This window comes from Lysobacter sp. N42 (assembly GCF_004344885.1).
In genome coordinates, this window is the sequence record NZ_SKFB01000025.1 from 1 (window position 1) to 50,348 (window position 50,348).

General features: G+C 71.7%; 46 protein-coding genes, 1 tRNA gene and 2 riboswitches. Of the genes, 29 read left to right on the top strand and 18 right to left on the bottom strand.

Annotation, left to right across the window (positions count from 1 at the left end; all coding sequences use genetic code 11):
* Positions 1–340: 340 nt before the first annotated feature.
* The 3 genes from EYQ95_RS19830 to EYQ95_RS19840 form a co-directional block, all read right to left on the bottom strand.
* The gene (locus EYQ95_RS19830; RefSeq protein ID WP_132329714.1) at positions 341–1,258 is read right to left on the bottom strand and encodes a hypothetical protein; all 918 of its coding nucleotides are present in this window, start codon (positions 1,256–1,258) and stop codon (positions 341–343) included.
* A gap of 20 nt (positions 1,259–1,278) precedes the next feature.
* Positions 1,279–3,513 carry a TonB-dependent hemoglobin/transferrin/lactoferrin family receptor gene (locus EYQ95_RS19835; protein WP_132329716.1) on the bottom strand — a complete coding sequence of 745 codons (2,235 nt, stop codon included), beginning with the start codon at positions 3,511–3,513 and terminating at the stop codon, positions 1,279–1,281.
* A 377-nt stretch (positions 3,514–3,890) separates the two neighbouring features.
* Positions 3,891–4,865, bottom strand: coding sequence for an aldo/keto reductase (locus EYQ95_RS19840; RefSeq protein WP_132329718.1), 975 nt, complete (start codon positions 4,863–4,865; stop codon positions 3,891–3,893).
* A 156-nt stretch (positions 4,866–5,021) separates the two neighbouring features.
* Positions 5,022–5,114, top strand: a riboswitch (yybP-ykoY riboswitch).
* A 76-nt stretch (positions 5,115–5,190) separates the two neighbouring features.
* Here EYQ95_RS19840 and EYQ95_RS19845 point away from each other — a divergent pair.
* The 7 genes from EYQ95_RS19845 to EYQ95_RS19875 all read left to right on the top strand — a co-directional run bounded on the left by EYQ95_RS19845 (position 5,191) and on the right by EYQ95_RS19875 (position 13,426).
* Positions 5,191–5,754, top strand: coding sequence for a TMEM165/GDT1 family protein (locus EYQ95_RS19845; protein ID WP_165924796.1), 564 nt, complete (start codon positions 5,191–5,193; stop codon positions 5,752–5,754).
* Between the two features lie 93 nt (positions 5,755–5,847).
* Positions 5,848–7,143: a NupC/NupG family nucleoside CNT transporter gene (locus EYQ95_RS19850; protein ID WP_132329722.1), complete on the top strand. Its 1,296-nt coding sequence runs from the start codon at positions 5,848–5,850 to the stop codon at positions 7,141–7,143.
* 3 nt (positions 7,144–7,146) lie between these two features.
* A complete protein-coding gene (locus EYQ95_RS19855) occupies positions 7,147–8,106 on the top strand; it encodes a ribokinase (RefSeq protein ID WP_132329724.1) in 960 nt (319 codons plus the stop codon).
* Positions 8,107–8,223: 117 nt separating this feature from the next.
* Positions 8,224–10,356: a TonB-dependent receptor gene (locus EYQ95_RS19860; RefSeq protein ID WP_132329726.1), complete on the top strand. Its 2,133-nt coding sequence runs from the start codon at positions 8,224–8,226 to the stop codon at positions 10,354–10,356.
* The gene (locus EYQ95_RS19865) at positions 10,338–11,444 is read left to right on the top strand and encodes a PepSY domain-containing protein (RefSeq protein ID WP_132329728.1); all 1,107 of its coding nucleotides are present in this window, start codon (positions 10,338–10,340) and stop codon (positions 11,442–11,444) included. Before EYQ95_RS19860 ends, EYQ95_RS19865 begins: the two co-directional genes overlap by 19 nt.
* Before the next feature lie 36 nt (positions 11,445–11,480).
* Positions 11,481–12,473: a tRNA dihydrouridine synthase DusB gene (gene dusB / locus EYQ95_RS19870; protein ID WP_132329730.1), complete on the top strand. Its 993-nt coding sequence runs from the start codon at positions 11,481–11,483 to the stop codon at positions 12,471–12,473.
* A 125-nt stretch (positions 12,474–12,598) separates the two neighbouring features.
* Entirely contained in the window at positions 12,599–13,426 is an 828-nt protein-coding gene (locus EYQ95_RS19875) for a methyltransferase domain-containing protein (protein WP_132329732.1), read from the top strand.
* On the opposite strand, the gene EYQ95_RS19880 is transcribed toward EYQ95_RS19875, so the two are convergent.
* Both EYQ95_RS19880 and EYQ95_RS19885 read right to left on the bottom strand, forming a co-directional pair.
* Complete coding sequence (locus EYQ95_RS19880) at positions 13,420–13,815, bottom strand: hypothetical protein (RefSeq protein ID WP_132329734.1); 396 nt, start codon at positions 13,813–13,815, stop codon at positions 13,420–13,422. The two genes, EYQ95_RS19875 and EYQ95_RS19880, sit on opposite strands and share 7 nt — an antisense overlap.
* Positions 13,812–14,831 (bottom strand): metal-dependent hydrolase, encoded by a 1,020-nt coding sequence (locus tag EYQ95_RS19885; RefSeq protein ID WP_132329736.1) that lies wholly within the window; start codon positions 14,829–14,831, stop codon positions 13,812–13,814. The genes EYQ95_RS19880 and EYQ95_RS19885 overlap by 4 nt, the downstream gene beginning before the upstream one ends.
* A gap of 147 nt (positions 14,832–14,978) precedes the next feature.
* Here EYQ95_RS19885 and metK point away from each other — a divergent pair, with 147 nt between their 5' ends.
* The 4 genes from metK to EYQ95_RS19905 all read left to right on the top strand — a co-directional run bounded on the left by metK (position 14,979) and on the right by EYQ95_RS19905 (position 19,073).
* Complete coding sequence (gene metK, locus EYQ95_RS19890) at positions 14,979–16,190, top strand: methionine adenosyltransferase (RefSeq protein WP_132329738.1); 1,212 nt, start codon at positions 14,979–14,981, stop codon at positions 16,188–16,190.
* 212 nt (positions 16,191–16,402) lie between these two features.
* Positions 16,403–17,017 (top strand): hypothetical protein, encoded by a 615-nt coding sequence (locus EYQ95_RS19895; RefSeq protein ID WP_132329740.1) that lies wholly within the window; start codon positions 16,403–16,405, stop codon positions 17,015–17,017.
* Between the two features lie 12 nt (positions 17,018–17,029).
* Entirely contained in the window at positions 17,030–18,487 is a 1,458-nt protein-coding gene (locus EYQ95_RS19900; protein WP_132329742.1) for a DUF2235 domain-containing protein, read from the top strand.
* A 1-nt stretch (position 18,488) separates the two neighbouring features.
* On the top strand, positions 18,489–19,073 hold the full coding sequence (locus EYQ95_RS19905; RefSeq protein WP_132329744.1) for a hypothetical protein: 585 nt from the start codon (positions 18,489–18,491) through the stop codon (positions 19,071–19,073).
* 90 nt (positions 19,074–19,163) lie between these two features.
* Here the strand turns inward: EYQ95_RS19905 and EYQ95_RS19910 are convergent, their stop codons facing one another.
* Positions 19,164–21,662, bottom strand: coding sequence for a prolyl oligopeptidase family serine peptidase (locus tag EYQ95_RS19910; RefSeq protein WP_132329746.1), 2,499 nt, complete (start codon positions 21,660–21,662; stop codon positions 19,164–19,166).
* 165 nt (positions 21,663–21,827) lie between these two features.
* Positions 21,828–21,934: riboswitch (S-adenosyl-L-homocysteine riboswitch) on the top strand.
* A gap of 47 nt (positions 21,935–21,981) precedes the next feature.
* On the opposite strand from EYQ95_RS19910, the gene ahcY reads away from it, so the two are divergent.
* Together ahcY and EYQ95_RS19920 are read left to right on the top strand one after the other, a co-directional pair.
* Complete coding sequence (gene ahcY, locus EYQ95_RS19915; RefSeq protein WP_132329748.1) at positions 21,982–23,415, top strand: adenosylhomocysteinase; 1,434 nt, start codon at positions 21,982–21,984, stop codon at positions 23,413–23,415.
* A 217-nt stretch (positions 23,416–23,632) separates the two neighbouring features.
* Positions 23,633–24,316 carry a hypothetical protein gene (locus tag EYQ95_RS19920; protein ID WP_132329750.1) on the top strand — a complete coding sequence of 228 codons (684 nt, stop codon included), beginning with the start codon at positions 23,633–23,635 and terminating at the stop codon, positions 24,314–24,316.
* A 6-nt stretch (positions 24,317–24,322) separates the two neighbouring features.
* Here EYQ95_RS19920 and EYQ95_RS19925 read toward each other — a convergent pair whose 3' ends face one another.
* The 3 genes from EYQ95_RS19925 to EYQ95_RS19935 are packed head-to-tail and all read right to left on the bottom strand — an operon-like array spanning position 24,323 to position 26,995.
* Positions 24,323–25,039 (bottom strand): LytTR family DNA-binding domain-containing protein, encoded by a 717-nt coding sequence (locus tag EYQ95_RS19925; protein WP_132329752.1) that lies wholly within the window; start codon positions 25,037–25,039, stop codon positions 24,323–24,325.
* Entirely contained in the window at positions 25,036–26,064 is a 1,029-nt protein-coding gene (locus EYQ95_RS19930) for a sensor histidine kinase (protein WP_243699998.1), read from the bottom strand. The genes EYQ95_RS19925 and EYQ95_RS19930 overlap by 4 nt, the downstream gene beginning before the upstream one ends.
* A gap of 25 nt (positions 26,065–26,089) precedes the next feature.
* A complete protein-coding gene (locus tag EYQ95_RS19935) occupies positions 26,090–26,995 on the bottom strand; it encodes an alpha/beta fold hydrolase (protein WP_132329756.1) in 906 nt (301 codons plus the stop codon).
* Positions 26,996–27,157: 162 nt separating this feature from the next.
* Here EYQ95_RS19935 and metF point away from each other — a divergent pair, with 162 nt between their 5' ends.
* From metF to EYQ95_RS19960, 5 genes are all read left to right on the top strand, one after another.
* Entirely contained in the window at positions 27,158–27,979 is an 822-nt protein-coding gene (gene metF / locus EYQ95_RS19940; RefSeq protein WP_132329758.1) for a methylenetetrahydrofolate reductase [NAD(P)H], read from the top strand.
* 108 nt (positions 27,980–28,087) lie between these two features.
* Positions 28,088–28,723, top strand: coding sequence for a hypothetical protein (locus EYQ95_RS19945; RefSeq protein ID WP_132329760.1), 636 nt, complete (start codon positions 28,088–28,090; stop codon positions 28,721–28,723).
* A 45-nt stretch (positions 28,724–28,768) separates the two neighbouring features.
* Complete coding sequence (locus EYQ95_RS19950) at positions 28,769–29,410, top strand: hypothetical protein (RefSeq protein ID WP_207916550.1); 642 nt, start codon at positions 28,769–28,771, stop codon at positions 29,408–29,410.
* Between the two features lie 56 nt (positions 29,411–29,466).
* A complete protein-coding gene (locus EYQ95_RS19955) occupies positions 29,467–30,387 on the top strand; it encodes a branched-chain amino acid transaminase (RefSeq protein ID WP_132329762.1) in 921 nt (306 codons plus the stop codon).
* 5 nt (positions 30,388–30,392) lie between these two features.
* Positions 30,393–30,806: a hypothetical protein gene (locus tag EYQ95_RS19960; protein WP_132329764.1), complete on the top strand. Its 414-nt coding sequence runs from the start codon at positions 30,393–30,395 to the stop codon at positions 30,804–30,806.
* Positions 30,807–30,819: 13 nt separating this feature from the next.
* Here the strand turns inward: EYQ95_RS19960 and EYQ95_RS19965 are convergent, their stop codons facing one another.
* The 6 genes from EYQ95_RS19965 to EYQ95_RS19990 all read right to left on the bottom strand — a co-directional run bounded on the left by EYQ95_RS19965 (position 30,820) and on the right by EYQ95_RS19990 (position 36,665).
* Positions 30,820–32,142 carry a HAMP domain-containing sensor histidine kinase gene (locus tag EYQ95_RS19965; RefSeq protein ID WP_132329766.1) on the bottom strand — a complete coding sequence of 441 codons (1,323 nt, stop codon included), beginning with the start codon at positions 32,140–32,142 and terminating at the stop codon, positions 30,820–30,822.
* A gap of 77 nt (positions 32,143–32,219) precedes the next feature.
* The gene (locus EYQ95_RS19970) at positions 32,220–32,906 is read right to left on the bottom strand and encodes a response regulator transcription factor (protein ID WP_132329768.1); all 687 of its coding nucleotides are present in this window, start codon (positions 32,904–32,906) and stop codon (positions 32,220–32,222) included.
* Positions 32,907–33,213: 307 nt separating this feature from the next.
* Positions 33,214–34,119 carry a 30S ribosomal protein S6--L-glutamate ligase gene (rimK, locus tag EYQ95_RS19975; protein ID WP_132329770.1) on the bottom strand — a complete coding sequence of 302 codons (906 nt, stop codon included), beginning with the start codon at positions 34,117–34,119 and terminating at the stop codon, positions 33,214–33,216.
* Positions 34,116–34,568: a RimK/LysX family protein gene (locus tag EYQ95_RS19980; protein ID WP_132329772.1), complete on the bottom strand. Its 453-nt coding sequence runs from the start codon at positions 34,566–34,568 to the stop codon at positions 34,116–34,118. Before EYQ95_RS19980 ends, rimK begins: the two co-directional genes overlap by 4 nt.
* A 68-nt stretch (positions 34,569–34,636) precedes the next feature.
* A tRNA-Gly gene (locus tag EYQ95_RS19985) sits at positions 34,637–34,710 on the bottom strand.
* 80 nt (positions 34,711–34,790) lie between these two features.
* On the bottom strand, positions 34,791–36,665 hold the full coding sequence (locus EYQ95_RS19990) for an autotransporter domain-containing protein (RefSeq protein ID WP_132329774.1): 1,875 nt from the start codon (positions 36,663–36,665) through the stop codon (positions 34,791–34,793).
* Positions 36,666–36,834: 169 nt separating this feature from the next.
* On the opposite strand from EYQ95_RS19990, the gene thiS reads away from it, so the two are divergent.
* The 4 genes from thiS (at position 36,835) to EYQ95_RS20010 (ending at position 40,847) form a co-directional block, all read left to right on the top strand.
* Positions 36,835–37,035 carry a sulfur carrier protein ThiS gene (gene thiS / locus EYQ95_RS19995; RefSeq protein ID WP_132329798.1) on the top strand — a complete coding sequence of 67 codons (201 nt, stop codon included), beginning with the start codon at positions 36,835–36,837 and terminating at the stop codon, positions 37,033–37,035.
* A 316-nt stretch (positions 37,036–37,351) separates the two neighbouring features.
* Positions 37,352–38,146 (top strand): thiazole synthase, encoded by a 795-nt coding sequence (locus EYQ95_RS20000; RefSeq protein WP_132329776.1) that lies wholly within the window; start codon positions 37,352–37,354, stop codon positions 38,144–38,146.
* Entirely contained in the window at positions 38,146–38,865 is a 720-nt protein-coding gene (trmB, locus tag EYQ95_RS20005; RefSeq protein WP_132329778.1) for a tRNA (guanosine(46)-N7)-methyltransferase TrmB, read from the top strand. The genes EYQ95_RS20000 and trmB overlap by 1 nt, the downstream gene beginning before the upstream one ends.
* 140 nt (positions 38,866–39,005) lie before the next feature.
* On the top strand, positions 39,006–40,847 hold the full coding sequence (locus EYQ95_RS20010; protein ID WP_132329780.1) for an SLC13 family permease: 1,842 nt from the start codon (positions 39,006–39,008) through the stop codon (positions 40,845–40,847).
* Between the two features lie 18 nt (positions 40,848–40,865).
* On the opposite strand, the gene EYQ95_RS20015 is transcribed toward EYQ95_RS20010, so the two are convergent.
* Complete coding sequence (locus EYQ95_RS20015) at positions 40,866–41,204, bottom strand: Rieske 2Fe-2S domain-containing protein (RefSeq protein ID WP_165924797.1); 339 nt, start codon at positions 41,202–41,204, stop codon at positions 40,866–40,868.
* Positions 41,205–41,280: 76 nt separating this feature from the next.
* On the opposite strand from EYQ95_RS20015, the gene EYQ95_RS20020 reads away from it, so the two are divergent.
* The 5 genes from EYQ95_RS20020 to EYQ95_RS20040 all read left to right on the top strand — a co-directional run bounded on the left by EYQ95_RS20020 (position 41,281) and on the right by EYQ95_RS20040 (position 46,009).
* Complete coding sequence (locus EYQ95_RS20020) at positions 41,281–41,589, top strand: hypothetical protein (RefSeq protein ID WP_243699999.1); 309 nt, start codon at positions 41,281–41,283, stop codon at positions 41,587–41,589.
* A gap of 2 nt (positions 41,590–41,591) precedes the next feature.
* On the top strand, positions 41,592–42,302 hold the full coding sequence (locus tag EYQ95_RS20025) for a fumarylacetoacetate hydrolase family protein (RefSeq protein WP_132329782.1): 711 nt from the start codon (positions 41,592–41,594) through the stop codon (positions 42,300–42,302).
* Between the two features lie 18 nt (positions 42,303–42,320).
* Entirely contained in the window at positions 42,321–42,746 is a 426-nt protein-coding gene (mscL, locus tag EYQ95_RS20030; RefSeq protein ID WP_132329784.1) for a large-conductance mechanosensitive channel protein MscL, read from the top strand.
* Positions 42,747–42,813: 67 nt separating this feature from the next.
* Positions 42,814–44,259, top strand: a complete 1,446-nt coding sequence (locus EYQ95_RS20035) for a M28 family peptidase (RefSeq protein ID WP_132329786.1) — start codon at positions 42,814–42,816, stop codon at positions 44,257–44,259.
* Between the two features lie 7 nt (positions 44,260–44,266).
* The gene (locus tag EYQ95_RS20040) at positions 44,267–46,009 is read left to right on the top strand and encodes an EAL domain-containing protein (RefSeq protein ID WP_132329788.1); all 1,743 of its coding nucleotides are present in this window, start codon (positions 44,267–44,269) and stop codon (positions 46,007–46,009) included.
* A 3-nt stretch (positions 46,010–46,012) separates the two neighbouring features.
* On the opposite strand, the gene EYQ95_RS20045 is transcribed toward EYQ95_RS20040, so the two are convergent.
* A complete protein-coding gene (locus EYQ95_RS20045) occupies positions 46,013–48,604 on the bottom strand; it encodes an EAL domain-containing protein (RefSeq protein WP_165924798.1) in 2,592 nt (863 codons plus the stop codon).
* A gap of 211 nt (positions 48,605–48,815) precedes the next feature.
* Here EYQ95_RS20045 and EYQ95_RS20050 point away from each other — a divergent pair, with 211 nt between their 5' ends.
* Together EYQ95_RS20050 and EYQ95_RS20055 are read left to right on the top strand one after the other, a co-directional pair.
* Positions 48,816–49,046 (top strand): hypothetical protein, encoded by a 231-nt coding sequence (locus EYQ95_RS20050; protein WP_165924799.1) that lies wholly within the window; start codon positions 48,816–48,818, stop codon positions 49,044–49,046.
* Positions 49,043–49,519, top strand: a complete 477-nt coding sequence (locus EYQ95_RS20055; RefSeq protein WP_132329794.1) for a DUF2243 domain-containing protein — start codon at positions 49,043–49,045, stop codon at positions 49,517–49,519. The genes EYQ95_RS20050 and EYQ95_RS20055 overlap by 4 nt, the downstream gene beginning before the upstream one ends.
* A 12-nt stretch (positions 49,520–49,531) precedes the next feature.
* Here EYQ95_RS20055 and EYQ95_RS20060 read toward each other — a convergent pair.
* Positions 49,532–50,348 (bottom strand): energy transducer TonB (locus EYQ95_RS20060; protein WP_132329796.1); only part of this gene is annotated, 817 nt, incomplete at its 5' end.

The following is a 50,348-nucleotide window of genomic DNA, read 5'->3' on the forward strand; positions in this document are numbered from 1 at the left end:
ATCGTCGGCAACGTCGACCTTCTCCGCCCGGCGCAGCCGGGGCGCGACCTCACGCTCACCATCGACCGCCGCATCCACCCGCGCCCGCACCGCCTGCGCCGCCCGCCCCGCCGGCACCGCCCGCGAAGGCGCCGATGCTGGCGTAGCACCTCGACCCGGGTGCGGCGGACGCGGCCGCGCTCGCCGCACCACGGGCCCTGCAGTTGCGCCGCACGGCGCGGTTGCAGGGACCGAAGGCGGTCCAGGTCGACCTGCGCGCCCCGGCTTCGGCCGCGGGCGTGCCGTTCCTGCCATGGCGATGGCAGCCCGCGGCGTCGGGGGCGATGGGCCGCCGCCGCGCTCAGCTCGACGGCGCGGAAGCGGTGGCCGCCTGCGCGCCGAGCTGCGCGCGCAGCGCCGTCGCCTGCCGGCGCACCCAGGCGGCCACGCGCGGATCGGGCACCAGGCCCTGGCCGTCGGCTGCGTAGTCCAGGCCCTCCAGCACCTGGCGGTAAGGGCCGAAGCCCTGCACGCGGAACGGGATCACCAGCGCCCGGCCGCCCTCGGCCTGCGCGCGCTGCACGAACGCGCGGATGCGCGCCTCGGCGGCGGCGCGCTTCTCCGGCCAGTCCTCGCGCAGCGTCTCCACCTGAACGCGGCGGAACGGCAGTGCGCGGCGCACCGCTTCGGCACGGGCATCGATCTGCGCCAGCCAGCGCGCGTTCTCGGCATCGTCCTCCGGCCCGTGGGCGAGGATCAGCACGTCCTCGCGCGCCGGATCGGTGCTGAGCGCACGCGCCCGCACCGCGAGCACGTCGCCCATCTCGGGGGCGTCCAGCAGCCCCTCGCGGCCGAGCGCGAACGTCGCATCGCCCTCCAGCCGCCAGAACGCCATTGAATGGCCGCCGTGCCCGCCATGCGCCGCGTGCGCCTCCTCCTTCGGCCGCACCGGCGCGCCGGGCGCGAGGCCGAGGATCTGCCGCGTGCGCTCGTACCAGCTGTCGCCGCTGACGAACAGGCGCACCACGCCGATGCGGGTGACGCCCTGCGCGCGCAGGCGGTCGCTCGCCGCCTGCAGGCTGGCCGCATCGGCCATGCCGAACGCGATCTCGAGCGGGAACTCCTCGCGCAAGGGCGCCAGCGCGCGTTCGACCTCGCCGTTCCAGGTCGCGCCGCCGCCGTGCGCCATCACCAGCACGCCGAAGCCGTCGGCGGGCGGCTTCGCCGCGGCCGTGATCCCAAGGCCCAGCCACAGCAGGGCCGCCAGCAGGTATCGCATCGTCTCTCCTCCGTTGGATGTCACCAGGCGAACGCCAGGCTGAGCGCGAGGCTGCGGCCCGGACGGGTGTAGCGGTCGAGCACGGGACTCGTGGCATCGAGGCCGCTGGCGTCGGACCAGTCCCAGTACTTGCGGTCGGCCACGTTGAACACGCCCACGTCCAGCGTCGCGCCGGGCGCGAATGCCCAGTGCGCGAGCAGGTCGAGCACGCCGTGGCCGGGCGGCACGAACTGCGCCATGCCAGGCGCCAGCTCGGGCATGCGCCGCTGACGGCGCGCGAAGCGCCCGTGCAGGCCAACGCCCCAGCGCCCGGCCTCGTAGGCGACGCCCAGCGAGGCGCGCGCGGGATCGACGCTGCCGAGCGGGCGACCGTCGCGCTCGTCCTCGCCGCGCTGCCAGGCCATCGCGCCCTGCAGCGTCCAGCCGCGCAACGCCTCGTGCAGGGCGCCGGCGTCGAGCGCACCCTTCGCTTCCACGCCCTCGATCGTCGCGCGCGCCACGTTGCGCGCCTGGAACACGCGCACCGGGCTGGCCGGCGGCGCGCTCACCAGCACGCCGGATTCGATGAAGTCGTCGTAGCGGTTGTGGAACGCGGCCAGGCTGGCGTGCAGCGCCGGCCCGGCGTAGCGCAGGCCGAGCTCGAAGCCGTCGCTGGTCTCGGGCTGAAGGTCCGGGTTGGGGATGCTGGCGTAGCCGAACTGCAGGTTGGTGAGACCGAGGTTGACGTCGTTGTACGGCGGTGCGCGGAAGCCGCGGGCGTAGCTGGCGAACAGCGAGGCGTGCGCGCCGAAGCGCCAGACGGCGCCGAGCTTGGGCGAGACGCTGGTGGCGGTGACGTCGACCGGTTCGATGCCGGGGTTGTCGGCGGCGAAGATCGGATCGCGCTGCGGACGCAGCGCGTAGCGGTCGACGCGCACGCCCGGCACCAGGCGCAGACGGCCGTCGGCGAGCTCGATTTCGTCCTGCGCGAACAGCGCGACGGTGTCGATCTCCGAGACCGGGAAGTCGCGCACCGGGAACACGTCCGGCGGCACCACGTTGGTGACCTGGCCGGTGGCGAGCGTCACCGCGCGGCCATCGCGCTTCTGCCGCACGCGGGCGCGGTTCGTGTCCAGGCCCCAGGTCAGCGCGTGGCGCAGGCGGCCGGTGGCGAAATCCCGGTGCAGCACCGCCTCCAGCCCGTGCAGGCGCTGGTCGAAGTTGAACTCGCGCTCGCGCCGCAGCGCGACGCCGGCGGCGCTGCGCTGGTGCTCGACGGTGCGCTGGGTGGTCTCGCTGTCCTGCCGGTAGAGCTGCACCTGCGCGCGATCGGCGAGCGCCCATTGCAGCGCATCGTGCTCCCACGCCAGCGACACGCGCGCCCGGGTCTGGTGGTCGTCGCCGCGCATCGCGCCGACCGTGGCGCGGGTGCGCGGCTGGAAGCCGAGCTGGCTCAGCACGTCGGTGTCGGTGGCGTCCTCGTTGCCCTCGATGGTCAGCCGCCAGCGCTGCGCCTGGTCCGGCGCGTGCACGACCTTCGCCAGCAGGCTGCGCCCATCGCGCGACTGCGGATTGGGCGCGGTGCGGGTCGCGTCGCGCGTGGCACGGTTGCCGTGGTTGCCGGTCTCCTGCCCCTGGCGGTGGCCGACCACCAGCAGACCGGACCAGCGCTCGCCGCCGAACGCCGAGGTAGCGCCGGCGAACAGGCCGCGCCAGTCGCTCTCGTAGCCGAACTTCAAGCCAAGGTGGGCGTCCTTGCCCGGCGCCAGATAGTCGGCGGGGTCCTTGGTGACGAAGGCGACCACGCCGCCCAGTGCGTCGGAGCCGTACAGCGCGGACGCGGGGCCGCGCACGATCTCCACGCGCTTGAGGGTGTCGAGGTCGACGAAGTCGCGGTTGGCGTCGGCGAAGCTGCCGATCGAGAAGGCGTCGGACACCGCGATGCCGTCGGTCTCGATCCGCACCCGGTTGCCGCCGAGGCCGCGGATGCGCAGGTCGCGCAGGCCGAAGCGGCCGGTGCCGCTGCCGACCGACACGCCGGGCTCGTAGCGGACCAGGTCCTTGAGGTCGCGCACCAGCTCGCGATCGAGCCGTTCGCGGTCGATCACGCTGACGGTGGTCGGTACCTCGGCGAGCCTGCGCTCGGTACGGGTGGCGGTGACAGTGACGGTGTCGAGCGCGTACGCGTTCGCATCGACGGTGTCGGCGGGACCGGCGGCGAATGCGGGCGCCGCAAGCACGGCGAGGATGGCAAGGGACAACGGCTTGGCGGGCATGGCAGTCGCTTCGGTGAAGGCACCGAGAGGGCTGGCATGCGGCGGGCCGCGGCTGGCACTCGGAAGGAGTGGGTTGTGGTGAGGCGGTGGCGCGCACGGCGTCGTGCCCTGCGCGCCGGTTCGATCCGCCGGTGACGGCGTCGGGCCGCGTTGCGCGCAGCCGACCGAGCGAGCGCAGCGCACCGGAACCGCGTGGTCAGGCGGCAGCCCCCGAAGTCATGCGGGGCGCCGCCTGCAACCCGGCTGCAAGGGCTCGAGCGTCGCGCCCGTCGGCAGCCGCGATCGGCCGCTCGCTGTCAATGATAATCGTTCGCGTTTGCCGGTCAACCGGGTGGGCCGGAACCCGCGCCGTCCCCGTGCATGCAACGTCGATCGAATCAGGCGACCGCGGCTTCCACCTGCTGCCATTCCGTATCGCCCACCCGCTCCAGCAGCTCCAGCGCCTGCAGGTTCTCCAGCAGCTGCTCCACGCGGCTGGCGCCGAGGATCACGCTGGACACGTGCGGGTTACGCAGGCACCAGGCGATCGCGAGCGTGGCCGGCGGGTGGCCGAGCATGCGTGCGGCCTCGGCGAAGCGCCGCGCCCGCTCCAGCCGCCGCTCGCCCGGATCACCCACCACGATGCGCCGCAGCCAGCTCATGCCCTCGCGCTCCAGCCGCGCCGGTTCCTCTGCATTCTGCGCGGCGTACTTGCCCGTCAGCAGTCCCGAGGCCAGCGGCGAGAAGGTCGTGGTGCCCAGGCCGAGCTCGGCGTACAGCGGTGCGTACTCGAGCTCGACGCGCTCGCGATGCAGCAGGTTGTACTGCGGCTGTTCCATGGTGGGCGGGTGCAGGTGGTGCGCCCTAGCCACGCGATGCGCCTCGCGGATCAGCTGCGCGGGCCACTCGGACGTCCCCCAGTACAGCACCTTGCCCTGCCGGATCAGCGCGTCCATCGCCCATACCGTCTCCTCCACCGGCGTATCCGGATCGGGCCGGTGGCAGAAGTAGAGGTCGAGCGCGTCCACGCGCAGGCGCCGCAGCGCGGCGTGGCAGGCATCGTGCACGTGCTTGCGCGAGAGCCCGCGCTGCGTGGGGCGCGGATCTTGCGCCGAGCCGAAGAAGACCTTGCTGGAGACGCAGTAGCCGTCGCGCGGCAGGCGCAGGTCGGCGATGACGTCGCCCATGACCTTCTCGGCCTCGCCGCTGGCATAGCCTTCGGCATTGTCGAAGAAGGTGATGCCGTGGTCCCAGGCCGCGGCAACCAGGTTGCGGCATTCGCCGCGCGGCACCTGGTTGCCGAAGGTCAGCCAGGCACCGAAAGACAACGCGGAGAGCTGCAGGCCGGACGTTCCGAGGCGGCGGTAGCGCATGGGCTTCTCCTGGTGGGGATGCGCATCGTAAACGCGGCCCGCGGAGGGTCCGTCGTCGGGGGGTGCGTCCGGCGGCACGAAGCGCCTTGCCGTTTTCGTGCGCCGCGTCGCCCGAGGCGGCGGCGCACTGCGAGGGCGTGGGCTACAATGCGCCACCCTTTCGGGGAGTAGTCCGCCGTCGCATCGACGGCCCGCGCGTCAACACACTTGGCCGGCCGGCCATGGTGCGCGGAGGACCGGCGACGGTCCGGGGCAAGACCGGAGGCGATGGCGCATCGGCCGGATGCGCGTCGCCTCTCCGTGTCTGCCCGGCCGTGGACCCGCCGTGAGCGCACTCCTCGTTTCGACCGCCACCGTCGCCCTCGCCGAGATCGGCGACAAGACGCAGCTCCTCGCCCTCCTGCTGGCCGCGCGCTACCGCCGGCCCGGGCCGATCATCGCGGGCATCCTCTTCGCGACGGTGGCCAACCACGCGCTCGCCGCATGGCTGGGCCACTGGATCTCCACGCTGGTCTCCCCGCAGGCCATGCGCTGGCTGGTGGCCGCCAGCTTCGCCGCCGTGGCGCTGTGGACGCTGCGCCCGGACCGGCTGGACGGCGACGACGCGCCGCGCTCGAACGGATCGGCCTTCCTCGCCGCGCTCGTGGCCTTCTTCCTGGCCGAGACCGGCGACAAGACGCAGGTGGCGACCGTGCTTCTGGCCACGCGCTTCGACGCGCTGGTGCAGGTCATCCTCGGCACCACGCTGGGCATGCTGGTCGCGAACGTGCCGGTGGTGCTGCTGGGCCACCGCTTCGCCTACCGCCTGCCCCTGCGCGCGGCCCGCTGGACGGCCGCCGCCGTGTTCGCCGCGCTTGCGGCCTGGGTCGCGGTTCGCGGGATCAGCTGAGCCCGTTAAGCCGGCCCTGCTTGCCGCCCAAGCCCGCGGCGTCTAGGCTCGCGCGTCGCCATCACGCCGGCATAACGAGTCAGGGGAGTTTCCGTGGACGCATTGGCCCGCATCGCATTCGGGTTGTTCGGGCTGGCCGTCCTGGTCGGCATCGCCTGGCTGTTCTCCAGCAACCGGCGTTCGGTCGACTGGAAGCTCGTCGCCACCGGCATCGCCCTGCAGATCGGCTTCGCCGCGCTGGTGCTGCTGGTGCCCGGCGGCAAGGACGTGTTCGACGCGATCGGCCAGGGCTTCGTGCGCATCCTGAGCTTCGTGGGCGAGGGCTCGAAGTTCATCTTCGGCGACCTGATGGACACGACGAAGTTCGGCTTCATCTTCGCGTTCCAGGTGCTGCCCACCATCATCTTCTTCGCCGCCTTCATGGGCGTGCTCTACCACCTGGGCGTGATGCAGTGGATCGTGCGCGGCATGGCCTGGGCGATCACCCGGGTGATGCGCGTGTCCGGCGCGGAGACCACCTCCGTCTGCGCGAGCGTCTTCATCGGCCAGACCGAGGCGCCGCTCACCGTGCGCCCGTACATCCCGCGCATGACGCAGTCCGAACTCATCACGATGATGATCGGCGGCATGGCCCACATCGCCGGCGGCGTGCTCGCCGCCTACGTGGGCATGCTCGGCGGCGGCGACCCGGCGCAGCAGGCCTTCTACGCCAAGCACCTGCTGGCGGCCTCGATCATGGCCGCGCCCGCGACGCTGGTGATCGCCAAGATCCTCGTGCCCGAGACGCAGGAGCCGCTGACCCGCGGCACGGTGAAGATGGAGGTCGAGAAGACCACCGCCAACGTGATCGACGCCGCGGCCGCGGGCGCGGGCGACGGCCTCAAGCTCGCGCTCAACATCGCCGCCATGCTGCTGGCCTTCATCGCGCTGATCGCGATGGTGAATGCGCCGCTGACCTGGCTGGGCGAGGTCACCGGCATCTCCGCCGCCATCGGCAAGCCGACCGACCTGGCCACCATCTTCGGCTTCGTGCTGGCGCCGATCGCCTGGGTGATCGGCACGCCCTGGCAGGACGCGCAGGTGGTGGGCTCGCTGATCGGCCAGAAGATCGTCATCAACGAGTTCGTGGCCTACCTGCAGCTGGCCGACATCGTGAACGGCAAGACCGCCGGCGCGGTGCTGAGCCCCGAGGGCGCGCTGATCGCCACCTATGCGCTCTGCGGCTTCGCCAACTTCAGCTCGATCGCCATCCAGATCGGCGGCATCGGCGGGCTCGCGCCCGAGCGCCGTGGCGACCTCGCCCGCTTCGGCCTGCGCGCCGTGCTGGGCGGTTCCATCGCCACCTTCATGACCGCGACCATCGCGGGCGTGCTCACCTACCTGGGCTGAGCCATGAGCCGCGGCGTGTGGGTGGTCGGCAGCTTCAACGTCGACCACGTCTGGACGCTCGATGCCCTGCCCGTGCCGGGCGAGACGCGCTCGGCGGCGTATTCCAGCGGCCCCGGCGGCAAGGGCTTCAACCAGGCCGTGGCCGCCGCGCGCAGCGGCGCGCCCACGCGCCTGGCCTGCGCGCTGGGCGACGACGCCGGCGGCGTGCTCGCCCGCGCGCTCGCGGTGGCCGACGGCATCGACCTGCGTGATGTCTGCTGCGACCTGCCCACCGGCAGCGCCGGGATCTTCGTCGATGCGCACGGCCGCAACTCGATCGCGGTCGCGCCGGGCGCCAACGGCGCGCTGCAGGCCGGGCACGTGGAGGCCGCATTCGAGGGTTCCAGCGCACCCGCGGTGGTGCTCGCCCAGCTGGAAACGCCCGTTGACGCCGTGGCACGCGCGCTGGAGCTGGCGCGCGAACGGGGCGCGCTGGCGGTGCTCAACCCCGCGCCCGCGAACGCGGAGGTCGACGCCGGGTTGCTGGCGCTGGCCGACGTGCTCACCCCCAACGAAACCGAATTCGCCGCACTGCTGCAGCGGCACGCGGGCATCGCCCTGGCCGCGGACGACGTGGCCGGGCTCGACGACGCCGGCCTGCATGCGCACTGCCGGGCGCTTGCGCGCGGCACGGTGGTGGTCACGCTGGGCGCGGCGGGCTGCTTCGTCTCGCACGGCGCGGCTTTGCATGGCGACCACGAAGCGGCCTATCGGATGCACGCGCGGCCGGTCCGCGCCATCGATACCACCGGCGCGGGCGATGCCTTCAACGGCGCGCTCTGCGCCGCGCTCGCCGGCGGCGCGCCGTCGTTCCGCGAGGCGGTCACCTTCGCATCCGCGTATGCGGCGCTGTCCACCGAGCGGCCCGGCGCAGCCGCGTCCATGCCGCGCCGCGACGGCGTGCAGGCGCGCTTCGGGCTCTGACCCGCGCCGGATGCGTCACGCCGCGCCGCAGCGGCATGCCGTGCCCCCACGGCGGTAGCGGATGAGAATGATTCGCACTACCATGCGAGCCTTCGCCGCGCTGCCGCTGGACCCCACATGCCCCGCACCACCCTGCTCGCCCGCGCCCTGTCGGGCGTCCTGATCCTCGCCCTCGCACCCGCCGTAGCGGCCGAGGACGACCCGCGCGAGCTCGACCGCGTCACCGTCTCCGCCAGCACCAGCCGCGTGCCCTATTCCGAGGCCGCGCTGCCCAACACCATCACGGTGATCGACCGCGTGCAGCTCGAGCAGCAGCTCGCGATCACGCAGGACCTGTCGCAGGTGCTGGCCAACCTGATCCCCTCGTTCACCCCGTCGCGCCAGAAGCTGACCAACAGCGGCGAAACGCTGCGCGGGCGCAAGCCCCTGTACCTGGTGGACGGCATCCCGCAGTCCACGCCGCTGCGCGAGGGCGGGCGCGACGGCCATACCATCGACCCGGCCATGATCGAGCGCATCGAGGTCATCCACGGTGCGAATGCCCTGCAGGGCGTGGGCGCGTCGGGCGGCATCATCAACATCATTACCCGCCGCGCGCCGCGCGAGGATGGCGCGGTGGTGCAGCACGTCAGCCTGGGCGCGAGCACGGCGCTGCCGCGCGAGGACGACAGCACCGGCTGGCGCGCGTCCTGGCTGCTCGGCACGCGTCGCGGCGCGTTCGACTTCGTGGGCGGCGCTTCCTACGCCCGCGAAGGCCTGTACTACGATGGCGACGGCCGCGCGATCGCCGTCAACGACGTGCAGGGCGACCTGATGGACGCCTCCAGCCGCGGCCTCTTCGCCAAGGCCGGCTGGACGCTGGACGCCGACCGCCGCCTGCAGCTCACCGCCAACCACTACCGCCTGCAGGGCGACAACGACTACTCGACGGTCGACGGCAACGTGGCCACCGGCCAGCTCGCCACCTCACGCCGCGGCGGACTGCCGGGCGAAGGCCCGCGCAACCGCAGCACCTCGCTCGCGCTCGACTATGCCGATGCCGACCTCGCCGGCGGCAGCCTGTCGGCGCAGTTGTACTGGGTGGACTTCGCCGCGCTCTACGGCGGCAGCTACTGGGGCGATTTCTGGCGCGACGGGCGCGATCCGAACTGGTTCGACCAGTCGCAGAACGTCTCCGAGAAGCTGGGCGCCAAGATGGCCTGGTCGCGCGGCGAGTTGTTCGGCCTGCCGCTGCGCGCGACGCTGGGCCTGGACCTCGCGCGCGACACCACGCGCCAGGAGCTGGTGCGCGCCGGGCTGGACTGGGTGCCGGAAACCACCTACGAGTCGGTCTCGCCCTTCCTGCAGGCCGAGTGGCGCGTGGCCGACCGCCTGCTGCTCACCGGCGGCCTGCGCCACGAGCGCGGGCGGCTGGACGTGGACGACTACACCACCATCCCCGCCAACGCCGGCGGCAGCCGCTTCGTGCAGGGCGGCTCGCCACGCACCAGCGAGCTGCTGCCCAACGTGGGCGCGGTCTGGGAGGCCACGCCCGCCCTCAAGCTCTACGCCTCGTACGCGGAGGGCTATACGGTCGCCGACATCGGCCGCGTGCTGCGCGCGATCACCCAACCCAACCAGCGCGTCGATGCACTCGTCGACCTCTCGCCGGTGATCGCCGACAACCGCGAAGTCGGCATCGACTACGACGACGGCACCTGGCAGGCGCACCTGGCCTACTACCGCTCCGATTCCGACTTCGGCGCGCGCCTGGCCTTCGACACCGCCACGCAGACCTACAACGTGGTGCGCGAGCGCACCGAGATCGAAGGCGTGGAGGCGAACGCGGCTTGGGCCTTCATGCCGACCGGCCGCATCGGCGTCGCCTACGCCGGCACGCATGCACGCTACGACAGCAACGGCGACGACCGCGTCGACAGCGACCTGCCCGGCATCAACGTCAGCCCCGACCGCGCCACCGCGTACTGGACGCAGGCCTGGACGCCCGCGTTCAGCACGCGCCTGCAGGCCAGCCGTGCGCTGGACCGCGAGTTCGACCGCCGCGGCGTGACGGTCGCTCACTTCGACGGCTACACCACCGTCGACCTGCAGGCGCGCGTCGGCCTGCCGGTGGGCGCACTCACCGTCGGCATCGAGAACCTGCTGGGCGCGCAGTACGTCACCTATTACTCGCAGAGCACGCCGCGCAACGACACCTTCGTCGCCGGCCGCGGCCGCGTGCTGACGCTGGCGTGGACGCACGCGTTCTGACCCTGCCGGCGCAGGCCGCCGCCGTGCCGCGGCGAAGTCTGCGCGCGGTGCTGGCCTGGCTGCACCTGTGGGTCGGCCTGAGCGTGGGTCTGGTGTTCGCGCTCATCGGCCTGAGCGGCAGCGCACTGGTCTTCCACGAGGAGATCCTGCGCTGGCAGCAGCCGCAGCTCGCGGCCGGCACGGCGCGCGTCGATCCGGGCGTGGTCGAGCGCATCGTCGAGCGTGGGCGCAGGGAGGGCCTGCGCGCGCTGCAGTTCCCCTCGGAGACGATGCCCACTTGGATCGGCTTCCACGAGGGCGATCGCCGCGTCTACTACGCCACCGACGATGGCCGTGTATTGCTCGAACGCGATCCCGACGGCGACCTGCTGCTCTGGCTGCACGAACTGCATACGCACCTGCTGGCCGGCGAGACGGGCGAGCAGGTACTCGGCGTACTCGGCTTCATCTGCCTCGGCCTCGTGCTCGTCGGCCTCTATCTGTGGTGGCCCGCGCGTGGTCGCATGCTCGCGCAGCTACGCGTCTACCGCGTACCGCCCATTCGCCGCTGGCTGAGCTGGCATCGCGCCAGCGGCGTGGTGCTGCTGCCGCTCCTGGTGCTGTCGACGCTGACGGGCCTGGGCATGGTCTATCACGAGGCCGCGCGCGGGCTGCTCACCGCAGCCTTCGGTGGACAGGCCACCGCGCCGCCTGCTCCGCAACTGCCTGCGGCACCAGTGCGATGGGACCGCGTGCTGACCGTCGCCTCGAAGGCGGTGGACGATGCCCGCCTCACGCGCCTGGCCCTGCCCGCGGACGACGCCGGCACCGTCGGCTTCCGCGCGAAGCAGGCCGGCGAATGGCATCCGAACGGCCGCAGCACGGTGACGGTCGACGCGGCCGGCACGCGCGCACTGCAGGTCTCGGCGGCAACGAGCGAGCCGGCGGGTGCGCGCGCGTCCAACGCGATCTACCCGCTGCACATCGGCGTGGCCGGCGGCGAACCGCTGCGCTGGCTGACGTTCCTGTCGGGCCTGATGCCGGCCTTCCTGCTGGTCACCGGTTTCCTGTTCTGGCGACGCCGCCGGCAGGCACGCCGGCGCGTCTGAACGGCCGGGCGCGGGAGCGCCGGTAGAATCGCGCCCATGCGCATCGCCCCCTACGAGATCGCGCCCCGCGTGGTGCTGGCGCCCATGGCGGGCGTCACCGACAAGCCCTTCCGGCTGCTCTGCAAGCGGCTGGGCGCGGGCCTGTGCGTCTCGGAGATGACTACCTCCGACCCGCGCTTCTGGAACACCGCCAAATCGCGCCACCGCATGGACCACGTGGACGAGCCCGCGCCGATCAGCGTGCAGATCGCCGGAACCGTGCCCGAGGTGATGGCCGAGGCCGCGCGCCACAACGTCGCCCACGGCGCGCAGATCGTCGACATCAACATGGGCTGCCCGGCCAAGAAGGTCTGCAATGCCTGGGCGGGCTCGGCGCTGATGCGCGACGAGGCGCTCGTCGCCCGCATCCTTGACGCGATGGTGCGTGCGGTCGACGTTCCGGTGACGCTCAAGATCCGCACCGGCTGGGCCGCTGACGCAAAGAACGCGCTGCGCATCGCGCGCATCGCCGAGAGCGCAGGCATCGCGGCGCTGGCCATCCACGGCCGCACGCGCGACCAGCAGTACACCGGCACCGCCGAGTACGACACGATCGCCGAAGTGAAGGCCGCGCTGTCGATACCGGTGATCGCCAACGGCGACATCGACTGCCCGCGCAAGGCCGCCGAGGTGCTGGCCTACACCGGCTGCGATGCGGTGATGATCGGCCGCGCCGCGCAGGGGCGGCCGTGGATCTTCCGCGAGGTCGCGCACTTTCTCGCCACCGGCGAGGAGCTGCCGCCCCCGTCGCTGGCCGAGGTACGCGACGTGCTGCTCGGCCATCTCGAGGCGCTGCACGCCTTCTACGGCGAACGTTCCGGCGTGCGCATCGCCCGCAAGCACCTGGGCTGGTACGCCAAGGACCGCCCGGAGAACGCCGCCTTCCGTGCGGTCGTGAACGCGGCGGAGACGGCCGAGGCGCAACTGCGGCTCACGCGCGACTACTTCGATGCGCTGATCGCGGGCGATGCGCTCGGGATCGCGGCCTAGCGCTTCAACCGCGGGTTAACGCGGGCGAACACAGATTGGGCGCGCGGCCGCGCGAAGCCTGCGGCTTTTCCGGCCCGTGACCGCCCGTGTGTGCCCGCGGTCGAGACCTGCCTCCGGAGCCTTCGATGCCAGCCAACGCCTCCGACACCGTCTACCTGCACGGCTACTCGCCCACCGAACAGGCGCGGCTGCAGCGGCAGGCGCGCATCGCCGAGTCCACCATCTTCCGCAACATCGACTACACCGGCGCCCGGCGCCTGCTGGAAGTGGGCAGCGGCGTGGGCGCGCAGACCGAGATCCTGCTGCGCCGCTTCCCCGACCTGCATGCCACCTGCGTGGACCTGAGCGAGGACCAGCTGGCGGCGGCACGCGCAAACCTCGGGCAGATGCCCTGGCTGGAAGGCCGCTACGCACTGCACCGCGCCGATGCCACCGACCTGCCCTTCGAAGCCCGCAGCTTCGACTCGGCCTTCCTGTGCTGGGTGCTCGAGCACGTGCCCTCGCCCGCGCGCGTGCTCAGCGAAGTGCGCCGCGTGCTCGCGCCGGGCTCGCCGGTCTACATCACCGAGGTGATGAACTCCTCGTTCCTGCTCGACCCGTATTCGCCCAACGTCTGGCGCTACTGGATGGCCTTCAACGACTTCCAGTACGAGCACGGCGGCGACCCCTTCGTGGGCGCCAAGCTGGGCAACCTGCTGCTGGCGGGCGGCTATCGCGACGTCGCCACCGAGATCAAGACCTTCCATTTCGACAACCGCGAGCCCGCGCGGCGCAAGGTCATGATCGCGTTCTGGGAAGACCTGCTGCTCTCGGCCGCCGACAAGCTGATCGAGGCGGGCGCCGTCACGCCCGACGTGGTCGACGGCATGCGCGAGGAAATGCGCAGGGTGCAGAGCGACCCGGACGCGGTGTTCTTCTACTGCTTCGTGCAGGCACGCGCCGTCGTCTACTGAGCGGCGATCCAGGCCGCCGCGAGCAGGGCGCAGACCAGGCCGACCACGATCGCGAGCGCGGGTATGCCACCGCGCGCATCGACCACCGTGGGTGGGCGGGGCGCGGAGCGCGTGTCGGCACGCCGGGACGCAGGCGCCGGCCGCGAGCCCGCATCGACCACGGCGCGCAGCGCGTCCGGATCGCCCCGCGACTGCACCATGGCCCGGGCGATCCGGCGCTGCAGTGCCGGGTCCAGCGCGCGCAGCTCGGCCAGCGCCTGGGCAACGGCCGGGCTGGCCAGCCCCTGGCCGAGCAGACCGGCAGGCCCGCCGGCGCGCGCTTCGGCCATCAGCGCGGCGATGCGCTCGACCGCGCGGCGCCGGGCCTCGGCATCGGGTTCGTCGCTCATCCTTCCACCTCCGGCTGCGCCCATATCCGCGTCCACATGGCCGACAGCCGCCGCCGTGCCTGCCAGGGCCATTGCGGCTGCCGCACCGGTACCGGCACCCAGCCGTCGCCGCTGCGCTCGGCCACGATGAAGCGGAAGGTGTAATCCGGCTCGCTGCCCATGCGCAGGTCGGTGAGCACCAGGCGTCCCTCCCGGACTTCGGCCTTCATGAAGCCGCGGTTGAACCATCCCAGTTCGCGCACGTCCGCCCACCGGGCGACCTTGCGCAACTCGGCCACATCGGAACGATGGCGGCGGAAGCTGATCGGGCCCCGGTCGGCCACCAGCGAGCGTTCGCCCTCGACGAAGCCGTCCGGCGTCATCGCCACCACGCGCCAGAGCAGCGTGTTGAACGGCATGGGCACCGAGAAGCGCGGCGCGTCGGCGAGGCCGATGGCCGCAAGGCTCCGCCCGGCTTCCCGCTCCACCATCGATTTCGCCAGCAGCGACCAGCCCAGGTAGCCGCTGCTCAGCGCCAGCCCGAGCACCAGCGCGCGCTGCGCGCCGCGGCGCTCGCGCAGGAGCCACGCCGCCACGCAGGCCGCGAGCAGCCAGACCGTATACAGCGGGTCGATGATGAAGACGCTCGACCACATCGCCGGCGGCGGCCGCAGCGGCCAGAGCAACTGCGTGCCGTAGACGGTGAAGGCATCCAGCAGGGGATGCGTGAAGAGTGCCAGCTGGATCGCCCAGAACCAGCGCGCCGGCGCCTGCGACACCCGGCTGCGGGGCCTGCGGCGAAAGAGCGCCCAGATCATCGCGCCGAGCAGGGGCAGCACCAGCAGCGAATGGCTCAGGCCCCGATGCCAGGTCATCCGCTGGACGGGGTTGTCGGTGAGCGTATTGACGACGAAGACGTCGAGGTCGGGCAGCGTGCCGAGCGCGGCGCCTGCGAGCAGGGCCGCCCGGCGGTGGCCGGCGGGCGCGATGGCGGCCGCGACGGCGGCACCGAGCACGATCTGGGACAGGGAATCCATGCGCCGATGCTAGCCGGGCCGCGCGGCGACCGCTCCGGCGGATGCCTTAACGGGAGGCAGACCCCCGCGGCCGCAGAATGCGCCGCCGGGCGCGAGCCTGTATCATGCCGCGCCCATCCTTCTATCCGAATACAAGGATATAACTCGATGTCCAGCTACCTCTTCACCTCGGAATCGGTCTCGGAAGGCCATCCGGACAAGATCGCCGACCAGATTTCCGACGCCGTCCTCGACGCGATCCTCGCGCAGGACAAGCGCGCGCGCGTGGCCTGCGAGACGCTGGTGAAGACGGGCGCGGCGATCGTCGCGGGCGAAGTCACCACCACCGCCTGGGTCGACATCGAGGCGCTGGCGCGCAACGTCATCAACCAGATCGGCTACGACAATTCCAACGTCGGCTTCGATGGCCACACCTGCGCCATCATCAACATGCTCGGCAAGCAGTCGCCGGACATCGCCGCGGGCGTGGACCGCACCTCCCCCGAGGAACAGGGCGCGGGCGACCAGGGCCTGATGTTCGGCTACGCCGTGAACGAAGCGCCGGAGTTCATGCCGGCCCCGATCTACTACAGCCATCGCCTGGTCGAGCAGCAGGCCAAGGTCCGCAAGGACGGCACGCTGAAGTGGCTGCGCCCGGATGCCAAGAGCCAGGTCACGCTCCGCTACGACGCCGACCACAAGGTGGCCGGCCTCGACGCGGTGGTGCTGTCGACGCAGCACGACCCCGACATCGCGCACAAGGACCTGGTCGAGGCCGTGTACGAGCACATCCTCAAGCCGGTGCTGCCGGCCGAGTGGCTGTCGGCGCTGCCGAAGAACAAGGTGCACATCAACCCGACGGGCATCTTCGTGATCGGCGGCCCGGTGGGCGACTGCGGCCTCACCGGCCGCAAGATCATCGTCGACACCTACGGCGGCATGGCCCGCCACGGCGGCGGCGCGTTCTCGGGCAAGGACCCCTCGAAGGTCGACCGCTCGGCCGCGTACGCCGCGCGCTACGTCGCCAAGAACATCGTCGCCGCGGGCCTGGCCGACAAGTGCGAGGTGCAGGTGTCGTACGCGATCGGCGTCGCCGAGCCGACCTCGATCTCGGTGACCACCTTCGGCACCGGCAAGATCAGCGACGAGCAGATCGAGAAGCTGATCCGCGCGCACTTCGACCTGCGCCCCTATGGCATCGTCAAGATGCTCGACCTGATCCACCCGGTGTACCAGCCGACCGCGGCCTACGGCCACTTCGGTCGCGCGCCCTACGAGGTCGAGTACAGGGACCTCGAGGGCCGCACCGAGAAGGCCACGGCCTTCTCGTGGGAGAAGACCGACCGCGCCGAGGCGCTGCGGAAGGAAGCCGGGCTGTAAGGCGAGGCATCCACGGTCGTACCGGAAAAAGGCCGCCCTGCGCGGCCTTTTTTCATGTCGCCGCCCGGCCCGCGGCGATGCGTCCTGCACGCTCTGCACCTCGCTCCGCGCCGCACGCGGGCGCGCCCCCCGGATGCGGAACCGCGCGCCACTCTTGACCGGCCCGCGGCCGCGCGTCAGCCTTGCGCCCTGCACTCACACGGATCGTGACCATGCCCAAGCGCCCACCGTGGCCCGCCGCCACCGTCGCCTCGCCGCTTCTGTTCCTGGCCCTGCAGGGATGCGCCTCGCCCATGACCCCGTCCGACGCCACGTACCCGCCGCCGGGCCATTTCCCGGCCACGAAGAACCGCCTCAAGGACGGGCCTTTCCGGTTCTGGCAGCACAACTTCAGCGCCTACTGCTTCAGCACGTGGGGCTGTCGTGTCACGTATGGCCCCTACCGCGTTCGCGACCAGCCCGATACGCGCTTCTTCGAACCCGCCAAGCCCGGCCACCTCAACCTGCTTGGCGGTGGATACGTCGGCATCCGGAACTTCGCGGGTCCCGTCATCCTTGACTGGCGCGCGGCGGACAAGACACCCCTGCACTACGAGCTCGATTTCAACCGGCTGTTCGCCGATGGTTTGATCCGGCACAACACGCCGCTCGACCTCATCAATCCCGATGCATCTGTTCCGGACCCGGACATCGTGGTCGAAATCAATGACCGCACAGTGCGGGTCTACATGAAGGCCTTCATTTCACTCAAGGCGCCCCAGGATCCCGCGAATCGCTACAGCAACGCCGTGGACGAGAACGTACTGGTATTCGAGAAAACGCTGTAAGGAGATCGAGCCATGCAAGGACGCAGGAGGCCGGACGGGGCGTCGCGATATGCCGCCGACGCCCATGACCTGCAGACGTACATCGACGCCGAACGCGAATTGCAGTCACTGCGCGTCCCGGTGCTGGTGTCCCGCGCCGACCCTCACACGCGACTGTTCGTTGCGGCGTTCGACGGTACCGGTAACGACCGCACGCAACCGGCGCTGGGGCCGCAGACCAACGTCGCGCTGTTGTACGACCAGCTAACCGCGGATCCAGGCTCGCACCCGCAGATACGTGCCGGCTATGTCCCAGGCCCCGGAACTCAACACGGCAAACTGGTGGCGGCTCTGGACGCCATGACGGGCCGCTCGTATGACGCGCGCCTCGAAGAGATGTACCTCCGCTTCTGCCGCCAGGCGCACGAGTGGCTGAAGGCCGACCCCGACGCCCGCATCAGCCTCGCCAACGTCGGCTTCAGCCGGGGCGCCGAGCAGGCCGCGGGCTTCGCCCGGATGGTGCATGAACGCGGCATCCGCGATCCGTCCGCGGTTGACGTGCAGCGCGGGCGCGACGGGCTGATCCGGGAGATCCGCTACGGCGGCGGAATGCTGCAGGCGCCCGGCCAGGTCGCGCAGGCCCAGATGCTGTTCGACCCCGTCGGCACCGGCACGCCGCACCGCCGCGACCGCCGCCCGCCGCCCTCGGTGCTGTCGGGCTTCCAGCTCGTCGCCGAGGACGAGCGACGCGACCAGTTCCCGTCATCGCGCATCATCGATCCGGGCCTGTCGGATGACGGGCGCTTTCTCGGCGTCGTGGTCGGCGGCGCCCATTCGAACACCGGCGGCGGCTATCTTGAGGACGGCCTCTCGCGCCGCGCGTTCAACCTCTCCGTGGACTACCTCAACGCGCTGAGCGACCGCCCGTTCCTGCAGAAGACCTGGCTCCGCCCGGACCAGGACGTGGTCATCCGGTCGCTGGAGCACGCGCCGTTCTACGACGACGACCACTACCGCCGCCATGAGCGCCACGGGCTGCCGGAAGCAGAGCGTCGCCCCGCCTTCGAGTGCATCGCGGGGCGTCTTCGCCGCTGCGGCCCCGAGGAGCGGGACGCCGAGCCCGTCGACCGGGTCCTCGACGCAGGCTTCGAACGACGCGCCGTCCCGCCGGGGCCGGTTCCGGAGACGCCACGCGACGATCGCGATCGCGTCCCTGCGCATCGGCGCGACGACCTGCAGCCGCAGGCGCCGCCGCGCAGCCCGGTCCAATTGATCCTGGGTACGTTCGCCGCCGCCGAGGCGGCGGGCGATCGCGACGGCGTGCGTGCCGCGCTGGCCGCGTATCTCGACAGCCCGCAGGGGCGGGAATTCGCGGCGCAGGTGGAAGCCGGGGCGGCGCGGCTGCGCGAGGCCGAGCGACTGGCGCGCGAGGACGCAACGACGCGGCAGGCCGAGATGCACGCTCCGCGGGTGCGGGCGTCGGCGATCTGACATGGGCATCGAACAGGACATGGATGCGCTGGCCGAACGCACGATGCAGCTCGCGATCGTCGCGCAGGCGCTGGACATGCGCAGCGAAGAGGCGGTGCGCTCGGTGGAACACGCCGCCCAGGAGGTTTCGGCCGCCGCCGCGCATCTTGCGGGTGTCGGCGAACGCATCGCCCGCGAGGCCACCCAGGCCATCGCACAGGAAGCGGGCGCGCAGGCCCGCGCCTGTGTGGCGGAGGCGTTCGCCGAAGCGCGCGCGATGCTCGAGGCCCACGCGCGGCGCGTGCACGAGCTCGACCTGGCGGTCCAGGCCAGCTATGGAAGCCTCGCCCGCGCACACCGCCGCTGGCTGGCGCTGGCGCCCGCCGTGCTGATCCTCGGCTGCGTACTGGCCGTGGGCGGCACCGCCGCCTGGCTCGCCAGGGCGCGTGCGGACCTCGCTGCGCTGCGTGCCGAAACGTCGACGCTCGAGGCAGTGGCCTCGGCCGACGTAGTGCGATGCGGTAGCTCGCTCTGCGCCCGGCTCGAGCCGGGCCGCGGCACGCGGGACGGCTACCGTCGCATCGCGCGCCGCGCGGCGGATCGCTGAGGCCGCCGCGCCCGGGGCGCACGATGTTCCGGCACCGCCCCGAACGCGGAAGGGCCGCGCGGGGCGGCCCTCCGGTTCACTGCGACGCGCTCATTTTCCCGGCGCGGCAGGCGCAGGCACCGCCGCCTGCGGCGACGGCTTGACCCATCGCGTCAGCCAGTCGTCCGTTTCCGCGAGCATCGTCATGATCGACTCCCGCGCGCGGTAGCCGTGGCTTTCCTTCGGCAGCATGACCAGCCGCGCGGTGCCGCCCACGCCCTTGAGCGCGGCGAACATGCGCTCGCTCTGGATCGGGAAGGTGCCGGAGTTGTTGTCGTCCTCGCCGTGGATCATCAGCAGCGGCTCCTTCAGCTGCGTGACGTAGTTGAACGGCGACATCGTCATGTAGGTCTCGCGCGCGTCCCAGTAGTTGCGCTCTTCGGCCTGGAAGCCGAAGGGGGTGAGCGTGCGGTTGTAGGCGCCGCTGCGGGCGATGCCGGCACGGAAGAGGTCGGTATGCGCGAGCAGGTTGGCGGTCATGAAGGCGCCGTAGGAGTGCCCGCCGACGGCGATGCGGTCGCGGTCGGCCACGCCGCGGCGCACGACTTCGTCCACGGCGGCCTGCGCGCTCGCGGTCAGCTGCTCGACGTAGGTGTCGTTGGGCTCGCGGTCGCCCTCGCCCACGATGGGCATGGAGGGATCGTCGAGCACCGCGAAGCCGCGCGCCAGGAACGGATGCGGGCCCCAGTAGCTGATGAAGTTGAAGCGGTAGGGCGAATCGGTGACCTGCGAGGCGGCGGCCGCGGATTTGAACTCGGCCGGATAGGCCCACATGAGCAGCGGCAGCGGCGCATCCCGGCCCGGCTCGAAGCCCGGCGGCAGGTAGAGCGTGCCGGTGAGCTCGACACCGTCCTTGCGCCGGTAGCGGATCTGCTCCTTGCGCACCTCCTTCAGTTGCGGGGTGGGATGCGGGAAGGCCGTCAGCGCCCGCAGCGAGCCGGCGTCGTGCACGTAGTAGTTGGTCGGCTCGGTAGGCGACTCGCGCGTGATGAGCAGCTTCGTGCCGGCATCGTCGAGCAGCGCCACGGGCGCGGCGTAATGCGGCGCCTGCGAATGGAACAGGCGCTGGCTGGAGAAGTCCGACAGGCTCACGCGGTCCAGGAAGGGGCGGTCGCCTTCCGGCGACGCGCCATCACCGATGCGGAAGAAGGCGCTGCCGTCGGCGCTGAACTTCATGCGCGGAAAGCCCTTGGCATCGCGCTCGACCACGGCGTTGCCGGGGTCGGCATAGCGGTCCTCGCTGGAGCCTTCGAACACCAGGCGCGGTGCAGTGGCCGGTGCGTCGGGGGCCACCTGCCACTGCTTCACGCGCCGGGTCTTCCACCAGAACTCGTTGACCAGCGCGACGTCGCCGCGCCCCCAGGTGGCACCGGCGAAGCGCGTGGCCAGCTTCGCAAGCTCCACCGGCTTGCCCGTGAACGGCGCGGCGTGCTGGTAGACGACGTCGCGGATCTCCGCCGCCCTCGACGGGTCGCCCCCGTCCTGCGCCTCGGCCCAGACCAGCGTGGCCGGGGCGCCGCTGCGCCAGTCGATGCGCCGCACGCCGGTGGGGACCGCGTCGTTGCCGCTGGGCAGGCCTTCGAACAGCGGAAGCGCGGCGACGCTGTGCAGGCGCCTGCCGGCGAGGTCGAGCACTTCGATGCGGCGCGGGAAGAAGTTCAGCGGGACGACATAGGAGTACGGCCGCTCGACCACCTGCGACAGCAGATGGCGGCCATCGGGCGACGGTGCGAGGCCCAGGTAGCGCGCGGGCGCGCCGACGTGCACCACCTTGCCGTCCACCGACACCAGCGCGGGCTGCACGGTGAGGTAGTGGTCGAGCACGCGCGCGTCCTGCTCGTTGCGCAGCATGTCCTGGTAGGTGCGCAGCTGGCGCACGTTGCCGCTTCCCTGCGTCTCCTGCACGGCCGGGCCCGTGGGCGTGGCATCGATCTTCGGCGCCTCGCCCTGCCCCGCCGGGCGCAGCGACACCAGCAGGCGGCGCGAATCCGGCATCCAGCGCGGCGCACCCAGCACGGTGTTGAGGCCGGTGGCGACCCGGCGCGCCTTGCGCGAGGCCACGTCCACGATCCAGAGCTCGTTCGCCCCCGTCACCGGGTCCTGCTGGTTAAGCGCGAGGTACTTCTGGTCGGGCGACCACAGCGCGCCGGCAAGCGACAACGGCCTGGGCAGGCCGTCGATGCGCGACTCGCGGCCGGTGGCGACATCCATCAGCCAGAGGTCGCTGCCGAAGGAGAAGCGGCTGGCGGCATAGGCACGCGGGTTGAGGCGGACGCCGGCGAGCCGGAGCTCGGGCTGCGCGACCAGCGCGATCGACGGCAGCGGCGGCACCTGCATCATGGCCGCGACGTCGCGCCTGGGGCCGAGCATGAGCTGCGGCGCGCGCGGCGCGTCGACGATGGCCTGGAGTTCCGCCGCGGGCAGGCGGTAGCCGGCGGCCGCATCGGATGCGCTGGATGCCGGCTGCTGCGCGGCGACGGCGCCCGCACAGGCCAGGGCCAGGACGCCGGGAAGCAGGACGCGGCGGACGACGGGGGTGGCTGGGAACATGCGGGCACCGGGCGTGAAGGACCGGCCGATGCTTCGCGAGCCGCCGAAGGCTGTCAATGCGACGGAAGTGCTGGATGCCGGGCCTGCGTCGCATTCCACGGTGCGGTGAATGCAGCATCGCGCAGCCCTGCCGGCGGCAGGACGCCCCGCGGTACAATGCGCGCGCCCACCGAGGGGCGCTGCGACCGTCGCGCGGACACCCGCGCCGAGCCTTCACCGAAGGCGACGACGGCCAGGCTCGGTGGCGATCCTTCCAACGGCGCCCGTGCAGGAACCGAACGCGACGCATCGCCGGTTCCCCACGACCACGGAGCACTCAATGAACGCACAACTTCGCACCTTCTCGACCGGGGGCGACTACAAGGTCGCCGACATCTCGCTCGCCGACTGGGGCCGCAAGGAAATCGAAATCGCCGAGCAGGAGATGCCCGGCCTGATGTCCATCCGCCGCAAGTACGCCGCGGGCAAGCCGCTGGCGGGCGTGCGCGTGACCGGCTCGCTGCACATGACCATCCAGACGGCCGTGCTGATCGAGACGCTGAAGGACCTCGGCGCCGACGTGCGCTGGGCCAGCTGCAACATCTTCTCGACGCAGGACCATGCCGCCGCGGCGATCGCTGCTTCCGGCACGCCGGTCTTCGCCTGGAAGGGCGAGACTCTGGAAGAGTACTGGGAGTGCACGCTCGACGCGCTCACCTTCCCCGGCCAGCTCGGCCCGCAGCTCGTGGTCGACGACGGCGGCGACGTGACCCTGCTGATCCACAAGGGTTACGAGCTCGAGCAGGGCGACACCAGCTGGGTCGACGCGCCGGCCTCCTCGCACGAGGAGCAGGTGATCAAGAACCTGCTCAAGCGCGTGGCCACCGAGCGCCCGGGCTTCTGGACCACCGTCGTCCGTGACTGGAAGGGCGTCTCCGAGGAGACCACCACCGGCGTGCATCGCCTCTACCAGCTCGCCCAGCAGGGCAAGCTGCTGGTGCCGGCAATCAACGTCAACGACTCGGTCACCAAGTCGAAGTTCGACAACCTCTACGGCTGCCGCGAGTCGCTGGCCGACGGCCTCAAGCGTGCGATGGACGTGATGCTCGCCGGCAAGGTTGCGGTGGTCTGCGGCTACGGCGACGTCGGCAAGGGCTCGGCGCACTCGCTGCGCGCCTACGGCGCGCGCGTGGTGGTCACCGAGATCGACCCGATCAACGCGCTGCAGGCGGCGATGGAGGGCTTCGAGGTCAACACCGTCGAGTCCACCCTGGGCCGCGGCGACATCTACGTGACGACGACCGGCAACAAGGACGTCATCACGCTCGAGCACATGAAGCGGATGAAGGACCAGGCCATCGTCTGCAACATCGGCCACTTCGACAACGAGATCCAGGTCGACGCGCTCAACACCTCGGGCGCGGTGCGTACCAACATCAAGCCGCAGGTCGACAAGTACACCTTCGCGAACGGCAACTCGATCTTCCTGCTGGCCGAAGGCCGCCTGGTGAACCTGGGCTGCGCCACCGGCCACCCGAGCTTCGTGATGTCGAACTCGTTCTCGAACCAGACGCTCGCGCAGATCGACCTGTGGGCGAAGAAGGACGAGTACGAGGCCAAGGTCTACATCCTGCCGAAGAAGCTCGACGAGGAAGTCGCGCGCCTGCACCTGGAGAAGATCGGCGTGGTGCTCACGCGCCTGACCGACGAGCAGGCGGCATACCTCGGCGTGGACAAGGACGGCCCCTACAAGCCGGACCATTACCGCTACTGATCGCGGCTGCAGCGGGATGAACAGGGAACGGGCGCTTCGGCGCCCGTTTTCCTTTTGGCGAACCCGGTGGGCGCGACGCGCCGCTTCCAACACCCGGCACGTGAAGCGGCCGTGATTCCATGCAGCCGAAAGTCATAAACGTGATAGAAGGCACGTAAAGACCTGGAGCATCCGCGACGATATCGGTCGTGGGGAGTGTGGAATCAGGGGAGCGGGTGTGAAGCGTTCATTGGCGTGGATCGCGGGGGGCGTGGTCCTGGCGATGTCGACAGCAGCGGCGGCGGCGGCAGGCTCGGCGGTGGATCTCGAGAACGCCACCGTGACGGTGTCGGAAGCCGAGCGCACGCTGTACGTCGACGGCGTATTCGGGCCGGAGCTCGAGCCGGATGTGCGCGCGGCGGTGGCGCGCAACCCGCGCCTGGAGCGCGTGGTGCTGCGCAGCCCGGGGGGCATGCGGGCGCCGGCGATCCGCATCGGCGAGCTGTTCAACCGGCGCGGCATGACGGTGCGCGTGGAAGGCCGCTGCGCCAGCGCCTGCGTGCTGCTGTTCGCGACCGCACGCTCGCGCGAGATGACGGCCGATTCGCGCATCGGCCTGCACCGCAGCTCGCTCGACCCGGACCTGCCCATCCCCGACGCGCTGCGCCAGCAGCTGATGGAGCGTAACGACCGCGAGACCGACGAGGTGCTGCGCAAGGCGGGCTTTTCCAGCCGCGTGATCGCGATGGGCGCGGCCACGCCGTCGTCCACGATGACCTGGTTCACCCCGGGCGAGCTGCAGACGGAAGGCCTTCCCTTCGTGCTGCTCGGCCCGCGGCCGATGCCGGCCGCCTCGACCGCCAGCGCGCAGGCGCCCGCGTCGTCGGGCGGCGGTGCGACGCTGGTGGCGGCGCCGCGCTGAGCGCCGCTACAGGGCCAGCCGCTCGCGAAGCTCGCGCGCCTGGCGCCGGGATACCTCCACCTCCGCGCCGTCCTTCATCGTGAGCGTGTAGCCGTCGCCGACCGCGAGGTCGATCGCGGCCACCAGCCGCAGGTTCACCAGCGTGCTGCGGTTGGCGCGGAAGAACAGCGCCGGGTCCAGCCGCGATTCGAGCGTGGCGAGGCTGCGCCCGAGCATCGCCTTCTCACCGCGGAAATGCACGGTGGCGTAGTTGCCGTCGACTTCGATGCGGCTGATCTGGCCGAGCTGCACGAACCAGCAGCGCTCGCCGTCGCGCAGGAAGACCTGGTCGTCGCCACGCAGCAGCTCGCGCGACGAAGGCGGCGTCGGCGCGAGCGGCCTGGCCTTCGCCAGCGCCGCGGCGAGGCGGTCGGCCTGCACGGGCTTGAGCAGGTAATCGAGCGCGTTGGCCTCGAAGCCGCGCAGGGCGTACTGGTCGTAGGCGGTGGTGAAGACGATCGCCGGCGCGGCGTCGAGCTGTTCGAGCAGGTCGAAGCCGGTGCCCGACGGCATCTGGATGTCCAGCAGGACGACGTCGGGCCGCAGGCGTTCGATGGCCTCGCGGGCGGCCGGAACGTCGTCCGCCTCGCCCACGCATTCCACGCCCGGAATGTCGCGCAGCAGCGTGCGCAGCTCCTGCCGCGCCAGCCGGGTGTCGTCGACGATGAGCACGCGCAGGGTCATTGCGGAATCTCCAGGGTGGCGACCACCCGCCCCTCGTCTTCGTACAGCGAGAAACGGCCGCCGATGCCGTCGATGCGATGGCGCAGGAAGGCCAGGCCGACACCGGTACCGTCGCCCTCCTCCGCGATGCGCCCGGGGTTGACGACGTGCAGCAGCAGCCGGTTGTCGACCCGCGAGGCGGCGATGCCCAGCTCGCCTCCGCCCGCGGTGCAAGAGATGCCATGCTTGATCGCGTTCTCGACCAGCAGTTGCAGGGCCATCGGCGGCAGCCGCGCGCCGTGCAGATCTGCCGGCACGTCGATCCGTGGCCGCAGCCGCTCCTCGTAATGCACCTGCTCGACGGCGAGGTAGTCACGCACCACGGCGACCTCCTCGCCCAGCGTCGTCCACTCGCGCTGGCTGTGCTCGAGCGCATGGCGCAGGGTCGACGACAGCCGCGTGACCAGTTCGCGGGCGCGGCCGGGATCTTCCAGGATCAGCGCACGCAGGTTGTTGAGCGCATTGAACACGAAATGCGGGTTGAGCCGCGCGCGAAGCGCGTCCAGTTCCATCGCATGGCGCTCGGACTGCGCGCGTAGTGTGGCGAGCTCGCTCTGCCGTGCGCGCCGCACCAGCCGCCAGCCGGCCCATGCGGCCGTCCACAGCCCCAGGATGATCACGGTATTGACCCAGTAGCCGAAGGCCGCACCCGGCGAATAGGGCGTCGTCGCCTGGGGCAGCTCGACCCAGCCCATGCGCAGCGACGTTCGCAGCGCGATGGCCACGCCGACCTGCACCAGCCCCGCCAGCACGGCGACGGCCAGCAACATGCGCCAGGCCATCGCCGCCGGCTCGCGCCCGAGCCAGCCGCGCGCGATGGCCTGCGCGCGCAGCCCGCCGCTGGCGGCGAACAGCAGCAGCGCCAGCGCTACCGAGATCAGGGTGAAACCGCTGCCGCTCTCGCCTCCGACGAAGGCGCGCGCGATGACGATGCTCACCAGGCCGTACGCCGCCCAGATGGCGGCGTTGGCGATCCAGAAACGCATGGAACCGGGCTGCGTCATCGACGACTCACTTGGCCTGCGGATGCGCCGCGAGGAAATCGCGGATGTTGGCCTGCACCCAGGTCGGGTCGTCCCACATCAGGAAATGGTAGCCGCCCTCGCTCATCTCCAGCCGCATGCCGTCGAGCCGGGCGTACTGGCTGCGGAAGATGTTCGCGGTCGATTCCTTCGTGGAGCCCATCGGCGCGTAGGCGGCCCAGGCGCCCAGCACGAGGGTGGGCGATTTCACCTGCGACAGCTGCGGGCGCAGGTCGGTCGTCATCAGCTCGTACATGGCCTGCGCGGTGGTGGCGCGATCGCTGGTACGCCCCCAGGCCTTGACCGTTTCGGTGCGGGCCGCATCGCGCGTCATGCCACGCGATGCCGCCTCGGCGCCCTTGAGGTAGGCGGCCTCGTCGGCGGCGAGCATCTGCGCGCGCATGCCCTCGGCCATCGGGCGCACGTTTTCGGGCGTCGCCGCGGGGTTCATGGCGGCGGCGAAGAACGGGAGCGAATCGACGATCACCAGCGGGCCGACCGCGTCGGGAGCGGCGATGGAGACCTGCAGCGCGAGCATGCCGCCCAGGCTGTGGCCGACGATGGCGGGCCGGTCGAGCTTCCTCGCGCGGACGTAGTCGACCAGCTGCTCGCGCATGGCGGGCAGGAACTCGGCATGCCGGGCGGCCGGCGCGCCGGCGAAGCCCGGCAGCTGCACGAGATGGCACTGGACCTCCGGCTGCAGGGCGGCGCAGGTCTCGCGCCAGGTCTCGGCCGCGCTGTTGAGGCCGGGGATCATCAGTACGGGACGGCCGCGGCCGACGACCTCGACGGTCAGGTCGCGATGGCGCTCGGGCGCGGCGCCGGCAATGCCGGCCGCGCTGGCTACGACGAGGGCGAGGATGGCGCTGCGGTACAGGCGGGCGATGCGGTGCATGGCGGGACTCCGTGTCGGGTGTGGACTCAGCCTGCAGGGCGGGGGCGCGCGGCGCGGCAGGAAAATGACGAGCGGCCGCGCGCCTCCACGAGCGGTCGCCGGCGCCTGTTTCTCTTCATCGCGATGGAGAGATAGAATTCGGCGTCCCCGGGAAGGCGCGCCATGGTCCCCATCAGCTTCGAGTTCTACCCGCCCAAGACGCCCGAGCAGCATGCGCAGCTCGACAAGACGGTCGCCCGCCTCAAGGCGCATGCGCCCGAATACGTCAGCGTGACCTTCGGCGCGGGCGGCTCCACGCTCAGCCACACGCCCGAGACCATCCAGAAGCTGCGCGCAGGCGGCTTCGACGCAGCCCCGCACATCACCTGCATGGGCGGCTCGCGCGAGGAGATCCGCGGGCTGCTCAAGCTCTACCGCGCGCTCGGCGCACGGCGCCTGGTGGCGCTGCGCGGCGACCTGCCCTCGGGCATGGTCAGCGCCGGCGAGTTCCGCTATGCGGACGAGCTGGTGCGCTTCGTCCGCGAGGAGACGGGCGACCATTTCCACATCGAGGTCGCCGCCTACCCGGAAATGCATCCGCAGGCACGGGACGCGCAGGTGGACCTCAGGAACTTCGTGGGCAAGGTACGGGCGGGCGCCGATGGCGCGATCACGCAGTACTTCTACAACGCCGACGCCTACTTCCGCTTCGTCGACGACGTGCGACGCCAGGGCCTGGACATCCCCATCGTGCCCGGCATCATGCCGATCGCGAACTTCAGCCAGATCCGCCGCTTCTCCGAACTCTGCGGCGCGGAGATCCCGCGCTGGATCGCGCAGCGCATGCAGGCCTTCGGCGACGACACCGAAAGCGTGCGCGCCTTCGGCGCGGAAGTGGTGGCGCAACTGTGCCGACGCCTGCTCGACGGCGGCGCGCCATCACTCCACTTCTACACGCTCAACCTGTCGAAACCGACCCTGAACGTTTTGGCAAACCTTCGCTGACCGGCGGCGGTGCGGTTGCGTGGCGGTTCAGTCCCGCGGCCCGCATCCCACTTCGCGTTGACGACGTGGTTTCGAGCATGACCTGCAACGAATACGCAGGTGCATGCCATGAAAACGACGTCCTTCGCCATCGCCCTCGCGGTCGCCGCCGCGCTCGCGGCACCGGCGGCCCGCGACGTCCAGGCCGGCTATACCGGCATTCAGAAATGCCGCGCGCCCGATGGCAGCGTGGTCTATACCGACAAGCCCTGCGACGCCTTCGGCGCGCAGGCGGAGGCCATGTCGACCGACCTCGGCCTGCGGCTGTCGGACGCATCGCTCGCAACGGATGCCGCGGCGGACGGGGCGCTCGATGCCGGCGTTCCTGCCGTGCACGGCATGCCCACTGGACGTCGCTCGCTGGCGGCCGGCTGCGCCCGCTCGCCCATGCAACTGGCCATGGACGTGCAGGCCTCGATGGGCCTGCGCGACGTCAACCGGCTGGCCGAGAGCTACCACTGGGTCGGCATGACCCATGAGCAGGCGGTACCGGTGATGAAGCAGCTCGAAGCGCTGACGCGCGCGCAGCTCCTGGGCGCGCAGGTGCACTCGATGTCGACGGGCCTGCAGTTCGCCGACGCCTCCGGCGAAATGACCGAGCCGCAGGCCGGCAGCCTGCTGCTGAGCCTGCAGGCCGAGGAAGGCCCCCGCAGCCTGCAGCTGAACGTGCAGCAGTACGCGGGCTGCTACTTCATGCGCTTCTGACCGGTCTCCCAACCCGGGGCGCCCGCCTGCCGCTACGCTGCGCGGGTGCCCCGCGTCCTGCCCGCCCTCCTCGTGCCCGCGCTCGCCCTGCTTCCCGGTATCCGCGATGCCGGGGCGCAGGTGCGGCGCTGCGAATTCCCCGACGGCCAGACCGTCTACACCGACCGCCGCTGCGAGACCCTCGGTGCGCGCGAGCGGGCTGCGCCGCCTCCCGGCCAGGTGCAGCTGCGCAGCCACCGCATGGCCTGCCCGCGCACCCTGCGCGACCTCTACTTCGAAGTGGGCGCCGCGCTCGAGTCGCGCGACGTCAACCGCCTGGCGAGCGTCTACCACTGGTCCGGCATGTCCACGCGCCAGGGCTATGACGTGATGCGCCGGCTGCAGGCGATCGTCGATCGCCCGCTGGTGGACCTCCAGCCCATCTGGCCCGATGGCGACGACCTGGCCTACCCGCGGCGTCGCGCGCCGGTCGGCTTCCGCCTGGAGCAAACCTCGGCGAACGGCAGCACGCCCATGCGCGCGGTGCTCGGCCTGCGCCGCCACCTCGACTGCTGGTGGGTGACGCTCGGTGGCGCGCAGCGCCCCACCGCGCCCAGGCCCGATCCGCCGGCGGAAGACATCGATGCGGCGGACGGGGCCGGCGACGCGGCCGCGGCCGCGCCCACGCCATCGCCTGCCGTCGACTGAGCGGGCCAGCCGTCGACGCGGCACAATACGGCGGTTTTCCCCTACCGGAACCGCGCATGCACTACCCCGAATGGATCTGGCACAACGGCTCCATCAAGCCTTGGGCCGAGGCGACCACCCACGTGATGTCGCATGCGCTGCATTACGGCTCCTCCGTATTCGAGGGCATCCGCTGCTACCGCACGCCCGGCGGCCCGGCGATCTTCCGCCTCACCGACCACAACCGCCGACTCTTCGCGTCCGCGAAGATCTACGACATGGCCATGCCCTACACGCTGGAGGAGATCAACGCGGCCTGCCGCGAGGTGGTCCTGCGCAACGGGCTGGAGCAGGCCTACCTGCGTCCCGTCGCCTATCGCGGGCTGGGCGGCTTCGGGCTCTCGGCCGACACGCCGACCGACGTCGCCGTCGCGACGTGGCAGATGGGCGCCTACCTCGGCGAGGGCGTACTCGAGCAGGGCATCGACGCCTGCGTCTCCAGCTGGCAGCGCTTCGCGCCCAACACGCTTCCTGCCGGCGCCAAGGCCGGCGGCAACTATCTCTCGGGGCAGCTGGTCGCGCGCGAGGCGCGGCGCCTGGGCTTCGGCGAGGGCATCGCCCTGGCCTCCACCGGCCTGCTGAGCGAAGGCGCGGGCGAGAACCTTTTCCTCGTTTTCGACGGTGCGCTGCACACCACGCCGGTCAGCGCCGCGCTGCTCAACGGCATCACGCGCAACACCATCATGATGCTGGCGCGCGACGCCGGCATCGACGTGGTCGAGCGCGACCTCCCGCGCGAGTACCTCTACCTCTGCGACGAGCTGTTCATGTGCGGCACCGCGGCCGAGATCACGCCGATCCGCTCGGTGGACGGCCGCCAGGTCGGCGCGGGCAAGCCGGGCCCGGTGACGCGGCGCATCCAGGAGCTGTTCTTCGGCCTGTTCGACGGCTCCACGCCCGACCGCTACGGCTGGCTCGAGCCCCTGGTCGACGACTGACGCGCATGCGGCGTGTCCTGCGCGCGTTGCGCACGCTTCTGGCGTTCGCGATGCCGGCCTACCTCGTACTGCTGATGACCCTCGCGGTCCAGGGCGCGATCTCGCCGTGGCCACCCGCCCGCGCGGTGCTCGCGCGGCATCCCGGACAGGTGCCCGTGATGGTGGGCATGGCCACCCACGCGCGCCAGCTCCCCGGGCGTGGGCTGGAGAGCACGAAGTCGCGCTACTACGTGCTGCTGCCGGAGGCGCTGCGCGAGCCGCGGCTGCTGCGCATCACGCAGGTGGACTCGGCGACCGCGACGGAAAGCGCGTCCCGCGCGGGCTTCTGGGCGTTGCTGGCGGCCGTGGCGGCCTGCGCGGTGGGGACCTGGTGGTTCTGGCTGCCGCCACGGGGCCTCGCGCGCGGCCCCCGCCCCTGAGGCCGGCCACCGCTCAGCCGAAGGTGAGCCTGGCCACCACGCCCCGCGCTTCGCCGGGGCGCACCTGCACGTCCCAGCCGTAGAGGTCGCAGAGCCGGCGCACGATCGACAGGCCGATGCCGCCTCCCTGCGAATGCCCGGCATGCGTGCCGCGATAGCCGCGCTCGAACAGGCGCGCGGCGTCCTCGGCGCTCAGGCCGGGGCCGGAGTCGACGACCTCGACCGCGCGCGGATGCAGGCGCACCACCACCTCACCCTCGGCCGTGTACTTCACGGCATTGCCGATGAGGTTGCCCAGCGCGACGGCGACGGCCGCCTCGGGGGCGTCGGCCATCAACCCGCGACCGCCCTCGATGCGCAACACCACGGGCTTGCCGCCCAGCTGGGCGCGGTGCGCGTCCAGCAGCTGCTCGGCAACACGCGCGACATCCGTGGTGCCCTGCCCGCGCTCGTTGCGCGAGAGCAGCAGCAGCGCGCTGATGAGGTCCGTGCACTGCTGCTCGGCGCGCTGGATCCGCAGCAGCCGGCCGCGCGTCTTCTCGTCCAGGTCCGGCTTGGCCAGCAGGAGCTCGATCGCACCGCGGATCACCGCCAGCGGCGTGCGCAGCTCGTGGCTGACGTCGGCGTTGAACTCGCGGTCGCGCTGCACCACCTGGGTCAGGCGCGCGGAGTAGTCGTCGAGGGCTGCCGCGAGCTGGCCGACCTCGTCGTCGGCGAAATCGTTCGCCAGCGGCTCGGCCAGCCCCGCGCGCGAGCGCTTGAGCCGCTTGGCGAGCTCCAGCACCGGGCTCATGACGCGCGAGGCCGACCACCAGCCGATCAGCGCCGACAAGCCCGTGAACACGATGATCACCGCACCGAGTGCGCGGTTGAACTTCCGCCGGCCCTTCTCCGCCTCGGTCATGTCGTAGGCGAGGAAGAACCATTCGTTGGGCGTCTTGCGCACCGCGAGCCGGTAGGCGAAGGGCGAGCCGTCGTCGTTGGTCCCGCTGACCGTGTGGATGCCGTCGGGCAGCTCGTACCAGTCGGGCTCCTCCTGGCGGAGCTTGGCGAAGTCCTGGCGCTTGACCACGCGCGCGAACATCTGCTGCACCGGCAGGTCGGGATTGCGCGTCGGATCCGAATAGAAGCGCTTGGCGAACTCGTCGATGTTGCGGTTCATGACGTCGGTGACGAGCTCGTCCTCGACGTCCTCGCGCACCCAGTTGGTCGTCCACGCGAGCAGCAGCGTCAAGCTGAAGCCCAGCAGCACGAAGCCCAGGATGATTCGGCTGCGCAGCCGGCGCCTGTAGCGCGTGCGGCCGCGCGGGCGCGGGGTGGGAGGGGCGCTCGCCATCGTCGGTTCGGGTCGGCGGACAAAACGGCCGCCAGTCTAGGGCCTGCCGCAGCCGATGCGGCGGCAGGCCGCACGGCTCAGCCCGCGGCGCCCTCCGGCGCGGCGATCCGGTAGCCGATGCCGTGGCGTGTCTGGATCAGCGGCTGGCCGAAGGGCTTGTCGACCACCGCGCGCAGGCCGTGGATGTGCACGCGCAGGCTGTCGGAGTCCGGCAGTTCCTCGCCCCAGACGCGCGTCTCCAGTTCCTGCCGCGTCACCACGGCGGGCGCGGCCTCCATCAGGGCCTGCAGGATCTTCAGCGCGGTGGGATTGAGCTGCAGCAGCTTGCCCTGGCGGCGCACCTCGAGCGTGTCGAGGTTGTACTCGAGGTCGGCGACCGACAGCACGCGCGTCTGCACCCCGCGGCCGCGGCGCGAGAGCGCGGCCAGCCGCACCTCCACCTCCTGCAGGGCGAAGGGCTTGATGAGGTAGTCGTCCGCGCCGGAATCGAAGCCGGCGAGCTTGTTGTCCAGCGAGTCGCGCGCGGTGAGCATGAGCACCGGCGTCTGCTTGCGGGCCTCGTTGCGCAGCTTGCGGCAGACCTCCAGGCCGTCCAGGCCCGGCAGGTTGAGGTCGAGCACGATGGCGTCGAAATCGTGCACCACCGCCAGGTGCAGGCCGGTGATGCCGTCGGCGGCGAAGTCGACCGTGTGCCCGCGGTCTTCGAGGAAGTCGCCGAGGTTGGCGGCGATGTCCTGGTTGTCCTCGATCACGAGGATGCGCATGGAGGTTTCCTGGGGCTGGAGCCGGCCCGCGGCGCTCGCGGGTCGCGGCGACGGGGGGCGGGTCTCGTGGGAGTGGATGTGCATCATCCGATTCTGCCTCACGGCTGTTCATGTGCCGTGTGGACGTCCGACCGCCGGCCGCCAAAAAAGTGCCCAGGCACGCAGGCCTGGGCCAAGACTGTTACCCCGATTACCGCGGACCTCCCGGGTCGGCCGACCCGGGCCGAGGAGCGCGGTCCGGGCACGCTACCCCCGGACGGCTTAAACGATGGTTAAGAAGACATCGAGGCGTCGCGTTAGAAATCCGTTATTTCCGGGTGCCGCGGCGGGCAGGCGCCCTGCGCCGGCCCGGCGTGGCGAAGCGCACGATCTCCCCCGCCACGTCCTTGCCCGAGGCCTTCTCGATGCCCTCCAGGCCCGGGGAGGCATTGACCTCCAGCACCAGCGGCCCGCGGTCGGAGCGGATCAGATCGACGCCGGCCACGCCCAGCCCCAGCACGCCGGTGGCGCGCACGGCGACGTCGCACTCGGCCCGGCTCGGCCGGACCCCGACCGCGGTGCCGCCGCGGTGCAGGTTGGAGCGGAACTCGCCCGCCGGCGCCTGCCGGCGCATGGCGGCGATCACGCGGTCGCCCACCACGAAGCAGCGCAGGTCCGCGCCGGCGGCCTCGGCGATGAACTCCTGCACCAGGAAGTTGGCGTACAGCCCGCGCAGGGCTTCGGTCACGCCCCTGGACGCGGAGAGCTTCTCGGCCAGGATCACGCCCGTGCCCTGCGAGCTCTCGATGAGCTTGATGACGTGCGGCGGCGGGCCGAGCAGCTTGAGCAGGTCGGCGGTGTCGTCGGGGTTGTCGCCGAACACAGTGACCGGCATGTGGATGCCCTGCGCCGCCAGCAGCTGGTGCGCGCGCAGCTTGTCGCGGGCACGCAGGATGGCGTCGGACGGGTTCGGGGTGGACGTTCCCATCAGCTCGAACTGCCGCAGCACGGCCGTGCCGTAGCGCGTGACCGAAGCGCCGATGCGCGGGATCACCGCGTCGTAGCCGGCCAGCGGCCGGCCCTTGTAGTGCATGTCGAAGCCGTCGCAGGCGATGCGCATGTAGCAGCGCAGCGGGTCGAGCACACGCACGCTGTGCCCCTGTTCGCGCGCGGCCTCCACGAGCCGCCGCGTCGAATAGAGCGAGCTGTTGCGCGAGAGGATCGCGAGTTTCATTGGGTCCCCGGGAGTGGCGCGGCGCGTCGGCGACGCCCGTGCAGGAACGAGCGTGACGGATCCACGGTGAAGGCGCCGGCGAGCGCGGTGCGCCCGAGCAGCATGGGAAAACGCATGCCGCGCCGGTCGGCGAGGTTGACCTCGATCTCGCACTCGATGCCGCCCAGCCGCAGCGGCGTGCGCAGGAAGACGCGCAGCGTGCGATGCCCGCCCGAGTCGACCACCACGCGCTCGTCGACGACGGGCGCCTGCGCGTCGACCGCGCCGTCCAGCCCCGGACTCAGCCGGAAGCCCACCCACGGCGCCCCGCCCTCGACGAAGCGCCACTGCGCATCCACGTGCAGGGCCGAGCTGCGGGCGCCGGTGTCGATCTTGGCGCGGACCGCGGCCAGGCCCAGGGCCGGCAACGCGGCCCATTCCCGCCAGCCCACCACGATGCGAGACGACACGAGGGCTCTCCGGCAGCGACCGCTTGGCGCAAACGAGGACGGCGGCCCGGAGGCCGCCGTCTGGAACATGGAGCGGGTGATGGGAATCGAACCCACGTTAGCAGCTTGGGAAGCTGCAGTTCTACCATTGAACTACACCCGCGATGACGCGAAGTCTAGGCGGTGCGCGCCACGCATGGCAACGCACCTGCCTGCCGCCCGCCGGAGCGGGCGGCGTCGGGCTCAGAAGTCGCTGCCGACCGTCAGGAACACCGTGGCGTTGTTGCCGCCCTTGTGGCCGGCGGTGACGCTGGCGCCCACGTCGGCCTTCAGGCCCAGCAGGCCGGTGCGGACGCCGAACTGCGCGGTGGCATAGCTGTCGTCGAACTCCACGGCCGGCACCCCGTACGCGAGGCTGCCCGGGATGGACTGCGAGCGCGCGAAGGCCTCGACCTGCTCGTCCTCGAACTCGCGGTCGAAGGTCACGCGGGCATAGGGCGCGACGTGCCCGGAGTCGATGCGCAGCTGCCAGCCGAGCTTGCCGATCAGCGAGTCGAAGTTCTGCTCGGGATAGGCCAGCGAGGTGGACAACGCGGGCTGGTCCTCGGCGAAGGCATCGATGTCGATGCGCTGGGCGAGCACGCCGACGACCGGGCCGTGGCGGAAGCTGCCCTCGCCGAACTCGAAGCCGCCCTCGACGCCGGCCGCCAGATTGCTGCCATCGGCCGCGCCGCGGTGGATGCGCGTGGCCGGGCCTAGGCGCACGTGGCGCTCGGTGTCGAGGTCCAGCTGCGTCCAGCTCAGCTGGCCGTTGATCCACGCACCGCCTTCGCTGCGCCAGCCGACGTAGCCACCCAGGGTGGCTTCGGCCTGCTCGAAGCTGCCCATCCGGTGGCCCCAGTCGATCTCGCTGCGGCCGAACCCGCCGAAGGCGCCGTAGACCAGGTTGCCCGAGCGCCAGTCGACGCCCGCCGTCAGCGCCGGGGACACGCCGTCGTAGACCTCGCCCTCGCCGTAGCGCTGGAAGTCGCCGCGCACGTCGGCCCACCAGCGCATGCCCTCGCCCTCGCCCACGCCGCGCGCGGCGGCCTGGGCATCCACGCGGTCGGCACGCGCGCGGCCGGTGGTGGCCACCGAATGCTGCATCAGCGCGATCTGGCGCGGGGCCTCGAGCACGGAGAAGGCGTGGTCGGCCATGATCTGGTGCGTGGCCAGCGACGGATGCACGCCATCGGCGAAGAGATAGGTGTAGGGCGCCGACGGGTTGACGTAGGTGTTCGGGTTGCAGCTCAGCGACTGCGCGGTGATCTGCGGCTGGCAGGCGGTGCCGGTGACGTTGGTGATGCCGTAGGTCGACGGGCTGGCGACCACTTCGCGCAGCAGGTTGTAGGTGTCGAGCGGGATGACCCGCAGGCCGGCGGCGGCCAGGCCGTTGAAGAGGTTGGTGTTGTACGTGCCCGACAACGCGGACAGCTGCGCCTGCGCGGTGGCGCCCTGGGCGCGTGCGGCCGGCGTCAGGCCCATGTCGGGCAGGGTCGGCACGAGGATGTAGCGCGCGCCGGCGGCGGTGAGCGTGTTGACGATGCCGATCTGCGTGCTGACCGCGGTGGCCACCGTGGTGGGCGGAAGGGTGCCGCTGGCGACGCCGAACAGATCGTTCGCACCGCCCCAGACGGTGTACAGCGCGTTCGCGTCGGCGCGGCCGCCGTTGGCGCCGAGGTAGGTCGCCACCTGCGTCTGCAGCGAGGGCACCGTGGGCGCGGCGGGGTTGGTCGGCGTGAACGGGTTGGCCGCGGGGCCGGTGACGCGCGCGCCGCCGACGGCGAAGTTGGTGCCGGCCGGGTTCGTCGTCAGCGTGCCGATGCCGAACTGGTAGTAGGGATTGGCGCCGGTGCCGTAGTAGCTCGCCAGCAGCTCGGCCCAGACCAGGCCGGGATTGGTCGTGAAGCGGCCGGCGATCGCGGCCGAGGGGCCGGCCGACTGCACCAGGCCCGGGCGGAACGCGCCCGCGTCGGTGAGGCTGTCGCCGAAGAAGACGGTCTGCGAATAGGTCTGCGCGAAGGCCGGCAGCGCGGCGAGGGCGAGCGCGGCAGCGAGGGCGGTACGTACGGGCTTCATGCGTTGCGTCCTTGGAATCGTCGGGAAACCGCCGGGCACCGTGGGCGTACGTAGGCGGATGGGCGGGCATCGAAGCATGCAGCCGTCACGTTCCGCAAGCGGCATGCGTCACGCGCGGGTTCCGCGCTGCCTGCTGCGGCGCGACAATGCCGGCATGACCGCGACCACCTTGCACCTGACCGTCAACGGCGAGCCCCGCGAGGTACCCGCCCCGCTCGACATCCCCGCCCTGCTCGCCCTGGAAGGGCTCGGCGAGCGCCGCGTCGCGGTGGAGGTCAACGGCGAAATCGTGCCGCGCAGCCGGCATGCGGGATGCGTGCTCGCCGACGGCGACCGCATCGAGATCGTCCACGCGCTGGGGGGTGGGTGAGGGCGGCCTGCTTGTGCGGCACTGCCGCACAGGCCGCCCGAACGCCCGCCGCGCTGCTGCGGGCCGGATGAGGGCGGCCTGCTCCGTGCCACCGCCACGCGCCCTTCCGAACGCCCGCCGCGCTGCGGCGGGCCGGATGAGGGCGGCCTGCTCCGTGCCACCGCCACGCGCCCTTCGGAACGCCCGCCGCGCTGCGGCAGGCCGGATGACGACGGCCTACTCGCACCGCACCCCCGCCACGCAAAGCCCAACCGCGACTCGCTCCCGACGCGCGTCTCCCCCCGGGATCGGCGCCGTCCCGCCGTAGAATGCGCGCATGACCGATTTCGCCTCCACCGATCCGCTCGTCATCGCGGGCACGTCCTACACGTCGCGGCTGCTCACCGGCACGGGCAAGTTCAAGGATCTCGACGAGACCCGGCGTGCCACCGAGGCCGCCGGCGCGCAGATCGTCACCGTCGCGATCCGCCGCACCAACATCGGCCAGAACCCCGGCGAGCCGAACCTGCTCGACGTGCTGCCGCCGGAGCGCTACACCATCCTGCCCAACACGGCCGGCTGCTACACGGCCGATGACGCCGTGCGCACCTGTCGCCTCGCGCGCGAGCTGCTCGACGGGCACAAGCTGGTGAAGCTCGAGGTGCTCGGCGACCAGCGCACGCTCTACCCCGATGTCGTGCAGACGCTCGCCGCCGCCGAGCAGCTGGTGGCGGATGGCTTCGACGTGATGGTCTACACCTCCGACGATCCGATCCTCGCCAGGCGCCTGGAGGAGATCGGCTGCGTGGCGGTGATGCCGCTGGCCGCGCCGATCGGCTCGGGCCTGGGCATCCAGAACAAGTACAACCTGATCGAGATCATCGAGCAGGCGAAGGTGCCGATCATCGTCGACGCCGGCGTCGGTACGGCATCCGATGCGTCGATCGCGATGGAGCTCGGCTGCGACGGCGTTTTGATGAACACGGCGATTGCCGGCGCCAAGGACCCGGCGCTGATGGCGCATGCGATGAAGCTGGCGGTCGAGGCCGGGCGCGCGGCGTTCAAGGCCGGGCGCATTCCGCGCAAGCGCTTCGCCAGCGCGTCCTCGCCGGTGGACGGGCTGATCGGCTGATGGCCGAGCCGCACGTCCCGCAGGCCAAGCCCTTCACGGTCCAGGAAGGCCATCGCCGCATCCGCAGCTTCGTGCTGCGCCAGGGCCGCTTCACCGAGGCCCAGCAGCGCGCCTTCGACGAGCTGTGGCCGCGCTTCGGGCTGGACTACACCGGTGTCCCGCGCGATTTCGACGCCGCCTTCGGCCGCCGTGCGCCGCGGGTGGTGGAGATCGGCTTCGGCAATGGCGAGGCCCTGCGCTTTGCCGCGGCGAACGACCGCACCCACGACTACATCGGCATCGAGGTGCATGCGCCGGGCGTCGGCCGCCTGCTCAACGGGCTGGCTGCCGACGGCAGCGACCACGTGCGCGTCTACCACCACGATGCCGTCGAGGTGCTGACCAACGAGATCGCCGACGGCTCGCTGGCGCAGGTGCGCATCTACTTCCCGGACCCCTGGCACAAGAAGCGCCACCACAAGCGCCGCCTCGTGCAGCCGGAGTTCGCGCGGCTGCTGGTCGCCAAGCTCGCGCCCGGCGGCCTGCTGCACCTGGCCACGGACTGGGAAGGCTATGCCGAGCACATGTGGGACGTGCTGGATGCGACGCCCGGCATCGTCAACCGCGCCGGCCCGCGCGGCCACGTGCCGCGGCCGGACTGGCGCCCGCAGACGCATTTCGAGTCGCGCGGGCTCAAGCTCGGGCACGGGGTCTGGGACCTCGTGTACGACCGGGATTAGGGATTCGGGATTGGGGATTCGATGAGCGCGCTCCGTCCCACCGCCGCGGTCTTGCGACGCCGCACCGGACACCGGCCTGCCGGACGCGCATCGTCGCTCCCTCCGAATCCCCAATCCCCAGCCCCGAATCCCATCGCCTGATGGACGACGTCGGCCTGCCCCTGACCCGCGACATGGCCCTCGTGCTCGGCCTGGCCGTGTTCACGATGGTCATGTTCCTGTTCGAGCGCGTCCGCGCCGACATCGTGGCGCTGGTCGTGCTGGTGCTGCTGGGGCTGGCGGGCCTGGTCGAGCCCGAGGCGCTGTTCAACGGCTTCTCGTCGAATGCCGTGATCGCGATCATCGCCACGATGATCCTCGGCGCCGGGCTGGACCGCACTGGCGCGCTCAACCGCCTCGCCGGCTGGCTGCTGCGGCGCTCGCATGGCGACGAGAAGCGGCTGCTGCTGCTCACCACGGGCATCGCGGGGCTCAATTCCTCGTTCATGCAGAACCCCTCGGTGATGGCGCTGTACATGCCCGTCGCCGCGCGGCTTTCCTCGCGCACCGGCCTGTCGCTGCCGCGGCTGCTCCTGCCCATCGCCGCGGCGATCGTGATGGGCGGCGCGCTGACGATGGTCGGCAACTCGCCGCTGATCCTGCTCAACGACCTGCTGGTGGCGGCCAATGCCAACCTGCCCTCCGGCGCGGCCACGCTGGAGCCGCTGAAGATGTTCGCGCCGCTACCCATCGGCATCGCGCTGCTGCTGGCGACGCTGGCCTACTTCCACTGGTACGGCACGCGGCGCCTGCCCGAGGACGAGGGCAAGGGCGCGACGCCGGGCCGCACGGAGAGCTATTTCGAGCAGGCCTACGGCATCGAGGGCGACGTCTACGAGCTCACCATCACCGCCGACAGCCCGCTGGTGGGCATGACGCTGGGCGAGGCGGAAGCCCTGCGCGGCGCGCCGCTGATGCTCGCGCTCAAGACGGGCGACGAGAGCCGCATGGCGCCGCCGGCCGACTCGCGGCTCTGGGTGGGCAGCGTGCTGGGCGTGATGGGGCCGCGCCAGCAGGTGGTGGACTTCGCGCAGGCGCAGTTCCTGCGGATGTCCTCGCGCCTGCGCCACTTCGCCGACCTGTTCAACCCCGCGCGCGCCGGCATCTCCGAAGCCGTGGTGCCGGCCACCTCGCGCTACCTCGGCCGCACCGCCGGCGAGCTGCAGCTGCGGCGCAAGGCGGGCCTGAGCCTGCTGGCGATCAACCGCGACAAGCAGGTGATGCGCGAGAACGTGCGCGACGAGCCGCTGCGCGCGGGCGACATGCTGGTCTTCCACAGCATCTGGTCCGACCTCGCGCAGGCGGGCGACACGCGCGACCTCGTGGTCGTCACCGACTTCCCCAAGGCCAAGCAGCGCCCGCACAAGCTGCGCATCGCGCTGGTCATCTTCACCATCTCGATGCTGCTGGCGCTGTCGTCGCGGCTGCCGGTGTCGATCGCGCTGATGGCCGGCGTGGCGGGGATGCTGGTCGCCGGCGTGCTCGACATCGACGAGGCCTATGCCGCGATCAACTGGAAGACCGTCTTCCTGATGGCCTGCCTGATCCCGCTGGGCTGGGCGATGGACTCCAGCGGCGCGGCCGCGTGGCTGGCGGGCCACACCATCGAACAGCTGCCCCGCGGCATGCCGCCCTGGTTCGTGCAGATCATGGTGGCGCTGGCGACCACGGCCATGTCGCTGGTGATCAGCCACGTCGGCGCGACGATCGTGATGGTGCCGCTGGCGATCAACCTGGCCCTGGCCGCGGGCGGCAACCCGACCGCCTTCGCGCTGGTGGTGGCGCTGTCGGCATCGAACAACTTCATGACCGCCTCCAACCCGGTGATCTCGATGATCACGGGGCCCGCGGGCTACACCACGCAGCTGCTCTGGCGCATCGGCGGGCCGCTGTCGCTGGCCTATGCGGTGGTCACGGTCGCGATGGTGAACCTGCTGTTCTGAGCGGGAAAAGGCGCGGCCTCAGGCCAGCCGCACGCCGTCCTCGTCGACGGCCACCCTCACCGCACGCAACGCATCGCCCTTGCACGGCCCCGCCACGCAGACGCCGCCGTCGAGCTCGAACGAGGCGCCATGCGCGGCGCAGACCAGGTGCCCGTCCTTGCTCACGAGGAACTTGCCCGGCGCCCAGTCCAGGCGGCGGCCGGCATGCGGACAGACGTTGAGCCATGCCTTCACCACATCGCCCGTGCGCAGCAGCACCAGCGACTCCGGCGCGCCTTCGATCTCGGCCTCGGCCTCGACCGGCGTGCGTTCGGGAAGCTCGTCCCAGGTCCGCAGCGGCGGCATGTCGTGTTTCATCGGCTTAACGTTTCCATCACACCCCGGGCTGGAGTCCGCCGGATACTCGCGGCTGGCTCCACCGCTCCAGTGTCTCATGCGCATGCTGCTTCGCTTCGCTTCCTTCCTCGCCCGCTACGAGCGCCCCATCCGCGACGCCGTCCGCGCCCTGCGCGAGCCGCGCAAGCCGCGCCACCGGATCGCGCGCGTGGCGCTGGGTCTGGTCGGGCTGGTCGTACTCGCCGTGCTGCTCGTGGTGGGCGTCGTGCTGGGCGGGGCGATGATCCTGGGCGGGCTGGCCTGGCGCCTCCTGCGCGCGCAGCGCCGGCCGATCGAACCGATGGCCGGCGGCCGCGTCCTCGACGGCGTCTACCGCGTCGTTCCCCGCACGCTGCTGACGCGCTGAGCATGGCCGACGTCGTTCCCGCGCACCCGCCGGTGCGCGTGCCGGTGGCCGGCACCTCCGACCACTTCCCCGTCCGTCGCATCTTCTGCGTGGGCCGCAACTTCGCCGACCACGCACGCGAGATGGGCGCGGCCGTGCCCGCGTCGAAGGCCGACCGCGGCACGCCGGTGTTCTTCACGAAGCCGGCCGATGCCCTCGTGCTCGACGGCGTGGTGCCCTACCCGCCCGGCACGCGCGAACTGCACCACGAGGTGGAACTCGTCGTCGCACTCGGAGCGGACGCCCCGGCCGGCGAACTGCCGGTGGACCGCGCGCAGGCGCTGGTCTACGGCTATGCGCTGGGCCTGGACCTGACCCGCCGCGACCTGCAGGCCGCCGCCAAGGCCAAGGGCCTGCCCTGGGACACCGGCAAGGCCTTCGACCATTCCGCCCCCATCGGCCCCATCCTGCCCGCCGCCCGGCTGGGCGAACTCGGCACGCGCCGCCTGCGCCTGCACGTCAACGGCCAGCTGCGGCAGGACGGCGGGCTCGACGATCTGGTCTGGGACGTGCCCGAGATCCTGCACGAGCTGTCGAAGCTGTTCGCGCTCAAGGCCGGCGACCTCGTCTACATGGGCACGCCCGCGGGCGTGGGCCCGCTGCAGCCGGGCGATGCCTTCGTGGCCACGCTCGATGGCATGGCGCCGCTGGAAGGCCGTATCCTCGCCGCCTGACCCCGGATGAGCGGCGCCATGCGCATCGTCGACGAATTCAAGGCCTTCATCGCGCGCGGCAACGTGGTCGACCTCGCGGTCGGCGTGGTGATCGGCGCGGCCTTCGGCAAGATCGTGAGCTCGCTGGTGGATGGCATCGTGATGCCGCTGCTGGCCATGCTCACCGGCGGCGTCAAGGTCGATGAATGGAAGCTGGTGATGACGCCCGCGCAGCTCGATGCCGCAGGCAAGGTGGCCGCCCAGGAAGTGGCGCTGCGCTACGGCAGCGTGCTGCAGACCACGATCGATTTCCTGCTGATCGCCTTCGTCATCTTCCTGTTCCTGCGGGCCTACAACCGGCTGCGCACGCCGAAGGACGACGCACCGCCCGCCCCGGCCGAGGACGTGCTGCTCCTGCGCGAGATCCGCGACCTGCTCGCGAGGGACCACAAGCCGGTCCCGTGACCTTCGGCCCGGCCGCCGAACACCTGTGCTGGCTACACTCGGCCGGTTGCCAGTCGGAGATCGGTGGATGCGCAAGGCGGTGATGGCGGTGGCGGTGGCAGGTTCGCTCGCCTGGTCCACGATGACGGGCGCGGCACCGCCGAAGCCGTCCAGCATTCCCGAGCGGGCACTGGGCCAGGCCGCGCAGCTGCGCGAGACCGCGCTGGCCAGCGACCTCGCCTGGCGCATCACCGAATCGCTCACCACCGAGATCGGCCCGCGCCTGCCCGGCACCGAGGCCGATGCGCGCGCGGTGGCCTGGGCCGAGGCCAAGTTCCGCGAGCTGGGCTTCGACCGCGTATGGACCGAACCGGTCACCTTCCCGAAGTGGGTGCGCCGCAGCGAACGCGCCGACGTACTGGGCGCGAATGCGCAGCCGCTGGCGCTGACCGCGCTGGGTGGCAGCCCGGGCGGCACGGTGGAAGCGGAGGTGGTGCGCTTTCAGGGCCTGGCCGCGCTCGAGGCCGCACCGGCCGGCTCGCTGGCGGGCAAGATCGCGTTCGTCGACTTCGACATGCCGCGCTCGCGCGAAGGCAGCGGCTACGCGGTGGGCTCGAAGGTGCGTGGCCGCGGGCCGACCACCGCCGCCGCCAAGGGCGCGCTGGCCTTCCTGATGCGCCCGGCCGGCACCGACTCGCACCGCTTCGGCCATACCGGCATCACGCGTTTCGACGAAGGCGTCACGCCGATTCCGTCGGCCGCGCTCTCGGCGCCCGACGCGCAGCAGCTCACGCGCCTGCTCGCGCTCGGCCCGCAGCGGGTACGCGTCGCCCTGGACTGCGGCTGGGACGGCACGGCGACCTCGCACAACGTGATCGGCGAGATCCGTGGCAGCCGGCGGCCGGACGAGGTCGTGCTCATCGGCGCGCACCTGGACTCCTGGGACCTGGGCACCGGCGCGATCGACGACGGCGCCGGCATCGGCATCACGATGGCCGCCGGCGCGCTGATCGGCCGCCTGCCCAAGGCGCCGGCGCGCACCGTCCGCGTGGTCGCCTTCGCCAACGAGGAGCAGGGGCTGCTCGGGGCGCGCGCCTACGCGGCCCGCCACGCGAACGCGGTGGCGCGGCACATCGTGGGCGCCGAAAGCGACTTCGGCGCCGGGCGCATCTACGGCTATTCGAGCTCGGCCCCCGCGCATGCCCAGGCCGCCGACGCCGCGATCGCCCGCGCCCTCGAGCCACTCGGCATCGCGCACATGCCCGGCACGGGCTCGCCGGGGCCCGACATCGGCCCGATGGCGCAGCAGGGCATGGCCTGGGCGCGCCTGGCGCAGGACGGCACCGACTACTTCGACCTGCACCACACCGCCGACGACACGCTCGACAAGATCGACCCCGCCGCGCTCGCGCAGAACGCGGCGGCCTACGCGGTGTTCGCGTATCTGGTCGCGTCGATGGACGGCGACTTCGGCAGCGCGCCGCGGCCGCGGCCCGTGCCCCAACCCGCGCCCGTGCCGGCGCGGGCCCGCTGAGCCGCCGATGGCCGATCAGCGCTACGACGAGTACGGCAGCGTCCCGGTCGACCCGGTCACCGGCCTGTACCGGCTCGGCGCGAACGGCCCGAGCCTGGCCACCGCGGTGGCGGCCGCGGCGGCTACGCGGCGCAAGGTCGCGCTGCTGCACATCGACGTCGACATGTTCGGCTCGATCAACAGCAACATGGGCGAGACGGTGGGCGACCAGGTGCTGGCCGCGGTCGCGCAGCGCCTGCGCGTGGCGATGCCCGCCGACGGCTGGCTGTGGCGGCGCGGCACCGACGAGTTCATCGCCGGCATCGGCTACCGCGATGGCGAGCCCGACGGCGAGGTGCTGGCCGAGCGCCTGCGCGACGCCTTCGAGGTGCCGCTGTCCATCCCCCCCTACACGCTGCCGGTCACGCTCTCGATCGGCATCGCCGTGTTCCCCGACCACGCGCAGAACGCCGCCGCGCTGCTGGCGTCGGCCGAGCATGCGCTGCGCCATGCCAAGCAGACCGGCCTGGACAACGTCGGCCTCTACAGCGGGCGGCCCAATCGCGGACCCATCAACGACGGCTTCGCCCAGCGCTTCGCCGACGCCTTCGACCGCGACGAGTTCCGCCTCTACTACCAGCCCTTCGTGCACGGCCATGACGGCTCCATCGCCGGCTTTTCCGCGCTGCTGCGCTGGAATTCCGAAGGCGGCGGGCTGCTGCGGCCGAACCGGTTCCTGGAGATCGTCGAGCGCGTCGGGCTGTCGGCGCGGCTGGGCTCGTGGGTGGTGGAGGCCGCGGCACGGCAGCTGGCGCAATGGCGCGAGCAGGGCCTGGACTACCTCTCGATGTCGGTGCACCTGCCGACCACGCTGCTCGCGCAGCCCGACTTCCGCGACCAGGTCGGCGAGCTGCTGCATCGCCTCGCCCTGCCCGGCCACGTGCTGGAGTTCGAGGTGCCCGAGAGCGCGCTGTCGCTGGACGCGCGCCACACCTTCGAGACGCTGGTAGGCCTGCGCGGGCTGGGCGCCACGCTCACGGTGCAGGACTTCGGCCTGGGCGGGCTGAGCTTCGCCGCGCTGGCGCAGTACCCGCTGGACCGGCTGAAGATCGACCGCAGCTTCATCCGCAACGTCACCAGCGACACGCGCTCGGCGGCGATCGTGCGAGGCATCATCGCGATGGGCCATCGGCTCGACATGAAGGTCTGCGCGAAGGGCGTGGAGAGCGAGGCCGAGCTCGGCTTCCTGCGCCGCAACCACTGCGACTTCTTCCAGGGCTACATCTTCAGCCCGCCGCTGCCGGCCGACCAGCTGGGCGACCTGATCCGCAAGCGCTTCCTGCTGCCGCAGGCCTTCGCGCAGACGCGCCCCGAGCGCACGCTGCTGCTGCTCGACGACGAGGAGAACGTGCTGCGCTCGCTGGTGCGCCTGTTCCGCCGCGACGGCTACCAGATCCTTACCGCCAACTCCGTGCGCGAGGCCTTCGACCTGCTCGCCAGCAACACCGTGCAGGTGATCCTTTCCGACCAGCGCATGCCCGACATGAGCGGCACGGAGTTCCTCGGCCGCGTGCGCGACCTCTACCCCGATACGGTACGCATGGTGCTGTCGGGTTACACCGACCTCGCCAGCATCACCGACGCGGTCAACCAGGGCGCGATCTACCGCTTCCTGACCAAGCCATGGAACGACGACGAACTGCGTGATCACGTGCGCGAGGCGTTCCGCGCCTACGAGCGGCGCGCCGCCGGTGAGGCGGCGGGGCTCTAGGCCTCAGGCCCGGGCGGGCTCGCCGCGCGTCTGCACCGCCAGGCGCTCGCGAAGGCGCGCCGGGTCCAGCGGCGGGTCGAACAGGAAACCCTGGGCCACGCCACAACCATGCCCGCGCAGCCAGTCGGCCTGCGCCATGGTTTCGACACCCTCGGCCACCAGCGTGCAGTCCAGCGCGCGAGCCATCGCGATCAGCGCCTGGACCACCGCCACGTTGCGCCGGTCATCCGGCAACCGGCTCACCAGCGAACGGTCGATCTTGAGCACGTCGAAATCATGCGCGCTGAGCTGGCTGAGGTTGGAATAGCCGGTACCGAAGTCGTCGATCGCCAGTGCCACGCCCAGGGCCCGCAGCTGGGCGATGGCGGCGGGCGCGGTGTCGACCGCACGCAGCAGGTGGGTTTCGGTGAACTCGATCTCCAGGCAGTTGGCCGGCAGCCCGCTGCGATCGAGCGCGTCGCGCACGGAAGTCACGAGCTGGCCCGCATCCAGATGCGCCAGCGACACGTTGAGCGAAACCCGCGCGCCCCGCAGCCCGTCCGCCACCCAGTGGCTGCATTCCTCGCAGGCGCGGTCGAGCACCCAGCGGTCGATGGCTCCGACCACGCCGGTCTCCTCCGCCAGCGCGAGGAACTCGCCGGGCATGGCGACCTGCCCGTCGGGCCGCCTCCAGCGCACCAGCGCTTCGGCTCCGGTGATCGCGCCGGACTGCATGTCGTACTGCGGCTGGTACTGGAGAAACAGCTCCTCGCCCGGCACCGCGTGGCGCAGCTCGCGTTCCAGTTCCGCGACCTCGGCCACCGAACGGTTGAGCTCGCGCGCATACAGCGAAGCACGCCCGCGCCCGCTCTGCTTGGCGTGGTACAGGGCGACGTCGGCCTGCCGCAGCAGCTCGCCCACGGTGTCGCCGTCGCGTGGATAGCGCGCCACGCCGATGCTCGTGGCGATCGACAATGCGCGCCCGCCCACGTCCTGCGGCTCCTGGACGGCGGCCGCCAGGCGCTCGACGAGCTCGGCGATCTCCGCATCCTCGACCAGGCCGGGACACAGGAGCACGAACTCGTCGCCACCCTGCCGGCTGACCGTGTCGGAATCGCGGACCACGCCTTCCAGGCGCGCGGCCACGGTACGCAGCACCTCGTCGCCGACGGCATGGCCGAGGGTGTCGTTGATGTGCTTGAAGCGGTCGAGGTCGAGGAACATCACGCATCCGGCGTGGCCGCGCGGGATGCCGCGCAGCTCCTGTTCGATGCGGTCGCGCAGCAGCAGGCGGTTGGGCAGGCCGGTCAGCGCGTCGTGGCGCGCCAGGTGCGCCATCTGCCGCGCCAGCGTCCGCTGCTCGGTCACGTCGCGGAAGACCATGATGCCCCCCGCCACCGCACCGTCGGGCCCGATGATCGGCGACGCCGAATCCTCCACCGGCACCGGCGGCGCGCCATCGCGCTCGAGCGCGGCCTCCGACTCCAGTGACGAGGGGCGGTTGGATGCCACGGCCTCGCGCAGGGGCGAGAACATCGGGCGGCCGGTGGCGGCATTGAGGATGCGCACCACGTCCTCGACGTGACGGCCGATCGCCTCCGCGCGCGTGACGCCGGTCATCTGCTCGGCGGCCGGGTTGAACTCGGTGATGCGCAGGTCGCGGTCGCAGGCCACCATCGCATCGCCGATCGCGTTGAGCGTCACCCGCTGGTGCTCGGCATGGCGCGCCAGCTCGCGGCCGCGCTCGCGCAGGCGCTCGGCGCTCACGCTGACCATGAGCGGCCCGATCACCATGGCCGCGCTGTACAGCCCCCATTCCAGGCTGCTGAGCGCGTCATGCGGCACCTTGCCCAGGCGCCCGGTCTGCGCGAGCGAACCGAGCGCCACCAGCGACAGGGCGGCCGCCAGGTTGGAGAGGCTGGCCGGCAGCTGGCCGTAGCGGAAGGCGATCGCCAGCAACGGCAGCGCGACGAGCACGAACACGCGCGAGAAGACCCAGAAGCTGGCCGCGACCATCGCGAGCAGCAGCACCAGCCAGCCGGCGAATTCGAGCAGCTGGCGCGGCTGCAGCAGCCGCCGCACGGCCGGGCCATGCACCGCGAAGGCGACGGGAAGCACGGTGAGCATTCCGAAGCTGTCGCTCACCCACCAGCGCAGGAATGCGCCAGGCCACGCGGCATCGTCCAGCCACACCAGCAGCCCGGCGCCCAGCCCGGCAGCGAGCGCGGGGGCTCCGAAGACCGCGATCGCCGTACCCAGCGCGAAGGCGCGCTCGTCGAGCGGACGCCTCGGGTCCACGCCGCCGCGCTGGAGCAGGAGCACCACCAGCAGTGCTTCCACGACGTTGACCGCCGCGAAGGCGACGGCCACCGGCCAGTCCGAGCCGAAGGCCCGATTCGCGGTCAGCATCGCCAGGAACCCGCCTGCGGCAACGGCCGGCGCGACTCCCGCCGGAGCCCGCAGCATCCAGCCGGCGAGCACCGCATTGGCCAGCCAGATCTCGGCGACGCCCCCGGTGGTACGGGTGAACGCGATGCAGAGGGCGGCGACGAAGGCGGAGGCCAGCGCCGCGGCGGCGCCGTGCCTCAGCCGTTGTCGGGACAACGCACCACCCATGTCTTCCCCCGACGCCTGCGCGCAGGTGACTACCCCGGACCGTACGCCGACCCGGGCGCGCACGCAACGGCGGTACACGGCCGCGTGCTTCCGGGCGACCGTGCCTGGAACAGCTGCGGTAGTCGGATGCGGGCATGCGCGCACGCATGCGTCACGCCATGCTCGCAAGGCCATCCCTAGCCTGCCTCCGGCTCCCGGTGGCGAGGTCCGCATGAAGCGTGTCGGATGTGTACTCATGGCGTCGGTACTTGCACTGGCCCCGACCGCCGCGCAGGCCTGCACGCTGTGCCACACGCCGACCGCGCGCGAGGTGCGCCGTGCGGTGTTCGACCACGACGTTGCCGCGAACCTGATGTCGGTGGCCCTCCCGCTGCCGCTGCTGCTGGAAGCGATCTATCTGGCCGGGCTCGAACGGCGCCCGGCACGGGGGCCGAAGCCATGATCGCGACGCCCCCCCGCGTGGCCCCGGCACGTGCCGCCGGCCTCGCCCTGGGCATGGGCATGGGCGGCTTCTTCGACGGCATCGTGTTCCACCAGATCCTGCAGCTGCACAACATGCTGTCGGCGCGCATACCCGCCGATACGCTGGTGGGCGCCAAGGTCAACATGGTCTGGGACGGCGTCTTCCACGCCGCGGTGTGGCTGGTGACGGCGCTCGGCATCGCCCTGCTGTGGCGCGCCGCGCGCATGCCCGACGTACTGCTGTCCGGTCGCGCGCTGGTGGGCGCGATGCTGCTGGGCTGGGGCCTTTTCAACGTCGTGGAAGGCCTGATCGACCACCACCTGCTGGACCTGCACCACGTGGTGCAGGTGCTCGGGCCTTCACGCTGGGACTTCGCGTTCCTCGCCTGGGGCGCGGCGATGCTCGTGGCGGGCGCCCTGCTGCTCAGGCGCGCGCGGCCCGGCGCGCGCTGATGCGGCCGCGCTTCAGTCGCGCGGCGGCGTGAAGCGCAGCGTGCGCGAGGTGGTGGCCTCGCTGGGGATCGGCGCGAAACGCCAGCGCCGCGCGGCCTGCAGCGCGGCCTGGTCGAAGACGCCGGCCGGCTGCGCGTCGACGATGCGCAGGTCCGCGACGGAGCCGTCGGGCCGTACGGTGAACATGAGTTCGACCCGGCCCTCGAGCTCGCGCCCCAGCGCCCGCGCGGGATAGCGCGGCTGCACGTCCTGCACCAGGCGCAGCGCGGGCGCGAAGCGCGCCGTCGGCTCGGCCGCGGGCGGGGGCTCGACACGCGCCGTGGCGGGCGACGTCCCGCCTGTCGCGGCCACGGGCACGGAAGCGCTGGCGGCAGGCGCGGGTGCCGGCGGCGATGCGGCGATCGTCGCCCCTGCATCGGCGCGCGGGGGTGCGGCATCCCGACGCGCGGGCGGGCCCGCGAGCGGCGGCGCGGCATCCGAAGCGTCCTCGCGGCTGCGCGGCGCCCCCCCGTCGACCCCCGGCCCGGCAGCGACGACGGGGCGAGCCGCTGCTGTGGCGTCCCGCATCGTCCGTACCGCGAGGCGAAGGCGTGGAATCGCCGGTGCCGACGCGTCGATGCGCGCCAGCAGCTCGACCAGCCGCTGCGCCTCGTCCGCATCGCTGCGGTCGATCGCCTGCTCGGTGGCGATCACCAGCTCCGGCTGCATGTCCGTCAGCGCCACCGCGTCGCCGGGCTCGGCGCGTCCGCGCGCGCGCAGCGCCAGCAACAGCTCGGCGGCGTTGTCGCCCGCGGGCGCGAACCAGCGCCGCGCCGCCACCGCCTCGTCC

What these genes read in the sequence shown, in the direction of transcription:
- EYQ95_RS19830 (WP_132329714.1), bottom strand. Translation starts at nt 1,258, where the DNA reads ATGCGATACCTGCTGGCGGCCCTGCTGTGGCTGGGCCTTGGGATCACG.
- EYQ95_RS19835 (WP_132329716.1), bottom strand. Translation starts at nt 3,513, where the DNA reads ATGCCCGCCAAGCCGTTGTCCCTTGCCATCCTCGCCGTGCTTGCGGCG.
- EYQ95_RS19840 (WP_132329718.1), bottom strand. Translation starts at nt 4,865, where the DNA reads ATGCGCTACCGCCGCCTCGGAACGTCCGGCCTGCAGCTCTCCGCGTTG.
- EYQ95_RS19855 (WP_132329724.1), top strand. Translation starts at nt 7,147, where the DNA reads ATGAGCCGCGGCGTGTGGGTGGTCGGCAGCTTCAACGTCGACCACGTC.
- EYQ95_RS19860 (WP_132329726.1), top strand. Translation starts at nt 8,224, where the DNA reads ATGCCCCGCACCACCCTGCTCGCCCGCGCCCTGTCGGGCGTCCTGATC.
- dusB (WP_132329730.1), top strand. Translation starts at nt 11,481, where the DNA reads ATGCGCATCGCCCCCTACGAGATCGCGCCCCGCGTGGTGCTGGCGCCC.
- EYQ95_RS19875 (WP_132329732.1), top strand. Translation starts at nt 12,599, where the DNA reads ATGCCAGCCAACGCCTCCGACACCGTCTACCTGCACGGCTACTCGCCC.
- EYQ95_RS19880 (WP_132329734.1), bottom strand. Translation starts at nt 13,815, where the DNA reads ATGAGCGACGAACCCGATGCCGAGGCCCGGCGCCGCGCGGTCGAGCGC.
- EYQ95_RS19885 (WP_132329736.1), bottom strand. Translation starts at nt 14,831, where the DNA reads ATGGATTCCCTGTCCCAGATCGTGCTCGGTGCCGCCGTCGCGGCCGCC.
- metK (WP_132329738.1), top strand. Translation starts at nt 14,979, where the DNA reads ATGTCCAGCTACCTCTTCACCTCGGAATCGGTCTCGGAAGGCCATCCG.
- EYQ95_RS19895 (WP_132329740.1), top strand. Translation starts at nt 16,403, where the DNA reads ATGCCCAAGCGCCCACCGTGGCCCGCCGCCACCGTCGCCTCGCCGCTT.
- EYQ95_RS19900 (WP_132329742.1), top strand. Translation starts at nt 17,030, where the DNA reads ATGCAAGGACGCAGGAGGCCGGACGGGGCGTCGCGATATGCCGCCGAC.
- EYQ95_RS19905 (WP_132329744.1), top strand. Translation starts at nt 18,489, where the DNA reads ATGGGCATCGAACAGGACATGGATGCGCTGGCCGAACGCACGATGCAG.
- EYQ95_RS19910 (WP_132329746.1), bottom strand. Translation starts at nt 21,662, where the DNA reads ATGTTCCCAGCCACCCCCGTCGTCCGCCGCGTCCTGCTTCCCGGCGTC.
- ahcY (WP_132329748.1), top strand. Translation starts at nt 21,982, where the DNA reads ATGAACGCACAACTTCGCACCTTCTCGACCGGGGGCGACTACAAGGTC.
- EYQ95_RS19925 (WP_132329752.1), bottom strand. Translation starts at nt 25,039, where the DNA reads ATGACCCTGCGCGTGCTCATCGTCGACGACACCCGGCTGGCGCGGCAG.
- EYQ95_RS19930 (WP_243699998.1), bottom strand. Translation starts at nt 26,064, where the DNA reads ATGCGTTTCTGGATCGCCAACGCCGCCATCTGGGCGGCGTACGGCCTG.
- EYQ95_RS19935 (WP_132329756.1), bottom strand. Translation starts at nt 26,995, where the DNA reads ATGCACCGCATCGCCCGCCTGTACCGCAGCGCCATCCTCGCCCTCGTC.
- metF (WP_132329758.1), top strand. Translation starts at nt 27,158, where the DNA reads ATGGTCCCCATCAGCTTCGAGTTCTACCCGCCCAAGACGCCCGAGCAG.
- EYQ95_RS19945 (WP_132329760.1), top strand. Translation starts at nt 28,088, where the DNA reads ATGAAAACGACGTCCTTCGCCATCGCCCTCGCGGTCGCCGCCGCGCTC.
- EYQ95_RS19955 (WP_132329762.1), top strand. Translation starts at nt 29,467, where the DNA reads ATGCACTACCCCGAATGGATCTGGCACAACGGCTCCATCAAGCCTTGG.
- EYQ95_RS19960 (WP_132329764.1), top strand. Translation starts at nt 30,393, where the DNA reads ATGCGGCGTGTCCTGCGCGCGTTGCGCACGCTTCTGGCGTTCGCGATG.
- EYQ95_RS19965 (WP_132329766.1), bottom strand. Translation starts at nt 32,142, where the DNA reads ATGGCGAGCGCCCCTCCCACCCCGCGCCCGCGCGGCCGCACGCGCTAC.
- EYQ95_RS19970 (WP_132329768.1), bottom strand. Translation starts at nt 32,906, where the DNA reads ATGCGCATCCTCGTGATCGAGGACAACCAGGACATCGCCGCCAACCTC.
- rimK (WP_132329770.1), bottom strand. Translation starts at nt 34,119, where the DNA reads ATGAAACTCGCGATCCTCTCGCGCAACAGCTCGCTCTATTCGACGCGG.
- EYQ95_RS19990 (WP_132329774.1), bottom strand. Translation starts at nt 36,665, where the DNA reads ATGAAGCCCGTACGTACCGCCCTCGCTGCCGCGCTCGCCCTCGCCGCG.
- EYQ95_RS20000 (WP_132329776.1), top strand. Translation starts at nt 37,352, where the DNA reads ATGACCGATTTCGCCTCCACCGATCCGCTCGTCATCGCGGGCACGTCC.
- trmB (WP_132329778.1), top strand. Translation starts at nt 38,146, where the DNA reads ATGGCCGAGCCGCACGTCCCGCAGGCCAAGCCCTTCACGGTCCAGGAA.
- EYQ95_RS20010 (WP_132329780.1), top strand. Translation starts at nt 39,006, where the DNA reads ATGGACGACGTCGGCCTGCCCCTGACCCGCGACATGGCCCTCGTGCTC.
- EYQ95_RS20015 (WP_165924797.1), bottom strand. Translation starts at nt 41,204, where the DNA reads ATGAAACACGACATGCCGCCGCTGCGGACCTGGGACGAGCTTCCCGAA.
- EYQ95_RS20020 (WP_243699999.1), top strand. Translation starts at nt 41,281, where the DNA reads ATGCGCATGCTGCTTCGCTTCGCTTCCTTCCTCGCCCGCTACGAGCGC.
- EYQ95_RS20025 (WP_132329782.1), top strand. Translation starts at nt 41,592, where the DNA reads ATGGCCGACGTCGTTCCCGCGCACCCGCCGGTGCGCGTGCCGGTGGCC.
- mscL (WP_132329784.1), top strand. Translation starts at nt 42,321, where the DNA reads ATGCGCATCGTCGACGAATTCAAGGCCTTCATCGCGCGCGGCAACGTG.
- EYQ95_RS20035 (WP_132329786.1), top strand. Translation starts at nt 42,814, where the DNA reads ATGCGCAAGGCGGTGATGGCGGTGGCGGTGGCAGGTTCGCTCGCCTGG.
- EYQ95_RS20040 (WP_132329788.1), top strand. Translation starts at nt 44,267, where the DNA reads ATGGCCGATCAGCGCTACGACGAGTACGGCAGCGTCCCGGTCGACCCG.
- EYQ95_RS20045 (WP_165924798.1), bottom strand. Translation starts at nt 48,604, where the DNA reads ATGGGTGGTGCGTTGTCCCGACAACGGCTGAGGCACGGCGCCGCCGCG.
- EYQ95_RS20050 (WP_165924799.1), top strand. Translation starts at nt 48,816, where the DNA reads ATGAAGCGTGTCGGATGTGTACTCATGGCGTCGGTACTTGCACTGGCC.
- EYQ95_RS20055 (WP_132329794.1), top strand. Translation starts at nt 49,043, where the DNA reads ATGATCGCGACGCCCCCCCGCGTGGCCCCGGCACGTGCCGCCGGCCTC.